The organism is Citrobacter sp. CK199 (genome assembly GCF_030333285.1).
Taxonomy (GTDB): Bacteria; Pseudomonadota; Gammaproteobacteria; order Enterobacterales; family Enterobacteriaceae; genus Citrobacter_B; species Citrobacter_B koseri.
The window spans coordinates 920418-977609 of sequence record NZ_JAOWGF010000024.1; the positions used below are offsets into that span (position 1 = coordinate 920418).

Genomic DNA, 57192 nt, shown 5'->3' on the forward strand with positions numbered 1-57192 from the left:
TTTCTGACGGTCGGTAAAGGCGAAGAAGACCGGGGTCATCGCGCCGACGTCCTGAATAAACGTCGAGATGTACAGCAGGTGGCTGTTAATGCGGAACAGTTCGGAGAGCATAACGCGAATCACGTTTACGCGATCCGGTACGGTAATACCCGCCAGTTTTTCTACCGCCAGTACGTACGGCATTTCGTTGACGCAGCCGCCGAGGTATTCGATACGGTCGGTATACGGAATGTAACTGTGCCAGGACTGGCGTTCGCCCATTTTCTCAGCGCCACGGTGGTGGTAGCCGATGTCAGGCACGCAGTCGACAATTTCTTCGCCGTCAAGCTGAAGTACGATACGGAATGCGCCGTGTGAGGACGGGTGGTTCGGACCGAGGTTGAGGAACATAAAGTCCTCGTTTTCGGTGCCGCGTTGCATCCCCCAGTCTTCCGGTTTGAAGGTCAGCGCTTCCATCTCCAGATCCTGCTTGGCTTTGGTCAGCTCAAACGGATCGAATTCGGTAGCGCGCGCCGGGTAGTCTTTACGCAGCGGATGCCCTTCCCAGGTCGGCGGCATCAGCAGACGCGTCAGGTGCGGGTGGCCGTCAAACGTGATGCCAAACATCTCCCAGGTTTCACGCTCGTACCAGTTGGCGTTCGGGAAGAGTTTGGTAAACGTCGGCACATGCAGGTCGTTTTCAGACAATGCCACCTTGAGCATGATGTCGCGATTGCGGTCTATTGAGATCAGGTGGTAGAAAACGGAAAAATCCGCAGCGGGTAACCCGTCGCGGTGCGTGCGCAGACGCTCGTCCATGCCGTGTAAGTCAAACAGCATGACGTAAGGTTTCGGCAGTTTCTTTAAGAAATCGCCAACTTCCAGTAATTGTTCACGCTTGACCCAAACAACGGGTACCCCGGTGCGGGTCGCCTGAACGGTAAAGGCATCCGGCCCAAAACGGTTGCGCAGTTCGCCAATGACCGGGTCATCCAGATGATCCCGGGTTTGCCATACAGCGTCTTGCGCGGTTAAGTCGGTCATATTGTTCACCATTGCAAATGGTCCGTGGTAGTCGGCAGTACTTCGCGTTATTTATGTAGTGATAAGCGAAGTGAAGTCTGCTGCCGACAGGCGCAAATTAAATCTCGTCTGGTGTACGTAGATTCGTTACTGCAATGCGTTCGCCGCGTTTACGTTCGCGCTCTGACTGCATATTGGCGCGATAAACGCCCTGATCGCCAACCACCCAGGAGAGCGGACGACGTTCTTTGCCAATAGATTCCTGCAACAGCATCAGCGCCTGCATGTACGCTTCAGGGCGCGGCGGGCAGCCCGGGATATACACATCTACCGGGATAAATTTATCAACGCCCTGCACAACCGAATAAATATCGTACATACCGCCAGAGTTAGCGCATGCCCCCATGGAAATCACCCACTTCGGCTCCAGCATCTGGTCATACAAACGCTGAATAACAGGCGCCATCTTGGTAAAGCATGTTCCCGCTACCACCATCAGGTCGGCCTGACGCGGCGAAGCACGCAGTACTTCCGCGCCGAAGCGCGCCACGTCATGCACGGCGGTAAAAGAGGTCACCATCTCGACATAGCAGCAGGAAAGGCCGAAGTTATACGGCCAAATTGAATTCTTACGACCCCAGTTAACCATGTCATGCAGCGCGTGTTCGAGCTTGCCCATATACACGCTTTTGTTGATTTCTTGCTCCAGGGGGTCGGTTACGATCTCCTGTTTTTGCAGGGGGTAACGGTCATTCTCACCGTTGGGATCTATGCGGGTGAGCGTATAATCCATCTTAATGCCTCGCGGTTAGCGTTGACGATTAGCGATACTGTTCGTTTCCGGGTTCATACGCTCGCGGCGTGAACGCGCGGGCGTCCAGTCCAGCGCGCCAATACGCACCAGATAAACCAGACCAGCCAGTAACACAAAAATAAAAATTGCAGCTTCCACAAAGCCTACCCAACCGCTTTCACGGATAGAGGTCGACCATGCGAACAGATACAGCGCTTCAACGTCGAAGATAACGAAGAACATGGCTACCAGGTAAAACTTGGCAGACAGGCGTAAGCGGGCGGAGCCGACCGAGTCGATACCTGATTCAAACGGGGTGTTTTTCGACCTCGCGCGCGCGCGACCGCCTAAAAACCAACCGCCGACGAGCATCAGGCAGCACAGGCCAATGGCAATAATAAGAAAGATAGCGAATGCCCAGTGATGAGCGATGATTTCAGTGGATGTTGACATACTCATTGCTTACTCATCAAAAGTAGCGCCAAATTCTCTGCTCTTTTCGGCAGATGAACGCCACATCGATTCATGGGGAGGAATAAAAAAAACCTTACAATCACTGTAGAAAATGATTAAACAGCTAATTGATGTGGTTTTTTACTCCTTTCTATAACCTTTTGTCAACTTTAACAAAAGTTCCTTCACATTAATTTACATCGACACAACACCATTAACATTTAATGCCATTTTGACTGATTTCGATCGCATCACCAGCCCGAATTTAATGTTGTTGAATCGTGTCCGTTGTGAAGTAAATGAGATAATACACTCCTATTTTGACAGGATTTTACGCAGATGCCTCCCCCTAAATGGGAGTATTTTCTTGATCTGTGACACGCTTTTGTTAATCCGCCATAAAAAACAGCAACAATTTCTCTAGTTTTTTAACATGGAAACAAAACCAGACCGTCAGTGCCTATTTTTCATCCAAATTAACAGGTTAATGACTACTTACTGATTTTTTAGGCTTTTTCCCGCATTTACGTTCGAAACGCCGGTAAATTGTATAAAAAAAGAACCGCTGGATGTTTTTTCAGCATCAGCGGCCCTTTTTTACACTTACATTTTATAACGTTTTTTTTGTGACTGGCTACTCAAAGTCACCTTCAACCATCAGCGAATCGTCTCCTCCTTCGGGAGTAAACTGACTGTATTGCCAGGGGTTTTGGTAACTGTCCATCGCCTGATAGATAACCTGCGCCAGTTCGTTCTGGCCTGATGGATCGCGACACAGTAAGTATTCCGTGTCTGGCAACGGCGGTAATCCATCCGCAGCGCCGAGCACGCGTAAATCCGGGCTCATCATCTCAACCGGTCGCGCGGTGATCCCCAGTCCGGCTTTTACGGCCGCGCGTACCGCCGCTAACGTTGAGGCCACATAGGCAAGGCGCCAGGGAATATTCGCCGCATTCAACGTCGCTAATACGATATCGCGGAACGGGCTGGGATCGTCTAACAACACCAGCGGGATCGGTTCTCCCTTCTGTAGCACATATTCCGCCGCGCAGTACCAGTGTGTCGGCGATGTGCGCAGGTTCAGGAACTCGAAAGATCCCGGACGGTGCGTAGTGACAATCAAATCCACTTCCTGCGATTTCAGCATATCCACCATAAAGGCGTTACGTTTCACCCTCACATCCAGAGCAAGCTTCGGGTAAACCGAACTGATCCGATTGAGCAGGAAAGGCAATATCGTATCGGCGGATTCATCAGAAGCGCCAATTGTTAATACGCCCTGAAGATTGCTAAACATCAATGATGAGCACGCCTCATCATTAAAGCGCAGGATTTTTCTGGCGTAACCCAGAAGCTGAATACCGTGTTCAGTCAACAGCTTGTTACGACCATGACGGGCGAACAACTCCTTGCCCACAAGCTGCTCAAGACGCTGCATTTGCTGACTCACCGCAGACTGAGTACGACACACCGCCGCCGCCGCAGCGGCGAACGTGTTCAGATCGGCAACAGCAACAAACGTTCTCAGCAGATCGAGGTCGAGGTTAATTATCGGACGATTTGCATTTATCATAATTTTTCACTTACTGGCGGGTCATACCATGCTGACCTGGTTAATGCTGTGTGTTCATAAACAAACAATTCCATTTGTAATGTGCTTCCCTCGCCGTTTCACTTGCGTAACCAAGTGAAAGTAAAAATGTATTTGGTGCTGCTAACAACCTCTTCTCCTTTCTTTTCGAATAATCCCAGAGGTCATTACCAGGGATATATCGAGGAGAAGACGCATACCTTTTTAGGTAACAACGGAATTCTGCTAAGGATAAACGTGTAATTTTGTAAATGTAAAAGAAGTTAACGGACATTTACCGACACAAAAAAAGCCTACTGAGCAACAAGTTAGTTATAGATGCTCGTCATAAAAATTAGCAGACAACGCAGACTGCGCACCATTTCCTGGGGCTTATCTTAACCCAAAACCACTATATTTATAAGCCTTAATACGAATAATCTGAAGCGTGATTATGTTATCTTAACTAAGAAAATTATGTATTATTAATCTCACCAGCAGGTGCTTTTTAAATATTAAATAATAATTAATTAAGATCGCCACTACTCATTAATTCTACTTAACAATAGATTTACACCCTAACGTTTACAGATCATGGCGATAACAGTAGTTTCGTAAAAGCATTCAGTATTTTCCTGATAATTGAGTTATGCTGACGCCGCTAACACTTTCCTCCCTGAGTTTAGACTATTTTTTAACAAAACATACAACCACACAAAAGCCTGATACTAAAAATAAAAAACCAATAAAATAAATAAAAGCAGTAATAAAAACTACAATAATGGCATTAAAGCAGGACTTAACAGCACAATCCCACACTAAGCCTGAGCAAAATCTTCTACTGCTGACCCTTCAAAACTCACCGCTGTGGGAGTACATTGTTCCGTGCTGACTTCCACGGCAGGGAGTGGCGATAACAGCTAAAAAGGTCAAGATTCATGTCCCCCATTGAAAAATCCAGCAAACTAGAAAATGTCTGTTATGACATCCGCGGCCCTGTTCTGAAAGAAGCGAAACGCCTGGAAGAAGAAGGCAATAAAGTTCTGAAACTGAACATCGGCAACCCCGCCCCTTTTGGTTTTGAAGCGCCTGATGAGATCCTGGTCGATGTCATCCGCAATTTACCAACGGCGCAGGGGTATTGCGATTCAAAGGGTCTGTATTCCGCACGCAAAGCGATCATGCAGCATTACCAGGCGCGCGGCATGCGCGACGTCACCGTAGAAGATATCTATATTGGTAACGGCGTATCCGAATTGATCGTGCAGGCAATGCAGGCGTTGCTGAACAGCGGGGACGAAATGCTGGTTCCCGCGCCGGATTACCCGCTGTGGACAGCGGCAGTCTCGCTCTCCAGCGGCAAAGCGGTACACTATCTTTGCGATGAATCTTCTGACTGGTTCCCGGATCTCGACGACATCCGCGCCAAAATCACGCCGCGTACCCGTGGCATTGTGATAATCAACCCGAATAACCCAACCGGCGCGGTTTACTCCAAAGAGCTGCTGATGGAGATCGTTGAGATTGCCCGTCAACATAATCTGATCATTTTCGCCGATGAGATTTACGACAAGATCCTCTACGACGACGCTGAGCATCATTCTATCGCCGCGCTGGCGCCGGATCTGCTGACCATTACGTTCAACGGGCTGTCCAAAACCTATCGCGTCGCCGGATTCCGCCAGGGCTGGATGGTGCTGAATGGGCCAAAAAAACACGCCAAGGGCTACATTGAAGGGCTGGAGATGCTGGCGTCAATGCGTCTGTGCGCCAACGTTCCGGCACAGCACGCGATCCAGACGGCGCTGGGCGGCTACCAGAGTATTAGCGAATTCATCATGCCGGGCGGGCGTTTGTATGAACAACGTAACCGCGCGTGGGAGCTGATTAACGATATTCCGGGCGTTTCCTGCGTGAAACCGCGCGGCGCACTGTATATGTTCCCGAAAATAGATGCGAAGCGCTTTAACATCCACGATGACCAGAAGATGGTGCTCGACTTCCTGTTGCAGGAAAAAGTGCTGCTGGTGCAGGGAACCGCGTTCAACTGGCCCTGGCCGGATCACTTCCGCATTGTAACGCTGCCTCGTATTGACGACATTGAAATGTCGCTGAGTAAATTCGGGCGCTTCCTGTCAGGATATCATCAGCTGTAACCGTAAACTGGCCGTCGGATGCAACGTGAGAAAGACGAGTATTTGCATCCGATGGCCTTCTCTGCGCACAATGACCCTCAGGTTGTCATCATGAAAAGGTCACTATGAAGCAGAGCCATTTTTTTGCCCACCTCTCCCGCCTGAAACTGATTAACCGCTGGCCATTGATGCGCAACGTGCGCACCGAAAACGTCTCCGAACACAGTTTGCAGGTGGCGATGGTCGCCCACGCGCTTGCCGCTATCAAAAATCGCAAATTCGGCGGCCAGGTCAACGCCGAGCGTATTGCGCTACTGGCGATGTACCACGATGCCTCTGAAGTGTTGACCGGCGATCTCCCGACTCCGGTGAAATACTTCAATTCGCAAATCGCGCAGGAATACAAAGCGATTGAGAAAATTGCCCAACAAAAACTGGTGGATATGGTTCCTGACGAACTGCGCGATATTTTTGCACCGCTGATCGACGAACATGCTTACAGCGAAGAAGAGAAATCGGTTGTGAAGCAAGCCGACGCGCTTTGCGCCTATCTGAAGTGTCTGGAAGAGTTATCGGCGGGCAATAATGAATTCCTGCTGGCAAAAACGCGACTGGAAAAAACCCTGGCGTCGCGCCGCAGCGAAGAGATGGACTATTTTATGGCGGTGTTTGTGCCCAGTTTTCACCTCTCGCTGGATGAAATCAGCCAGGATTCGCCGCTATAAATCGTTTTGCCGGATGGCGACGTAAACGTCTTATCCGACCTACTGCTACATTTGTAGGCCGGATAAGCGAATAGCGCCATCCGGCAAAAAATCAAAACGGAAACAGCACCGGGATCATCACCACGCATACCGCCATAACGATTATCGTAAACGGCACCCCGATCTTAACAAAGTCGCTAAAACTGTAGTTCCCCGGCCCCAGAACCAGCGTGTTTACCGGCGAGGAGACCGGCGTCATGAACGCCGCCGACGCCGCCATTGCCACCACCATTGCGAAAGGATACGGTGACACCCCCATCGACTTCGCTGCCGCAAGGGCTATCGGCGCCATCAGCACGGCGGTCGCGGTATTGGAAATAAACAGCCCGATGGTGGCGCACAGCACAAACAGACATGCCAGCATCATATAAGGGCCATAGCCGCCGCCGACATCCATCAATCCTTTAACGACCAGATCAACGCCGCCGGTCTTTTGCAACGCCAGCGCAAAAGGCATCATCCCGACAATCAGGATAATGCTCGGCCAGTGAATCGCTTTGTAGGAGCTTTCTGCATCAATACAGCGGAATTTCCCCATCAGCAGGCAAGCAATGATTGCCGCGATCGGGTTAGGGATCTCATCGGTCAGCATCAGCGCAACCATCAGCACCAGACAGAAGATCGCATGCGGCGCCTGGCTGTGCGCCGGGGAGGCATCGCTCACTTCCACAGGCATATTCAGCACCACGAAGTCACGGCCCTGCTTCGCCAGTTGACCAATCAGCTTCCAGTTTCCCACCACCAGAATAATGTCGCCCATTAACAGCGCTTCATCAGCAAGCGACCCTTCGATTGCCACGCCGTCACGCTTCAGACCGACGACATTCAGGCCATAGCGCGTACGAAAACCGATCTCGCGCACCGATTTGCCAATCAGTTCCGATTCGGGAATCAGGGAGATTTCCGCCATCCCCACGTCCAGCGCCTGATCGGAAAAATACTCGCCGCGTAAAACCATCGGCTCCAGCAGTTGCTCACTGCAAAATTCCCGGAGATCCACCTCTGCGGCAGACATATCGATCAGTAACACATCGCGGGCGCGAAATTCCGACACCCCATTGACGTTAACAATAACGCGCCGAAAGCGCCGCCAGCGTTCAACGCCGATCACGTTCGCGCCATAGCGCTCACGCAGCTTGAGGTCATCCAGACGCTGGCCGACCATCGGCGAACCTGGACGAATGGCAAGCCGACGAGCGCGACCGGTCAGACGGTACTCTTTGATTAAATCGCGAAAGGCGCGACGCTTCCAGCCATCACGCTGCTGCGACGCATCATCCCCTTTCAACATAAAGCGCATCACCAGCATGTAGATAATGCCAAGGAACAGCACCATCAGCCCAATCGGCGTGACGCTAAAGAAGCTAAAACCGTGCAGCCCTTCGCGCAGCAGTTCACTGTTCACCACCAGGTTGGGCGGCGTCGCCACCAGCGTCATCATGCCGCTGATAAGACCGGCAAAACTGAGCGGCATCATCAGGCGTGAAGGCGAGGTCTGCATACGCATAGAAACGCTTAACACCACCGGGATGAAAATCGCGACCACGCCGGTTGAACTCATAAACGCGCCAAGCCCGGCAACGGTGATCATCAGCAGCACCAGCATTTTGACTTCGCTGCTACCGGCCATTTTCACCAGCCAGGCGCCCATGACCGTCGCGACGCCGGTACGCACCAGCCCGTCGCCGATAATGAACAAGGCGGCAATCAGAACAACGTTAGGATCGCTGAAGCCGGAAAAGGCTTCTGAGATGCTCAATGTTCCACTCAGAACAAAGGCGACAATGACCAGCAAAGCAATCGCGTCCATGCGCACTTTGCCCGTCGCAAACAAGATAACGGCAATCGCCAGTAAGGAGAGAACCCATATCAATTCACCGTTCACAACATATCCTTGTTAAATGAGAGGGATGGACTGATTCTGCCATAAAAAAGCCCCAACAATGCGGGGCTAAATCATGTTCAGGTATTTCTAAGAACGACCACGTTTCCGTTGGGCTGTTTGGTCACGGAAATGTGCTCAAGGCTGCTCAGGGCAAAATCGACGTCCGCAATGCGGGGCGTGTCCTCAGGCGCATTGACCGCAATGACATGACACCCGGCGGCCAGCCCGGAGAGAATCCCGGCAGGCGCGTCTTCCACCACCGCGCATTCCTGCGGCGAGAGGCCGAGCAGTTGGGCGCCCAGCAGATAGGCATCCGGTTCCGGTTTACCGCGCTTCACGCGTTCAGCGGTAACAAACACCTCTGGCGCAGGAAGGCCGGCCGCCTGATGGCGCGCCCGCGCAACCGGCATCGAGCCTGAAGTAACGATAGCCCAGGGGATACCGGCTTTATTGAGATGGTTCAGCAATTCGACCGCGCCCGGCAACGCCACAATCCCTGCCGTATCCGTCGCTTCTATCTGTTCCAGACGGGTAAACTCTGCGGCGATCTCCTCCTCCGGCTTTCCCGCCATGAAGTGTCGCAGAGAGGTGATAGCCTGCTTGCCATGAATAAAGCTCAGCACTTCATCATGCGTGAGGCCAAAACGATCGGCCCAGTTGCACCATGTCCGCTCTACAACGGGTAAGGAGTCAACCAACGTTCCATCCAGATCAAACAGAAAGCCTTTGCACTGCACGCTCACCCCCTCAGGCATTGATAATCTGATTAATTTCGTTCGAGCTCAGGTGATACTGGCGCGGGCAGGAGTGCCAGACATTCAGCATACGCTGGTATTTTTCCCACATCGGCGTCTGGGCATTAAAGCCATGCGTACCGGCATCAAAGTGGGTATAGCGCCCTTCCACGTTCACCATAAAGCGAACGTAGCCCAGATAACGCGCTTCGGTTGCGGCATCAAACCCGAGGAACGTCACGCGACGCTCGTCAATGGTCTGCGCGTCTTTCAGGTTAGTCCAGGACACATGTAAGGCGTGATACATCTCCATGATATCGATAATCGTGCGGCAGGTTTCTTCCTTCAGTTCGCCAAACTCACGATCCAGCTCACGCATCTGCAAGCCGTAGCCGCGTTCAATGATCGTTTGCAGACGGCGATAACGCTCGGCGTTGGTCGGGTCGAGCATGGTCATCATTTTGTACTGGTTAGACAAAATCAGACGTTGAGCGTTGGTCATTTCCATTTTGGGACTCCTGTATCACTCTACTGCGGTCAAAAAAAGAAGGCATTGGTATGCCTTCTTTTATATGCGTAATCAGGGGTCAATTACAAATCATCAAGGAAAGTTTTATCCAGTTGTTTGAAGGCGCGCTTAAGCGTGTCAGCTAATGCCTGGTAATCCGGCTTGCCTTCTACTGGCGACAACGCCTGCCCGGCTTCCTGCAATTTTCCCCGAACCTCATAGAACCAGTTCAGGATGGAAGGCGGGAGTGGCGTAACGGAGCGTTTTCCCAGCCACCACATGCCTTGCATCGGTAAACTGAGCGCAAACAGGGCTGTGGCAACCGCCGGGCCTAACTGACCGCCCAGCGCGATTTGCCAGCACAGCGTAAACACCGCGATCGGCGGCATAAAGCGAATGGCGTAACGCGTCATACGAATCACGCGGTTCTCAACAAAGACCGGCGCAAGGCGCTTTTCCATCGGCCACGTCTTTGCGTAGTGCTGCCCCCGGCGAAACAAACTAAAAAAATTCACGGAGCGATTATCCGGTGTCGACATGGCTTTACCTCAACTTCACATATAAAAATTCAAAAATTTGTGCAAAACAACAACTGCAAGGGACATCGTTCAAAACATTTTGTCATTGATACCCACTATCAGGTATCCTGTGTCGGCCTCTAAGGCCAGTAGTCCAAAATCATTGAGTCGTCAAATTTACATATAGTATGCCATTGGCTGAAAAATACGCAAAATGGCATAGACTCAAAGGTATTTCTTCCATCATGCCGAAAAAGATTATTGCGCATGATGTTAATCATAAACGTCAGCGTCATCATGCGTTACGCTCTATGGCTCACTGACGTTTTTTTAGCCACGTATCATAAATAGGTACTTCCATGTCGAGTAAGTTAGTACTGGTTCTGAACTGCGGTAGCTCCTCACTGAAATTTGCAATCATCGATGCAGCGAACGGTGAAGAATACCTTTCTGGTTTAGCCGAATGTTTCCATCTTCCTGAAGCACGTATCAAATGGAAAATGGACGGCAATAAACAAGAAGCGGCTTTAGGTGCAGGCGCCGCTCACAGTGAAGCGCTGAACTTTATTGTTAATACTATTCTGGCACAAAAACCAGAACTGTCTGCGCAGTTGACCGCAATTGGTCACCGTATCGTACACGGCGGCGAGAAGTATACCAGCTCCGTGGTCATTGATGACTCCGTTATCCAGGGCATCAAAGACGCTGCGCCGTTCGCTCCGCTGCACAACCCGGCTCACCTGATCGGGATTACTGAAGCGCTGAAATCCTTCCCGGAACTGAAAGAAAAGAACGTTGCAGTGTTCGACACCGCGTTCCATCAGACCATGCCGGAAGAGTCTTACCTGTATGCCCTGCCGTACAGCCTGTACAAAGAACACGGCGTACGTCGTTACGGTTTCCACGGCACCAGCCACTACTATGTGACTCAGGAAGCCGCAAAAATGCTGAACAAGCCAGTTGAAGAACTGAACATCATCACCTGCCATCTGGGCAACGGTGGTTCCGTTTCTGCAATCCGCAACGGCCAGTGCGTTGACACCTCTATGGGTCTGACCCCGCTGGAAGGTCTGGTGATGGGCACCCGTACCGGTGACATCGACCCGGCAATCATCTTCTTCCTGCATGACAACCTGGGCATGAACATCGATCAGATCAACAAAATGCTGACCAAAGAATCAGGTCTGTTGGGTCTGACCGAAGTCACCAGCGACTGCCGTTATGTTGAAGACAACTACACCGCTAAAGAAGATGCGAAACGTGCGATGGACGTATACTGCCACCGTCTGGCGAAATACATCGGCTCTTACACCGCGCTGATGGAAGGTCGTCTGGACGCAGTGGTCTTCACTGGCGGTATCGGTGAAAACGCGGCGATGGTGCGTGAGCTGTCTCTGGGCAAACTGGGCGTGCTGGGCTTTGAAGTCGATCACGAACGTAACCTGGCTGCCCGTTTCGGCAAATCTGGTTTCATCAACAAAGAAGGTACCCGTCCTGCGGTGGTTATCCCAACCAACGAAGAACTGGTTATCGCGCAAGACGCGAGCCGTCTGACTGCCTGATTTTACACCGCCAGCCTAGCTGGCGGTGCTGTTTTGTAACCCGCCTGAAACCGGCGGTAACGAAAGAGGATAAACCGTGTCCCGTATTATTATGCTGATCCCTACCGGAACCAGCGTCGGCCTGACCAGCGTCAGCCTTGGCGTCATCCGTGCTATGGAACGCAAAGGCGTTCGTCTGAGTGTCTTTAAGCCAATCGCTCAACCGCGCGCGGGTGGCAATGCGCCAGACCAGACTACCGCTATCGTTCGTGCAAACTCGTCTGTCCCGGCGGCTGAACCGCTGAAGATGAGCCACGTTGAATCTCTGCTGTCCAGCAATCAGAAAGATGTGCTGATGGAAGAGATCATCGCGAACTATCACGCGAACACCAAAGATGCGGAAGTGGTGCTGGTTGAAGGCCTGGTTCCGACGCGTAAACACCAGTTCGCTCAGTCTCTGAACTACGAAATCGCGAAAACGCTGAATGCGGAAATCGTCTTCGTGATGTCTCAGGGCACCGACACCCCGGAACAACTGAATGAGCGTATCGAACTGACTCGCAGCAGCTTCGGCGGCGCGAAAAACACCAACATCACCGGCGTTATTGTTAACAAACTGAACGCACCGGTTGATGAGCAGGGCCGTACCCGCCCGGATCTGTCTGAGATTTTCGACGACTCTTCCAAAGCGAAAGTGGTGAAAGTCGATCCGGCTAAACTCCAGGAATCCAGCCCGCTGCCGGTTCTGGGCGCGGTGCCGTGGAGCTTCGATCTGATTGCAACCCGTGCGATCGACATGGCGCGTCACCTGAACGCTACCGTTGTGAACGAAGGCGATATCAACACCCGTCGCGTGAAGTCTGTCACGTTCTGCGCGCGCAGCATTCCGCACATGCTGGAGCACTTCCGTGCGGGTTCTCTGCTGGTGACTTCTGCTGACCGTCCTGACGTACTGGTTGCGGCTTGCCTGGCGGCAATGAACGGCGTGGAAATCGGCGCTCTGCTGCTGACCGGCGGCTACGAAATGGACGCGCGCATCTCTAAACTGTGCGAACGTGCTTTCGCAACCGGCCTGCCGGTATTCATGGTGAACACCAACACCTGGCAGACCTCTCTGAGCCTACAGAGCTTCAACCTGGAAGTTCCGGTTGATGACCATGAGCGTATCGAAAAAGTTCAGGAATACGTTGCTAACTACATCAACGCTGACTGGATTGAATCCCTGACCGCGACCTCTGAGCGCAGCCGTCGTCTGTCTCCGCCTGCATTCCGCTACCAGCTGACCGAGCTGGCGCGTAAAGCCGGTAAACGCGTCGTTCTGCCGGAAGGCGACGAACCGCGTACCGTTAAAGCGGCAGCCATCTGTGCTGAACGTGGCATCGCGACTTGCGTCCTGCTGGGTAACCCGGAAGAGATCAACCGCGTTGCCGCCTCTCAGGGCGTAGAACTGGGCGCAGGCATTGAAATCGTCGACCCGGAAGTGGTTCGCGAAAGCTATGTTGCTCGTCTGGTTGAGCTGCGTAAGAGCAAAGGCATGACCGAAACCGTCGCCCGCGAACAGCTGGAAGACAACGTGGTTCTCGGTACGCTGATGCTGGAACAGGATGAAGTTGACGGTCTGGTTTCCGGTGCGGTTCACACCACGGCAAACACCATTCGTCCGCCGCTACAGCTGATCAAAACAGCGCCGGGCAGCTCTCTGGTCTCTTCCGTGTTCTTCATGCTGCTGCCGGAACAGGTCTATGTTTACGGCGACTGCGCGATCAACCCGGACCCGACGGCAGAACAGCTGGCTGAAATCGCCATCCAGTCTGCGGAGTCCGCAATTGCCTTCGGCATCGAACCGCGCGTTGCGATGCTCTCCTACTCCACCGGCACCTCTGGCGCAGGCAGCGACGTAGAGAAAGTGCGTGAAGCGACCCGTCTGGCGCAGGAAAAACGTCCTGACCTGATGATCGACGGCCCGCTGCAATACGACGCCGCAGTCATGGCTGATGTTGCGAAATCCAAAGCGCCGAACTCTCCGGTTGCAGGTCGCGCGACCGTGTTCATCTTCCCGGATCTGAACACCGGTAACACCACCTACAAAGCGGTACAGCGTTCTGCCGACCTGATCTCCATCGGGCCGATGCTACAGGGTATGCGCAAGCCGGTGAACGACCTGTCCCGTGGCGCGCTGGTAGATGATATCGTCTACACCATCGCCCTGACCGCGATTCAGTCTTCACAGCAACAGCAGTAATCTGCTTTGTGTGCCGGATAGCGACGCTAAGGCGTCCTTATCCGGCCAGCACTTCATATCTAAGGTCTGGAAATAGCGATTATTTCCAGATTTTTTATGCCTGCCGAACCGGCATGAACGAAATCCGATTTTCCCGCTTAGCTGCGCTGTATCAATGAATAACTATTCCTCTGTTCGCATAATTATCTCTTTGCCTTGCAACAGGGATAGTGTGTTATGTCCGCAGTAACAGAATCGCAATCGCGGCCTGCCAAAAAATGGGCGATGCCCGATACGCTGGTGATTATTTTTTTCGTCGCCATTCTGACCAGTCTTGCCACCTGGGTTGTTCCCGTCGGAATGTTCGACAGCCAGGAGGTGCAGTATCAGGTTGACGGGCAGACGAAAACCCGCAAAGTGGTCGATCCCCACTCTTTTCGTATTCTCACCAACGAAGCCGGTGAAGCGCAGTATCACCGCGTCCAGCTCTTTACAACCGGCGATGAAAGACCCGGCTTAATGAATTTCCCGTTCGAAGGATTAACCTCCGGTTCTAAATTCGGCACGGCTGTCGGCATCATCATGTTTATGCTGGTGATCGGCGGCGCGTTCGGCATCGTCATGCGCACAGGCACCATTGATAACGGTATTCTGGCGCTGATACGCCATACGCGCGGTAATGAGGTGCTGTTTATCCCGGTGCTGTTCATCCTCTTCTCACTGGGCGGCGCGGTTTTTGGTATGGGGGAAGAGGCCGTCGCCTTTGCGATTATTATCGCGCCGCTGATGGTGCGCCTGGGCTATGACAGCATTACCACCGTACTGGTTACCTATATCGCCACCCAGATTGGTTTTGCCAGTTCATGGATGAACCCGTTTTGCGTCGTGGTCGCGCAGGGGATTGCGGGCGTACCGGTCCTTTCCGGCTCTGGCTTGCGCATTGTTGTGTGGTTCGTTTCCACGCTGATTGGTCTTCTTTTTACCCTGACCTATGCCGCGCGGGTGAAAAAGAATCCCCATCTGTCGCGCGTCCATGAATCCGATCGCTATTTCCGTGAGAAGCAGGACGAAATCGCCCAACGTCCTTTCACAGCAGGCGACTGGCTGGTGCTGATTGTGCTGACCGGAGTGATGATTTGGGTTATCTGGGGAGTGATTGTTCACGCGTGGTTTATTCCTGAGATTGCCAGCCAGTTCTTCACGATGGGCGTGGTCATCGGCATCATTGGGGTTATTTTCCGCCTCAACGGTATGACGGTGAACATCATGGCCTCCTCGTTCACCGAAGGCGCCAGAATGATGATTGCCCCGGCCCTGCTGGTCGGCTTCGCCAAAGGTATTTTATTGCTCGTGGGCAACGGCGAGGCGGGCGACGCCAGCATGTTAAATACCCTGTTGAACAGTATTGCTCACGGCATTAGCGGTCTGAACAACGCTGTCGCCGCATGGTTTATGCTGCTGTTTCAGGCCGTATTCAATTTCTTTGTCACCTCCGGTTCCGGTCAGGCGGCGTTAACGATGCCGCTTCTGGCTCCGTTAGGCGATCTGGTGGGCGTAAACCGTCAGGTTACGGTACTGGCTTTCCAGTTTGGCGATGGCTTCAGTCACATCATCTATCCAACGTCCGCATCGTTAATGGCGACATTAGGCGTGTGCCGGGTCGATTTTCGCAACTGGCTGAAGGTTGGCGCGACGCTGCTGGGGTTGCTGTTTATCATGTCCAGCGTGGTGGTTATCGGCGCGCAGTTGATGGGATACCATTGATCAAAAATGCCGGATGGCGACGCTGGCGCGTCTTATCCGGCCTACGAGTCAGGTTATTGTAGGCCGGATAAGCGGTAGCGCCATCCGGCAACAATACATCGTTATTACAGCAGCGTTTTCGCCGTTTCCACAATGGCCTCTGCGGTCAAACCATACTCCTTCTGCAAGAAATCCTGCGTCCCGACCTGACCATAACGTTAACTAGTGCGTCTTATCCGGCCTATGAGTCAGGTTATTGTAGGCCGGATAAGCAGTAGCGCCATCCGGCAACAATACATCGTTATTACAGCAGCGTTTTCGCCGCTTCCACAATGTCCTCTGCGGTCAAACCATACTCCTTCTGCAAGAAATCCTGCGTCCCGACCTGACCATAACGCTCTTTAACGCCGACGCGGCGCATGGGCACCGGGCACGTTTCAACCAGCACTTCAGCCACGGCCGACCCAAGTCCATTATGAATGCTGTGGTTTTCACAGGTGACGATTCGCCCGGTTTTCTCCGCGTAATTTTTCACCAGCATGCGGTCGATAGGCTTGAGGGTAAACATATCGATAACCGCCGCGTTCACGCCATCCTGCTCCAGCTGGCGCGCCGCCTCCAGCGCCTCGGCAACCATAATGCCGTTGGCAATCAGCGTGATATCACTGCCTTCACGCAGAACATTCCCTTTACCGATGGTGAACGTCGATCCCGGCGCATAAATGCTCGGGGCCTGTTTGCGGATAGTTCGAACCCAGTAAAAACCCTCAAGATCGATAAGCTGGCGCAAAATATCCTTAAACATGACGGCATCGGTCACTTCCAGCACAACCGAATGCGCCAGCCCGCGCACAATGCCCATATCTTCAAAAGACATATGGGTACCGCCGTTATGGCAGGCAGTCACGCCGGCATCCGACGCGATCACCTTGACGTTGTTGCGCTGGTAATCGAGCGACATAAACAGCTGATCAAAACAGCGACGGCTGGCAAAGGCGGTGAAGGTATGGACAAACGGTTTGCGTCCGGTGAGCGATAGCCCTGCCGCAGTGCCGATCACATTGGCTTCCATAATGCCGCAGTTGATCACATGCTGAGGATAATCCCTCGCAACACCGTCCATCGCCATAGAACTCATGAGATCCGCTTCAAGTGCGATAATCTGGCTTCCGGCCTCTATCTGCTCCGCCACAAATCCGGCGTACACTTTACGCATTTCCATGCTCTCTTTTTGTCCCGCGGGTGCAACCTTAATCATGCGCGGCCTCCAGTTGGCGAATCGTCTCGTTAAGCGCCTTTTTCATCTCATCGGTCAGACGCAGGTGGTGGGAGTTGCTTAATTGCTCCAGATAGGGCACGCCCTGTCCTTTAATACTGTCGAGGATCACCACGCGTGGACGGGCATCCGCCGCAGGAACCGGCTGAACGACCTCCAGCAGCCGGGCAATGTCATCGCCTTTCACGGTGACAACATCAAAACCGAAAGCGCGGAATTTCCCTTCCAGATCGAACGGGCAAATAATCTCATCCAGTTCGCCGTCCAGCTGCTGCTTGTTCCAGTCGATAAACACCGTCAGGTTGTTCAGCCGATGATGGGCGATAAACTGAAACGCTTCCCAGCACTGCCCTTCATTCAGCTCGCCGTCGCCGACGATACAAAATACCCGATTCGGGCGCCCGGCAAGTTTGTGCGACAGCGCCATCCCCCCGGCAATCGAGATCCCCTGCCCCAGTGAACCGGTCGTCGCATCCACGCCGCGCGTTTTTAACCTGTCTGGATGGCTCGGCAAACGGGTGCCGTTCTGATTAAGCGTGTTCAGTTCTTCTGTCGGAAAGTAACCTTTAATCGCCAGCGTGCTGTAGAGCGCCGGGCCAGCATGACCTTTAGACAGCACAAAGTAATCGCGCTCCGGCCAGTCGGGGTCGGCCGGGTCAATCTTCATCACCGCGCCGTACAGCACCGCCAGCGTCTCCACTACCGACATGCTGCCACCGTAGTGGCCAAAGCCAAGCTGCGTCAATGACTTAAGAGTGGCAACGCGAATATCGCGCGCCAGTTGAGTAACTTCATTCACATTCATAATTTGGCTCCGGTATTCTCCTGCGTGTTACCCCCCGCAGATTTGTTTTTCGCAAACACGTTGTACGCCACCAGCAGCACGAACAACGCCACAACAAGCCCTGTGATGGCAAGCGGCGACAGGTAGCGCGCCAGATTGCCCAGCACAATCCCCACTGCGCCGAAATCAGCGTCTGAGAAGGTCGTATTCGCAAAGCCGATCGCCCCCAGCACGGGCAGCAGCAGAACGGGCAGGAAGGTGATCAACAGACCGTTGGCAAATGCGCCGATCATCGCGCCGCGCCGCCCGCCAGTGGCATTACCAAATACACCAGCCGTCGCACCGGTAAAGAAGTGCGGCACCACGCCCGGCAGGATCAGCACCAGCTTCATCTGTCCGAGCAGGAACAGACCGACCAGGCCGCCAAGGAAGCTAAACAGGAAGCCAATCAGCACCGCGTTAGGCGCATACGGATAGACGACCGGGCAGTCCAGCGCCGGGCGGGCGTTCGGCACCAGTTTTTCTGAGAATCCGGTAAAGGCCGGTACGATTTCCGCCAGAATCAGACGTACGCCCTGTAGGATGATGAACACGCCCGCCGCAAAGGTGATCGCCATAATGATGGCGTAGACCAGGTAGTTCTGACCGCCGCTGAAGGTGCTCTCGACATATTCACGCCCCGCGCTCACCGCCATGATCAGATAGATAATCATCATGGTCAGAGAGATAGAGATCGAACTGTCGCGCAGGAAGCTTAAGTTTTTAGGCAGGTTCATCTCTTCGGTAGAGCGGGAACCTTTACCGCAAAGGCTGCCGATCCAGCCGGACAGCACATAACCCAGCGTGCCGAAGTGACCAAACGCAATATCATCAGTGCCGGTGATACGCTTCATATAGCGCTGCGCCAGCGCCGGGAAAAAGGCCATCACCAGCCCCAGAATCAGCGATCCGGTAAAGACGAGACCAACGCCGTCAAAACCGGCAACCGTCAGGATTACGCCGATCATACAGGCCATATAAAACGTATGGTGTCCTGTCAGAAAGATGTATTTCAGACGGGTAAAACGGGCGACCACAATATTCGCCACCATGCCAAAGGCCATGATCAGCGCCGTAGACGCCCCGTATTTTTCCAGCGCGATGGAAACAATCGCTTCGTTATTTGGAATAATCCCCTGGATATTAAACGCATGTTCAAACATTCCGCCGAGTGGATTTAAAGACCCGACCAGTACCGTTGCGCCGCCGCCCAGTACAATAAAACCTAAAATAGTTTTAATCGTGCCTTTCACCACATCGGAAAACGCTTTTTTCTGCGCGACAAGGCCAATTAAGGCAATTAACCCCACCAGCACCGAGGGCACTTTTAATATATCAACAACAAAATTCAGCGTTTCAAGGATAAACATATCCGCCTCGCTTGCAATAAGGTTATTGTTTGGCGAACCAGGCGCGCAGCTGCGCTTCAAGTTCATTAATATCGATAATGTTATTAATCACCACCAGCTGGCTTTCCGGCACGCTGGCGCTGGCGGCAATATCTTTCGCCATGACAAACAGATCCGCAGCGCCAGGCGTCGCCGAGGAGAGGTCGGAATGCTCAACATCGGCATCAATTTCAAGCTTCCTGAGCACTTTTTTAATATTCATTTCGACCATAAAACTACTGCCCAGGCCAGAACCGCAAATAGCCATAATTTTCATTATCATCACCTTCTTTTAAGTAGAGTACGCCCGCATCACGCAGGCGCGTAATGTGTCAGGTAATTCGGAATGCGTAATTAAATTAGAAACGTGCGATTATTGTTTTTATTTCCTCCAGCGACTTCGCCTGATGTAATTTATCCATATCGTCATCGCTGGAAAATAACTCTGCCAGCGCCGAAATCATTTCAATATGGCTGTGTTTGTCGGGTGCCGCGAGCATCACGATGATATCCACCGGATCGAACTCGCCCGCCCCAAATGAGACACCCTGCTCCAGCTTTAACAACGACAAGCCTAATCCCTTTGCTCCCTCTTCCGGTCGCGCATGCGGCATCGCCAGACCCGGCACCAGAACGTAATACGCGCCCAGCTTATGATGCTGCTCAACAATCGCCGTCACATATTCAGGTGTGATAACGCCAGCATCCAGCAGCGGTCTGGCGCATATTTCCAGCGCCTGCGGCCAGTTTTCCACTCTCGCCTGCCGCATGATGGTTGCATCCGTTAGCCAGTGATTGAGCACATATCCTCCTCGCGTGATTGCCAGATATGAGCAAACTTTATTCAAGCGCTGAAACCTTATCTGTGATCATATTCACAAAGATAGCGCTATCAAAAGTTATCAGTCAGATATGTGATAGCGCTATCAAAATACAATCAACGCGTGAAATCACAGCCTTAAACCGGATTTAAGGCGTATACTGCTATTCCCGTGAAGCGATGAATGACAATAAAAAAACATCTCAATACGTTGTAATTGCGCAGGAATCTGTATGTCTATAACTCGAAAACGGCGTAGTACTGGTAAGGTGACCATCGCCGATGTTGCTCAGCTTGCCGGTGTCGGCACCATGACCGTGTCCCGTGCGTTACGCACGCCTGAGCAAGTTTCCGATAAACTCCGGGAAAAAATCGAAGCCGCAGTGAATGAACTTGGTTATATGCCCAATCTTGCCGCAAGCGCGCTGGCTTCCGCCTCGTCACGAACCATCGCGATGGTCGTCCCAAACCTCACGGAAGCCGGTTGTTCAGAAATGTTTGCCGGACTTCAGCAAGTTTTACAGCCTGCGGGATACCAGATTATGCTGGCGGAGTCCCTTCACCATCTCGAACAGGAAGAGAAACTGCTGGAGACGCTGCTGGCCTCCAACATCGCCGCCGCCATTTTACTCAGCGTCGAGCACAGCGACACGGTGCGTCACTGGTTAAAAAACGCGTCGATTCCGGTGATGGAAATTGGCGCCATTCGTACCGATCCGATTGATATGAATATCGGTATTGATAACGTCGCGGCAATGTACGAACTGACCGAAATGCTCATTCAGCGCGGTTATCAGAATATTGGCCTGCTTTGCGCCAATCAGGAGCAGTGGATCTTTCAACAGCATTTGCAGGGCTGGTACAAGGCGATGTTGCGCCACCATATGTCGCCCAATCGCGTGATTAACGCCGCCCTGCCGCCAAACTTTTCCACCGGCGCCTCGCAGCTTCCCGAATTTATTCTGGCGTGGCCCGAGCTGGACGCGCTGGTGTGCGTATCCGATGAGCTGGCTTGCGGTGCGTTATATGAGTGTCAGCGCAGACGGATCAAAGTCCCTGACGATCTGGCGGTGGTAGGATTCGGCGACAGCGATGTGAGCCGGGTTTGTCAGCCGCCGTTAACGACAATGGCCGTACCGCATCGTAAGATAGGCCTTGAAGCCGGACGCGCGCTGCTGGAACGTCTGAAGGATGGCAACTGGAGCGATCGGAAACAGATCGCCTCCAGTTTATGCCTGCGGGATAGCTGTTAGAGACCTTATTCCGTCTCTTCTTGCTTCTCTTGCTTTGCCGATTCATTGTTGGCATTGCGGGTCATCCACAACGCCAGCGCTTTCAATGAGTCCGGGGTGAACTCATCGCAACGCGCCGTAATTTCTTCCGGCGTCAGCCAGCAGACTTCGCTGATCTCTTCTTCCTGAAGCGCGAATGGCCCATGAGAAACGCAGCTAAATAACCCGCCCCAGACACGGCAATTATCATCTTCAAAATAGAACTGACCGTGCTCAGCAAACGGCACGCCTGCGATACCCAGTTCTTCTTCCGCTTCACGTCGTGCAGACTCCAGCAGTTGCTCATCGGCCTGCACCACTCCACCTGCGGTGGCATCTAACATGCCGGGCAAAAAGTCTTTTGTCTCAGTACGGCGTTGAACCAGAATTTTGCCCATACCATCATGCACGACGATATACGTTGCACGATGACGTAAGCGCTGCGCTCGCATTTGCTCCCGGCTGGATTGCGCAATGACTTCGTTCTCTTCATTCACAATATCCACCCATTCAGTACTTGCCAAACGACGCTGTTCCACCATCAGGAAACCTTCTTTTTCTGGCGCTCTTACGGCGCATTTACAATTGTGGGGTAAATTACGGATTAATCGCGACCTGCGCAATGATACTTTGATCATTGAGTGCGATTACGCTCAAAACATTATCATCCAGAATGCCGTAGCTTGCTGCAAACCCACCTTTCGGGATGCTGACTGAGCCTGGATTAAAGTGATACAGCTCGCCGCGTTTTTCAGCGACCGGCAGATGAGTATGCCCATAAGCAAGAACGTCGCCCGCATTTAACGCGGGTACATTATCCGCCCCGAACAGGTGTCCGTGGGTCAGGAAGATGCGCCGGTTTTCCAGCAGCACTTGCTGCCACGGCGCGGTTATCGGGAAATGGAGCAGCATCTGATCCACTTCGCTGTCACAGTTTCCCCGTACCGCAATAATACGCGCCGCCTGCTCGTTCAGGCGTTCTGCCACCTGCGCCGGTGCGTAGCCTTCCGGCAGCGCGTTACGCGGCCCGTGATAAAGCACATCACCCAGTATCACCAGCCATTGCGCGCCACTTTGCGCAAACCGTTCAAGTACGCGCTCTGTCGCAGGTAACGAACCATGAATGTCCGATGCAAACATCAGTTTCATCACTCACTCCTCGTCATAAAAAACCGCTCTATGATACTGGATTATACGCGGATTATCAGCCTGAACGCTTTGCGGAAAGCGCAATAAAACGTTGAACGGAGGCGCGCTGCCACTGGAATGCTGCATATTCCGCCAGTGCCTCAGGAATCTCGTCGCCGTTGAGTACGAGGCGGTTAAGCATGAGCGCCAAATCGGTATCCGCAATACACCATTCGCCAAATAAATTCGGCTTACCGTGAGCGAGCAAACCACTGGCCGTCGCCACCAGTTTTGCCGCGCTCTCTTTCCCCGCTTCGCTCAACGGGCCTTTCCTGGCCGCCGCAAAGACCACATCCGTCGAACGTTCCTCGCGAATGGGCATTAAATCACTGCGTAACCACGCCTGAATCTGGCGCGCGCGGGCGCGTTTTTGCAGATCGTGCGGGTAGATGCGCTCCCACTGCGGCGGCGCAAAGCGATCTTCCAGATACTCGGTAATCGCCGACGACTCGCTAAGCTCAAAGCCATCGATTTCCAGCACCGGGACGCGGCGCGTTAACGCGTAGCCCTGCCATGAGGGCTGCAAATGCTCGCCGCTGCTCAGGTCAACGGTTTTGAGGCTAAAAGGCAGTCCTTTCTCCTGCAAGGCAACATAAACGGATAAGACGTAAGGAGAGAAAAAGTTAGCGTCTGACCAAAGCGTAATCTCGGGTTTGCTCATAATGTCCTCTTCGTTCTTTGGGCTTTCTCTCAAAATATAGAGTCTTTCGCATACTGTCACCTGATGAAAACTCATACTGAGCCCGGCAACAGAACGCGCAAGACTGCGGCCTTAGCAGAAGCCTGAGAGTCAGAGCGAATAACGCGGCCGGGTTCTCGTGTATCATGCAAAGGTTCAACCATGGAGGACGCCTGCAATGTCACAACCTGACGCTATTATTCGTATAAAAAACCTTCGTCTGCGCACGTTTATCGGTATCAAAGAGGAAGAGATCCTCAACCGCCAGGATATTGTTATTAACGTTGCCATTCACTATCCGGCGGAAAAAGCCCGCGTAAGCGAGGACATCAACGATGCGCTGAATTACCGCACCATCACAAAAAACATTATTCAGCATGTGGAGAGCAACCGATTCTCGCTGTTAGAAAAATTAACTCAGGATGTGCTCGACATCGCACGCGAACATCACTGGGTCACTTATGCTGAAGTAGAGATCGACAAACTTCATGCGCTGCGTTATGCCGATTCCGTCTCCATGACGCTCAGCTGGCGACGTTAAGCGCTATCCGGGAGGAAACATGCAGATTCTGATTACCGGCGGTACTGGCCTGATAGGACGCCACCTGATTCCCCGTCTGCTGGAGCTGGGGCATCAGGTGACGGTCGTCACACGGAGTCCCGATAAGGCGCGTCAGCTTCTCGACTCCCGGGTTGCGCTGTGGAAAGGGCTGGAGGACAGGCAAAACCTCAACGACATAGACGCCGTGGTCAACCTTGCTGGCGAGCCTATCGCCGACAAACGCTGGACCGCGCAGCAAAAAGAGCGTTTGTGTCAAAGCCGCTGGTCCATCACGCAAAAGCTGGCGGATTTGATCAACGCCAGCGAGACGCCCCCGTCCACGTTAATTTCCGGGTCTGCCGCAGGCTATTACGGCGATCTGGGCGAAGTTGTCGTAACGGAAGAAGAGCCGCCGCATAACGAATTTACCCATAAGTTATGCGCGCGTTGGGAGCAGATTGCCTGTAGCGCGCAAAGTGATAAAACGCGCGTTTGTCTGCTACGCACCGGCGTCGTCCTGGCGCCGGAAGGCGGCATTCTGGCCAAAATGATCCCGCCGTTTCGCCTGGGGCTGGGAGGGCCAATTGGCAATGGGCGTCAGTATCTGGCCTGGATCCATATTGATGATATGGTAAACGGTATTCTCTGGCTGCTGGATAACGACCTGCGCGGTCCGTTCAATATGGTTTCGCCTTATCCGGTTCGTAATGAACAGTTCGCCCATGCGCTGGGTCATGCGCTGAACCGCCCCGCAATCCTGCGCGTTCCCGCGACCGTCATCCGCCTGTTAATGGGGGAATCATCGGTACTGGTGCTGGGCGGACAGCGCGCATTGCCAAAAAGACTGGAGGCGGCGGGGTTTTCATTTCGCTGGTACGATTTAGAAGAAGCGCTGGCCGATGTGATCCGTTAAACCATTCACCTGGTCACTGTAGCCATTCCGGTGGTAAGGTAGTATGCCTGACTTCTGGAATGGCGATTTTATGGCGATAATAACCACCTCCCGATTGACCCTCTCCCTTTTTCAACCTACTGACTGGTCCTTTTTTCTCGCACTGCGTGAAAACCCTGAAATCATGCGTTATATGGCTGATATCACGCCGGAAAAAGACACTCGCCTGCTGTTCGCCCGTCGCCTCGTCTCAAAGCATACCTTCGTCATCCGCCTGCATAACAGCGATAAGCCTTTGGGCGACATTGGCTTACAAATTAGCCACCATTATCCGCAGGAAGCCGATATCGGCTATACGGTTCTCCCGGAAGCGCAAGGGAGAGGGATCGCCACAGAAGCCTTATATGCCGTCTGCGATTACGCCTTTACGCATACCAGCGTGAAAGCGATAAACGCCTATGTGCTGGCAGAGAATCACGCGTCTGTGCGCGTGCTGGAAAAGCGTGGTTTTACGCGGACTCAGGTGCTGGAAAACGCCTATGAGGTGAACGGCATCCGGTATGACGAATGGGTATACCGTCTGGAAAGCGAGATGGGGCGATAATCGCCGGATGGCGGCGATGCCTTATCCGGCCTACGTGTCGGCCCGGTAAGCACAGAGTCACCGGGCAAAATTGTTTCTCTGAGCGACGGATAAACCGCTACTTCAGCGAGCCTTTCAGGAACTGTTGCAAACGCGGGCTTTGCGGGTTGCCGAATACCTGCTCTGGATCGCCTTCTTCTTCGATTTTCCCCTGATGCAGGAAAATCACATGGGTGGAAACATGGCGGGCAAATCCCATTTCATGCGTCACCACCACCATCGTTTTCCCCTCTTCCGCTAACTGCTGCATGATACGCAAGACTTCGCCTACCAGTTCGGGGTCAAGCGCCGATGTCGGCTCATCAAACAGCAGCACCTCAGGTTCCATCGCCAACGCGCGGGCAATCGAGACGCGCTGCTGCTGACCACCAGAGAGGTGTACCGGGTATTTTCCCTGCGCACGTTCATCAATACCGACTTTCGCCAGGTATTTCACCGCACGCTCGCGCGCTTCATGTTTGCTTAATCCCAGCACCTGAATCGGCGCTTCCATAACGTTCTCCAGCACCGTCATGTGGCTCCAGAGATTGAAGTGCTGAAATACCATCGTCAGGCGCGTACGCAGCAGCCGCAGCTGGTTTTTATCGGCGACCTTGAGCTGGCCGTCTTTATCACGCACCAGGGAAATATTCTGGCCGCTCACCACAATCGACCCTTCGCTCGGTTTTTCGAGGAAGTTAATACAGCGCAGAAAGGTACTCTTACCGGAGCCAGACGATCCGATAATACTGATCACATCTCCGGCGTTAGCCTGTAGCGATACCCCTTTCAGCACCTCATGTTCGCCGTAGCGCTTGTGCAAATCGATAACGTTTAATTTATTCTCAGACATCGTATTCTCAGTGCGTTGAAGAAGGTTTCACGTGCTGGAGCCAGCGCTTTTCCGCTTTACGGAACAGGCTAATCAGGACATACGAAATAATCAAATACAGCACAGCGGCAATGCCGAATGCGGTAAACGGTTGATAGGTTGCCGAGTTAATATCACGGGCGATTTTCAGCAAATCCGGCACCGTCGCGGTAAACGCCAGCGCGGTTGAGTGCAGCATCAGGATCACTTCGTTACTGTATGCTGGCAGCGCGATACGCAGCGCGGAAGGTAAAATAATACAGCGATACATTTTGAACGATGAGAAGCCATACGCCCGCGCCGCTTCAATTTCCCCGTGCGGTACTGAACGGATGGCGCCAGCGAAAATCTCCGTGGTATAGGCGCAGGTATTCAGCGTCAACGCCAGAACGGTACAGTTAAGACCGCTACGGAAAAACGCGTTGAGGAGATCGGTTCCTTTCACGATCTCCAGCGTGTACATCCCGGAATAGAACACCAGCAGTTGCACATACAGCGGCGTACCGCGAAAAACATAGGTAAACAACCAGATGGGGAACTGGATAAATTTGTTGCTGGAAACGCGGCCAATCGCCAAAAACAGCGCCAGAATGCCGCCCATCACCACCGAGGAGATCAGCAACCACAGCGTAATGGCCACGCCGGTAAAGCGATAGCCATCGCTCCAGAGCAGGGATTTCCAGTACTCCTGAATAATCTCGATCACAGGTCAGCCCTCTTCACACCCACGGAGTAGCGGCGCTCGAGGAACAGCAGCACACCATTGGAAACCGTTGTAAATACCAGATAAATCAGCCCGCACACTACGGCGAAATAGAATGGCTCCCAGGTGCTCTTGCCGGCCAGCTGCGTGGCTTTGACCACATCTTCCAGCCCGAGCAGCGAAACCAGCGCCGTCGCTTTGAGGATAACCTGCCAGTTATTACCAATCCCCGGTAAGGCGTAGCGCATCATCGCCGGGAACATAATCCGCCGGAATATTTGCGAACCGGTGAAACCGAATGCCGTCGCCGCTTCAATATGCCCTTTGGGCACCGCCATAAACGCGCCACGGAAAGTTTCCGTAAAGTACGCGCCATAGATAAAACCCAGGGTGATAATACCGGCGACCATCGGATCAATATCAATCTGCCCTATTCCCATCGCGTCGGTCACCGCATTGAGCGCGATTTGTAACCCGTAGAAAATCAGCAGCATTAAAACCAGATCCGGCACCCCACGAATCAGGGTGGTATAGCCTTCGAAAATAAGTCCCGTCACCCGGTTTTGCGAAAGTTTCGCGCCCGCGCCGACAAGACCGATCAGCACGGCCAGCACAACTGAGCTGAGGGCCAGCTCAAGCGTGACAAGCGCGCCCTGAAAAATAACACCTGAAAACCCGTACAACATGCTGCCTGTCCTGTCGTGTGTGGTGAGTAAGACGCCTCTTTTGATCTCAGTCGAACCGTTAAATGCCGGATGGCGGCTTTGCCTTATCCGACCTACAAAATCTCTGTAGGCCTGATAAGCGCAGCGCCATCAGGCATAAAATCAGCGCGTCAAAAATCTGCGGGCGTTATCTGCACCAGCGGCGATTAACCGCCGTAAACATCAAAATCAAAGTACTTTTTCGCCAGCTTCTCGTAAGTACCGTCAGCACGCATTTCCGCAAATGCTTTGTTCAGGGCTTCGCGCAGTTCGTTATCCTCTTTGCGCAGCCCCATACCCGTACCCACACCGAACAGTTTCTCGTCTTTCACTGACGGGCCGCCGAATTTGTAATCTTTGCCTACAGGCTGCTTCAGGAAGCCTTCGCTGGCTGCGACTTCATCCTGGAAAGCGGCATCGATACGCCCTGCCGTCAGGTCGGAATAGATATTGTCCTGACCCTGGTAAGAGACAATTTCAATGCCTTTCGGCGCCCAGTGCTCATTACCAAACGTTTCCTGCGTGGTGCCCTGCAATACGCCAACACGCTTGCCTTTCAGGGACTCAACGGTCGGTTGAATATCAGAATCTTTGGCGACGACCAGGCGAGAGTCTGCTGCATAGAACTTGTCGGTAAACGCGATTTCCTGCTGACGCTTTTCGGTGATGGAAAGCGAGGACATGATGGCATCGATTTTCTTCGCTTTTAACGAGGGGATCAGCGCATCCAGCGGGTTTTCCACGAAGGTACATTGTGTATTAATGCGTTTGCACAGCTCTTTGGCCAGATCGATATCAAAACCGACCAATTCACCCTGTGCATTTTTCGATTCAAAAGGGGCATAAGTCGGATCGGTACCGATACGAACTTTTTGCGGAATGGCTGCAAATGCTGCGGTAGCACTGGAGAAAGCCAGGACCAGAGAAAGAGACAACACCAGTTTTTTCATAACTATCCTCAACAGACTGTCTTTTATAGGGGATCTTTACAGGACCAGGTGCAGTTATCGTGCCATTAATCGGGCCGACAAGGCAAAGCATTCTACCCTGTCAGCCGGTTTATTTTGCATGAAAAGCGCTTAAGTATGCATTCATGCTCATTTTGACAGCGACAAACGCACCATGATGGTGCAAATCTCTCATCACGCACCGTGATGGTTAACCAAAACGGTGCGCAACACTCCCCGCAGCAACCTGTCAGTCGCCGTAGACGTTAAAGTCAAAGTACTTTTTCGCCATCTTGTCGTAGGTGCCGTCAGCACGCAGATCGCTCAGCGCTTTATCAAACGCCGCTTTCAGCTCGGTATCGTCTTTACGCAAGCCAACCCCGGTGCCGTCGCCAAAGTACTTTTTATCTTTCACGGAAGGACCGGCAAACGCATAGTCCTTGCCCGCAGGCTGTTTGAGGAACCCTTCGCTGGCCGCAACTTCATCCTGCAATGCAGCATCAAGACGGCCCGCCGTCAGGTCGGAATAGATGAGATCCTGGTTCGCGTAGGCCACAACATCCACGCCTTTGCTGCGCCAGTTATCATTCGCATAGGCTTCCTGAGTGGAGCCTTGCAGTACGCCAACGTGCTTGCCCTTCAGCGAGTCAATCGTCGGCTGGACAGATGAGCCTTTCGCGGCAATCAGGCGCGAGTCGGCGGCATACAGTTTGTCGGAGAAGGCAATCTCCTGCTGGCGTTTCTCGGTAATGGAGAGCGATGAAATGATGGCATCGATTTTCTTCGCTTTCAGGGAAGGAATCAGCGCGTCAAAATCGCTACCGACCCAGGTGCATTTGATCTGCATACGCTTGCACATCTCATTGCCCAGATCGATATCAAAACCGACAAAATCCCCTTTGGCATCTTTCGATGAGAAAGGCGCATATGTCGCGTCTGTACCAATACGAACCGTCTGCGGTAGCGCTGCGTAGCTGGCCGCCGTTGCGGAAAGTCCTACCAGCAAAGACAAAGCGAGAACTGTCTTCTTCATACATAACCCTCAAGTGGCGTAATTTTATTATGTTTTGCATTGTGTTGTGTGTTTGCAGACTTTTTCATGCAGGTCTTATGCCATTTTCACGTCGGCGTCCCTATTTGACGTTAAATATGTTAATAAAACGTTGCAATATTGTCCTGATGTTGAAGATAGCAGGTATGACGGTTGAACCGCAGCGTTTCGGTCGCTTTTAGCGAATTAAATGTTGAGGATATGATCGCGGTTACAAAATTGCCCTGAAACAGGGCAATTTGTGCAAAAACGCACTGTGAACGGGCAGCGTTATGCACCCTGCCAACGGGTGAAAAGATCGTGCGGCAACGTGATATCAAACTGATCCAGAACACGATTAACCGTCTGATTAATCACATCATCCAGCGTTTGCGGGCAATGATAAAACGCGGGAACCGGTGGCATAATAACGGCGCCAATTTCAGCCGCCTGAGTCATGAGGCGCAGGTGTCCTAAATGCAGCGGCGTTTCCCGCACGCACAACACCAGCGGGCGGCGTTCTTTCAGGACAACATCCGCCGCACGGGTGAGAAGTCCGTCAGTATAGCTGTGCACAATACCGGAGAGCGTTTTGATCGAGCACGGTAAAATCACCATCCCCGCCGTCTGAAAGGAGCCAGAAGAGATACTGGCGGCAATATCGCGCGCATCATGGGTGACATCGGCCAGAGCCTGCACCTCCCGCAAGGAAAATTCGGTTTCCAGCGCAAGCGTCTGACGCGCAGCCGGACTCATCACCAGGTGGGTCTCCACATCCGCCACGTCACGCAGAACCTGCAACAAGCGCACGCCATAAATCGCGCCGCTGGCGCCGCTAATCCCTACAATGAGTCGTTTCATGATTTTTGCCCTTTCTTGCGTCTGGGCTGACTTTGCAGGATTTTACGGGGCGTTGCAAGCAAGGGCGCGGATTGCGCGCCCTTGCCGGGAGGAGAGATTAACCTTCGTTATGCATTTCCAGGTTTTCCACTTCGTTCTGACGCTGCATCGCTTTGACGTCGTCGTTACGCAGGGAATCCAGATAATCGAGATACTGCTGGTCAACGTCTTTCGTGACATACACGCCGTTAAAGACCGAACATTCAAACTGCTGAATATCCGGGTTCTCAGCGCGAACAGCTTCAATCAGATCGTCCAGATCCTGGAAGATAAGCCCATCAGCGCCGATGATCTGGCGAATTTCATCCACTTCACGACCGTGAGCAATCAGCTCATTTGCCGTTGGCATATCAATACCGTAAACGTTCGGGAAGCGAATTTCCGGTGCCGCAGAAGCCAGATAGACCTTCTTCGCGCCTGCTTCACGGGCCATCTCAATAATCTGTTCAGAGGTGGTGCCGCGCACGATGGAGTCATCCACCAGCAGGACGTTCTTATCGCGGAATTCAGCGCGGTTGGCGTTCAGCTTGCGACGCACGGACTTACGGCGCAACTGCTGGCCCGGCATGATAAACGTCCGGCCAACGTAGCGGTTTTTCACAAAGCCCTGGCGGTACGGTTTACCCAGAATGCGGGCGATTTCCAGCGCGATATCGCAGGAGGTTTCTGGAATCGGGATCACCACGTCGATATCCAGATCTTCCCATTCACGGGCAATTTTTTCGCCCAGCTTCGTCCCCATATTCACGCGGGCGCTGTAGACGGAAATTTTGTCGATGAACGAGTCCGGGCGCGCAAAGTAGACGTATTCGAACAGGCACGGATTGCTGACCGGGTTATCCGCGCACTGGCGGGTAAACAACTGGCCTTTTTCGGTGATGTACACCGCTTCGCCCGGTGCCACATCGCGCAGGAATTCGAAGCCCAGCGTATCAAGCGCCACGCTTTCGGACGCAACCATATATTCAGTGCGGCCATCGCCAATGTCGCGCTTGCCCAGCACCAGCGGGCGGATGCCGTTCGGATCGCGGAAAGCCACCATACCGTGCCCGATAATCATCGCCACACAGGCATACGCGCCGCGAATCTGGCGGTTGGTCGCGGCAATGGCGGCAAAAATGTTATCGGCTTCCAGCGGATAATGACGGAAGTTATCCAGCTCGCTGGCAAAAATATTGAGCAGGATTTCAGAATCTGACGTGGTGTTGATGTGACGACGTTTTTCTTCAAACAGCTTTTTACGCAGCTCATGCGCGTTGGTCAGGTTGCCGTTATGAGCAAGCGTGATGCCATACGGCGAGTTGACGTAAAAAGGTTGAGCTTCGGAGGCGCTGGAGCTGCCAGCCGTTGGGTAACGCACATGCCCGATGCCCATATTGCCCTGCATACGCTGCATATGGCGAGCTTCAAAAACATCGCTCACCAGCCCGTTTGCCTTACGCAAGCGGAAGCAGTTGTTGGCATCAATGGTGATGATGCCAGCGGCATCCTGACCACGATGCTGGAGCACCGTTAACGCGTCATAAATCGACTGGTTTACCGGCATAACACCGGCGATACCGACAATACCGCACATACGTCTTTTCCTCGTTAAGCCACATCTCAGAACCGTTACGTTCTGGGCAAGAAACTTGACGAGCTTTGCAGATAGTCAAAGAACCATCTGATGATAAAACTGAACTGCGGGATAAGCTGCGACTTGCTCCAGTCTTCGCTTTTCGACAGGCCGGTAAACGTATCGAGAAAGAACAGAATGGCGGCGACGATTAACGCTCCTCGCAGCGCGCCAAAACAGATCCCCAACACCCTGTCAGTACCCGACAGGCCGGTTTTCTCCACCAGCTGACCTATCACAAAGTTCACGATAGCGCCGACGATAAGCGTCGCGATAAACAGTATCGCGATAGCAATCCCATTTCGAACCAGTTCGTCTTCAAAGCCCGTAAACCAGACAGACAGGTAAGTGTAGTAATGGCTGGCGACAAAGAAAGCACAACCCCATGTCACCAACGATAACGCTTCACGAACAAAGCCACGGATCAGGCTAACCAGACAGGAAAAACCAATCACCGCGATAATGGCGTAATCAATCCAGACCATATGTGTCCCACGATTTTACGCCCTGTCGTCCTGTTCGGGGCGCATTCTAACAGAAAAAGAAAACGTTTGCGTAGGGATTTCCTTCCCGTGCGTAAATAAAAATGGCGCTGAAAAAATATTCAACGCCATCAAACTTTTTGCCTCTTCGGGCATTGCCGGATGGCGGTGCAAGCACCTTATCCGGCCTGGAAAACAGTACACCGTAGGCCTGATAAGACGCGCAGCGTCGCCGTCAGGCAGCAGTGGCTTAGTTCGGGCTGTAACCCATCACCACGCCACTCAAACCGGAGATCTGCTGTAACTCGCCAAGAGAATTTTTCAGCTTGTCTCTTGAGGCGTCAGGCCCGACGAGGATACGGGTTATTTTACCCTGTACCGGCGTTGACGGAGAAGTATATACCCGGAAGCCCGCGCCACGAAGTTTACCCACTATCTCATTGACCTTATCGGCATTTTTCAACGCCCCCAACTGCACAACGTACGCTTTACCCGTTGGCGCGGGTTTTTCTTCAGCAGCAGGTTTCGGCTCAGGCGCCGGTGTCGGCGTTGCCGCTACCGGTTGCTGCGGCTTCGGCTGTGGCTTCGGTTTTTCAACCGGTTTCGGCTTCGGTGGCTCAACAGGTGCGGGGACAGGATCGAAACTGGCGTTGTTTTCCGCAGCAAAACGGGAAGGGTCCAGAGACGGCGCTGCCGCATCTCCGGCACGCACCTCCTCAGCAGCGCCTTCAGGCGGCTGGGTCGGCAACGCCTGTGTTGCGGCTGGCATCATATCAGGCTCATCGCGATCGCCAGGCTTTGGCACCAGCGGGATCGCCGCGAACTCATCCTGATAATGTTTTTTCTGCCCGTCGAGCAACCCGGGAAGCACAATCACCCCGAGAGCGACCAGCACGATTGTGCCAACTAAACGATTCTGAAACTTACTCGCCACCGCTTCTCCCCGCGTCCATCACTTCCATGACATGTGCAACCGTGTGAAATGATCCACACACCAGCACGGTATCTTCTGGTTTCGCCTCTGCCAGCGCTGCATGCCACGCCAGCGCGACACTGTCATAGACAGTGCCTTTGCCCAGATGTTCCAGCAATTGCTCCGCCGTCGCGCCGCGCGGCCCTTCCAGCGGCGCGCAATACCAGTCGTCGACCACGCTTTTCAGCCAGGCTAACGTCCCTGCGATATCTTTATCATGTAGCATACCGATAACGGCAAGTATACGCCCGTTTTTCGGCAACATTTTCAGGCGTTCTGTCAGATATTCCGCAGCATGGGGATTATGTGCGACATCCAGAATCACCCGTGGCGATTCGCTCACTATCTGGAAACGACCGGGCAAAATCGCCCGGGCAATACCGTCACGAATCGCCTGCTCGCTGATGTTCAGCCCGCTGGCGCGCAGTGCCGCCAGCGCGGTGGCGGCGTTAGGCTGAGGCACCTGCGGCAGCGGAAGATTCGCCAGCGTACCTTCGCCGTCCGTAAACGACCAGCCGTCGCCCGTCACATCATAATGCCAGTCCACGCCGCGACGCTGTAACTGCGCCCCGGTTTCCTGCGCCACATCGGCGATGGTATACGGCATTTCCGGTTCGCCGACGATAGCCGGTTTTTCCGCCCGGAAGATCCCCGCCTTCTCACGCCCGATACTTTCGCGGTCCGGCCCCAGCCAGTCGGTATGATCCAGCGCAATGCTGGTCACTACCGCAACATCCGCATCAACAATATTGGTCGCGTCCAGACGTCCGCCCAGCCCGACTTCCAGAATCACCACGTCAAGCTGAGCCTGCTTAAACAGCCACAGCGCCGACAGCGTGCCATATTCAAAGTAGGTCAGAGAAATGTCTTCGCGCGCGGCCTCAATCTCGGCGAACGAGGCGGTATGAGCAGACTCCGGCAACTCGTTTCCCTGCACGCGAACGCGCTCGGTATAGCGCACAAGATGCGGAGAACTGTAGACGCCCACTTTATAGCCCGCCGCCGTCAGCACAGACTCCAGCGTGCGGCAGGTTGTTCCTTTACCGTTAGTACCCGCCACCGTAAAGACAAACGGCGCGGGTTTCAGCACGCCCAGACGCGCCGCAACCCGGCTTACGCGTTCCAGACCCAAATCGATAGTTTTACTGTGCAGGTTTTCCAGATAAGAAAGCCACGCTGCCAGGGGCGACGCGGCTTGGGGAATGCGTTTATTGTCCATGATGCCTGTAAATTTATTACGTTGAGAAAAGCAAAAGGCAGCGCCAGCTGGCCCTGCCCTTTTGTACTCGTCGTCTTTCAAGCTGCAGGTGTGTTGGCTGCTCTCGCTCACCCGAATCACTTGCCTGTGCAAGCTCATCGGGATTCGCTCTCTTGCCGCCTTCCTGCAACTCGAAATCCATAGAGTAAATTATCAGGCCTCGGGTTCCTGATCGGGTACCGGCGGCACCACCTCGCCTTCGCGCGGCGCATCCGGGTTCGGCGCCGGAAGATTCATCAGCTTCGCCAGAACGCTTGCCAGTTTCAGGCGCATTTCCGGGCGGCGGACGATCATATCGATAGCGCCTTTTTCAATCAGAAACTCACTGCGCTGGAATCCCGGCGGCAGTTTCTCACGTACGGTTTGTTCAATAACACGCGGGCCCGCAAAACCGATTAACGCTTTCGGTTCTGCAATATTGAGATCGCCGAGCATCGCAAAACTTGCGGAAACGCCGCCCATTGTCGGATCGGTCAACACGGAGATATACGGCAGACCACGCTCCTGCATTTTCGCCAGCGCAGCGGAGGTTTTCGCCATCTGCATCAGCGACATCAGCGCTTCCTGCATACGCGCGCCGCCGGAAGCGGAGAAGCAGATCAGCGGGCAGTTATCTTCCAGCGCCTGCTCAACGGCACGGACAAAACGCGCGCCGACCACAGACCCCATAGAACCGCCCATAAAGGAGAACTCAAACGCCGCCGCGACAACCGGCATGTCGTGGAGCGTACCTTTCATCACCACCAGCGCGTCTTTCTCGCCGGTTTCCTTCTGCGCGGAAGCCAGACGATCTTTATACTTCTTGGAGTCACGGAACTTCAGCACATCTTTCGGCTCAAGTTCGCTGCCCAGTTCCACAAGGCTTCCTTCATCTAACAGGCTATGCAGGCGATTGCGCGCCGACATGCGCATATGATGGTCACACTTCGGACAGACCTCAAGATTACGTTCCAGCTCAGCACGGTATAAAACCTGACCGCAGCTATCACACTTGGTCCACACCCCTTCAGGAATGCTTGCCTTGCGGGTGGGAGTAATGTTGCTTTTAATTCGTTCAATCCAGCTCATTAGTGACCTTTCTGCCTGAACCTTAGTCGTCAGCTTTGTTATCAGGAGCGCATAATGCCATTTTTGCCCCCAACAGACTATGAATGTTGCACATTAAAACATAACAGCCCGAAACTTTGGATAAAAAAGTGGTCGAACCGCTGAGTTACTTTCTATTTTGCGGCACGCGACGCAGCGCGCTTATGACGAATGATTTCAACCACGCCTGGCAATATCGACACCACAATAATCCCTACGATCAGTAACTTAAGGTTATCCTGAATCATAGGGATCGTACCGAAGAAATACCCCGCATATGTGAAGAGCAGCACCCATAAAAGCGCGCCAATGACGTTATACGCGGCAAAATGGCGATAAGACATATGTCCCATACCCGCAACAAACGGCGCAAAGGTTCTGACAATCGGGACAAAACGGGCCAGAATAATGGTTTTCCCGCCATGCTTCTCATAAAACTGGTGCGTCTTATCAAGGTAACTGCGACGGAAAATTTTTGAATTCGGGTTACTGAATAACCGTTCGCCAAACAATCTGCCGATCGTGTAGTTCACCGCATCGCCGACAATCGCGGCGATCAGCATTAACATCACCATAATATGTACGTTGAGATCGTTGGTTTCCAGCGACGCCAACGCGCCCGCCACAAACAGCAACGAATCCCCCGGCAGAAACGGCGTCACCACCAGTCCGGTTTCACAAAACAGGATCAGGAACAGAATGGCATATACCCAGACGCCGTATTCCGCGACCAGCTCCGCCAGGTGCACGTCAATGTGCAGGATAAAATCAATCAGAAAATAAATCAGGTCCATATTGATGCCTTATACGACTCAAATTAGTCCGCCAGAAACAGCGGGCCCAGTGGCGTTTTGGGAAGGTCAAACCGTTCCGGGTAATCAACCGCAACCAGATACAACCCTTCCGCTTTCGCCGTTGCTGCTGAAAGCCGCCTGTCCTTCGCCGCCAGCAACTCTGCTATCCAGCTCTCCGGCTGGTTGTGGGCGCCTACTTCCATCAGGCTACCGACAATATTCCTGACCATATGATGTACAAAGGCATTGGCTTTGATATCGACCACCACATACGCACCGTGACGCGTCACGTTAATGTGCATCACGTTTCGCCACGGCGTACGCGACTGGCACTGTACCGCGCGAAACGAGGTAAAATCATTTTCACCAATCAGACACTGCGCCGCCCGGTGCATACGTTCTGCGTCCAGCGGCTCATAAAAGTGCGTAACCCCATGACCTAAAATCGCCGGGCGCAACCGATGATTGTAGATGATGTAGCGATAACGGCGAGCCGTTGCGCTAAACCGGGCGTGAAAATCCTCAGGTACAGCTTTAACCCAACGAACCGCGATGTCACCAGGTAAATTCGCATTTACACCCAGCGTCCACGCCGCGTCTTTACGCAACGCGGTGGTTTCAAAATGCACCACCTGCCCCGTTCCGTGTACGCCAGCGTCTGTCCGCCCGGCGCAAAACACGTTAACAGGTTCGTTGGCAACCTGAGAAAGCGCTTTTTCCAGCTTTTCCTGAACGCTGCGCACTTCGTTCTGGCGTTGCCAACCATAATATTTGCTGCCGTCGTACTCAATGCCCAGCGCAATTTTATAAACTGGCGGTTGTTCCACTGCTGACATCAGTACAGGTACTCCTGTACCAGTTTTTCCGCGGTTTTAACCGCCATCAGCGCGCCGCCAAAGCGAACGTTATCGGCCACCGACCAGAACTGAACCTGCTCCGGCATGCCATAATCGTTACGCACACAACCGACAGAAAGCTGCGGATTGCCAGACGCATCGCCCACCTGAGTCGGGAAGTCAGTCTCTTCAGACAGCACAATATCTTCGCCGCGAGAAAAGGCATCGCGCGCCTCTTCCGCTGCCAGCGGGCGCAGCGCTTCAAAACTGACCATTTGCGCATGACCATAAAATACCGGCGACTGAATGCAACTGGCGGAAATCATCAGCCCGTCGTCTTGCAAAATCTTACGCACTTCGTCAACGATACGGCGCTCTTCGCGCACGCTGCCTTCACTGTCCGGCAGGAGCGGCAGCATGTTAAACGCCAGTTGGCGACCAAAGAAATCATCTTCGTCGATAGGGATACCGTTGAGCAGTTTCGCGCTCTGACCGGCCAGCGCATCCACCGCTTTTTTCCCGTGTGCCGAGGCAGAAAGCAGGCTGGTGACGCTAATGCGCGACAGACCGCCTTCATCAATCAGCGGCTTCAGCGAGGCCAGCAACTGGCTGGTCAGGCTGTTGGCTACGGCGATCACATTGCGGTTGCGGTAATCGGCCAGCACAGACGGGTTCACTTCCGGCACCACTAATGGCACATCCGGTTCCAGGGCAAACAGGCCGCTGCTGTCGATCACCAGACAGCCCGCATTGGTGGCTTCCTCAACCCATGCGGCAGAGGCTTCAGCGCCAGCGACAAAAAACGCCAGTTGCGCCTGCGTCCAGTCAAAATCAGCGACATCCTGCACAATGACCGACTTGCCGCTATAGCGCAGATGTTCGCCCGCACTTTCATTACGCGCCAGCGCATAAATCTCACCGACCGGGAACTGACGTTCAGCCAGCGTTTCGAGCAGGGCTTCGCCTACGGCGCCTGTTGCGCCCAGGATGGCAATGTTCCAGCCTTCAGACATGGTGGTTTACTCCAGAAATAGCAAAGCTCCCCGCGCTATGCAGGGAGCGACAAAAAGAATGTTAATGGGCCGGATGATGAACGGCGTTGAAACCGAGCTTATGCAGCAGCGTGGCGGCACTGGCATCGTCGCACATCACGTACAAGGAAGACCATTCACGGCGCTCAAGGTAATTCTTACGCAGCTTATCAAACTCGCCCGGAATTCCGGCGACTTTACGCAGTGGCGCATCATCGCGGCGCACATCATACACCAAATGCACCAGCCTTTTCAGCGTCGGCTGATCCAGCGGGCCATGCAGCGTAATACGCCCAAACTCCGGCGCGGGTAGCAGCGTATCCAGCGCCACTTTTTGCGCCCGTCCGATAAACGTACTATAGGCTTCAAAGACCTGCGTGGTGCCGCGCGCCTTCCCTTCCAGGGTATAACCGGCAATGTGCGATGTGCCGATATCAATTTTTTCCAGCAGCGCCACGTTAAGATCGGGCTCCCCTTCCCAGACATCAAGCACCACGCTCAGCGACTGCCCGGCATTCAGGCGCGCCAGCAGCGCGGTGTTATCCACCACCGGGCCGCGACAGGCGTTAATCAGAATCGTCCCCGGCTTCAGCCGCCCGATCAGCGCCTCATCCGCCAGGTGCAGCGTCTTGTAAGGCCCCTCTTTATACAACGGCGTGTGGAACGTCAGAATATCCGCTTCCTGGACCAGTTCATCCAGCGAGCGGAAATCACCTTCATCGCCCCGGTCCGCACGCGGCGGATCGCACAGCAAAGTACGAATGCCCAACGCTTCCAGCCTCGCCTGCAAGCGAGCGCCAACATTACCTACGCCGACAATCCCCACGGTGCGGTCGCTTAAAGCAAAACCGTCACGCTCCGCCAGCATCAGTAAAGCGGAAAAGACATATTCAACAACAGCGATAGCATTGCAGCCAGGCGCCGCTGAAAACCCCACGCCAGCCTGCTTAAGCCACGCCTCATCCACATGATCGGTACCGGCGGTTGCGGTGCCGACAAATTTGATGGATTTCCCCCCAAGCAGCGCTTCATTCACTTTGGTGACTGAACGCACCATTAACGCATCCGCATCATCAAGTTCTGCAACGGGAATGGGGCGACCGGGAACCGCTTTGACCTCGCCCAGACGGCTAAATAATTCGCGGGCATAAGGCATATTTTCATCAACGAGGATTTTCACGTCTGCGTACCTGTTTGAGAACGAGAGTTAACCGGGCAAGTGTGCCATAATCTGGCCGCCAGGCATACTTTGCTAAGATTTATGGTTTAAGGATAAGTGATGATGCAACCCATTTCCGGTACTCCCGCACGCCCTCCCGGTGAAGGTCAGACTGCGCCTTCCGTTGCCGGAGAACAGCCGCTATCCACCCAGCAGCGCACGGTGCTGGAACGCCTGATTACGCGTCTGATTTCACTGACGCAACAGCAAAGCGCGGAAGTCTGGGCCGGAATGAAACACGATCTGGGCGTAAAAAGCGACACGCCGTTGCTGTCGCGCCACTTCCCCGCCGCAGAACAAAATCTCACGCAACGCCTGAGCGTCGCTCAGCAGAACCACGCGAATCGTCAGGTGCTCTCGCAGTTGACGGAATTATTGAGCCAGGGGAACAACCGTCAGGCCGTCAGCGATTTTATTCGCCAACAGTACGGTCAGACGGCGCTCAGCCAGTTAACGCCCGAGCAGTTAAAGAATGTGCTGACGCTACTGCAACAGGGGCAACTTTCCATTCCTCAGCCTCAACAACGTCCGCCAACCGACAGACCGTTATTGCCTGCCGAGCATAATACGCTCAACCAACTGGTGACGAAGCTGGCCGCCGCGACGGGCGAATCGGGCAAACTTATCTGGCAGTCCATGTTGGAACTTTCCGGTGTGAAAAGCGGCGAGCTGATCCCTGCAAAACAGTTCACGCACCTGGTCACCTGGCTGCAAGCGCGCCAGACCCTCAGCAACCAGAGCGCGCCCACCCTACAGACGCTACAGGCGGCGCTAAAACTGCCGCTGGAGCCGAATGAATTCACGGCGTTAAGAGATTACGCCCAGCAGACATATCAGGCGTTGCCGCATACGATTCTGACAACCGCTCAGGTTCAGGATCTGCTGAACCAGGTCTTTCTGCGCCGCGTTGCGCGCGAAAGAGAGTTAACCGAGCCGCATCACATTCAGCCGATATACAGCCCGTTCGCCCCGATGATTGAAACCATCAAATCCGTAACGGCGCGACCGGGGCTGATCTTTATCGCACTGGCGGTTGCCTTCATTCTGTTCTGGCTGGTGTCTTAACCCCGGCGAAACGACAGCAGCGTTACCACAATCCCCACGACGGCAGAAATCGCCCCGGCGAGAAACACGGAAGAGTAGCCGCACGAGGTGGCTAACAGCCCGGCCAGAGGGCCGGTAATGCCGTAGGAGATGTCCTGAAACGCGGCATAGCCGCCAAGTGCCGTACCGCGTACCTGAGAAGGTACGCGCTTCACCACTTCAACACCCAGCGCCGGGAAGATGAGCGAGCACCCTGCCCCGGTTAACGCCGCGCCCAATAGCGCAATCCAGGCCACAGGCGCCAGCCAAAGCAGCACCAGCCCTGCCGTTTCGACCAACAGGGACGCAACCGCCACCTTCACACCGCCAAAGCGATCCGGCATCCAGCCAAACAGCACGCGCATCAGCACGAAAGCGCCGCCAAACGCGGTCAACGTAAAACCGGCCATCGCCCAGCCTTTACTGGCGAAATAGAGTGAAATAAAGGTGCCGATAACGGCGAAACCAACCCCCTGTAGCGCCAGCCCCAGGCCCGGCTTCCAGATGAGGCCGACGACGCTCCACAGCGACGGACGTTCGCCCGCGTGCGCAGGTACTTTACGCACGGTGCCATTAAATGCCCAGGCCAGCAGCGGCAGCGCCATTGTCGTTCCTGCCAGCGCCGCAAAACCGTAATGGCTGTGAATCAGTAAACCAAGCGGCGCACCGGCAGCCAGCGCGCCGTAAATCGCCATGCCATTCCACGACATCACTTTACCGGAGCGCGAAGGCCCTACCAGCCCCATCCCCCAGGTCAGGGTTCCGGTCAGTAGCTGGCTTTCGCCAAAACCCAGGATCAGTCGCCCGACGATCAGCAACGCGAATTTTACAGGTACAGAAACAGGTAACAACGCCGCCAACAGCCACGCGCCCCCCGCCAGCGCGCAGGCCAACATCCCCTGTAGCGCGGAACGTTTAGCGCCATATTGATCGGCCAGTCGCCCGGCGTAACCACGGGTCAATACCGTTGCAAGGAATTGAATGCCCACCGCGATGCCGACCATCGTGTTGCCATAGCCCAGCTCATGATGAACAAAAAGAGGGATTACAGGTAACGGTAAACCGACCGTCATATAGGTCAGAAAAACCGCAAAAGCGATACGAAAAAGCGAAAAATTCGCAGAAGGTGTTTTTTCTTTTTGGGATACAGCTGTCATGCGTTACTCCAGAATGCAGAGTAAGGCGAGGAAATGCCACGCCCCCTCCACCTGACCATCAGGATTAAGGTGCGTTGGATAACGTTAAACGCTTACGCATTATCATGGGGATAATGTTGAGCGTGAAGTCTGCCTGTGGGAGACCGGGCTTGTCAACTTAGAAATCACAGCATTATTTGTCATTTCTGTCGAATTGAACACGGTTAAAACATACTGTCATTTTCTTTCAGGGAAAAAAGTAATGAAAGCGTTTCCTCTTATTACGCTTATCCTGTTGCTTTGCGGCTGCGCTACACCTCATCGCGATAGTACGCAGGATATTAACCAATTCTATCTCTCATGGATGAAAACATTCACAGAGGATCAGGATACCCCTCATGATAAGTCGGCATTAATGCAACGCTATGTCGCGAAAGAACTTATCAATCGCCTGACGCTAATTGATAACCTTTATGAGCAGGAAATTGTGGCGTCAGACTACTTTATGTACGTGCAGGACTACGCGCCGGAATGGATCGCTAAATTCCACGCAGGAACAGCCAGTGCTTTTTTGGGAGGTGAAAAAGTGGATGTGTGGCTTGGCGATTCCGATACCCGCCTTATCCATTTAATGGTGTACACTCGCCGGGAAAATGGTCAATGGAAAATTTATCGGGTACGCGATCTTACCCACCAGTTTGAACACCCGATCTACGATGCAGGCGCTATTGCCCGCGCCAGGGCGTGGTCTGCAAAAATCGCGCAGGAATACGAAAACAAGCAATAAAAAAGGGAGCCATCATCGGCTCCCCTGTAGGCCTGATAAGCGAAGCGCCATCAGGCAAACGTTGATGTCGGATAGCGGCGTAAACGCCTTATCCGCCCAACGTCTTCAGATTTACGCTTTCAGCTTACGCATAACCAGCGTCGCGTTGGTGCCGCCAAAGCCGAAGCTGTTGGACATGACGGTCGTCAGCTCGCGATCGGTGGCTTCGGTGACGATGTTCAAACCTGCCGCTTGCTCGTCCATCTCTTCAATGTTGATGCTCGGCGCGATAAAGCCGTGTTCCAGCATCAGCAGCGAATAGATAGCTTCCTGCACGCCAGCCGCACCCAGAGAGTGACCGGTCATCGCTTTGGTCGCGGAGATAGCCGGGCTCTTATCGCCAAAGACTTCACGAATTGCACCCAGCTCTTTCACGTCGCCTACCGGCGTAGAAGTACCGTGGGAGTTCAGGTAGTCAATCGGAGTGTCAACGCCGTGCATCGCCATCTGCATGCAGCGCACTGCGCCTTCGCCTGACGGTGCAACCATGTCAGCGCCATCGGACGTTGCGCCGTAACCGACGATTTCCGCATAGATGTGCGCGCCGCGCGCCAGAGCGTGTTCCAGTTCTTCAACCACAACCATACCGCCGCCGCCCGCGATAACGAAACCATCACGGTTCGCATCATAGGTACGGGAAGCTTTAGACGGATCGTCGTTGTATTTGGTGGACAGTGCGCCCATCGCGTCGAATTCACACGCCATTTCCCAGCACAGCTCTTCGCCGCCGCCGGCAAAGACGATGTCCTGTTTGCCCAGTTGAATCTGTTCAACCGCGTTGCCGATGCAGTGCGCAGAGGTCGCGCAAGCAGAGCTGATGGAGTAGTTCACGCCGTGGATTTTAAACGGCGTAGCGAGGCAGGCAGAAACGCCGGAGGCCATCGCTTTGGTCACTACATACGGGCCAACGGCTTTCAGACCACGCGGGCTACGCATGGCATCTGCGCCAAAGACCTGGAATTTCGGGGAGCCGCCGCCGGAACCTGCAATCAGGCCAACGCGCGGGTTATTCTGGTAAGTTTCTACAGAGAGACCCGCATCAGCAATCGCCTGCTCCATAGAAAGGTAAGCATAGATGGATGCGTCGCTCATAAAGCGCACTACTTTGCGGTCAATGAGGCCAGTGGTATCCAGTTTGACGTTACCCCAAACATGGCTACGCATGCCGGAGTCCTTCAGCTCCTGAGAGAAAGTGATCCCTGAACGTCCTTCACGCAGAGATGCCAGGACTTCCTGCTGGTTATTACCGATGCTGGAAACGATGCCCAGGCCAGTAATCACTGCACGTTTCATTCAATACCTCTGTAAGTCGCACTATTTTAAGATTCGACTCGCACAATAGCGTACACTTGTACGCCGAACAAGTCCGATCAGCCAATTAATATGGAAATTTGCGCCTCCGGGCGCACATCGCTAAGATCGTGACACTGCCTGTCAGACGAGTAACTTACGTGAAACAATACGCTATACAACCTGCCAACCTTGAATTCAACGCTGAGGGTACACCTGTTTCCCGAGATTTCGATGACGTCTACTTTTCCAATGATAATGGGCTGGAAGAGACGCGTTATGTTTTTCTCGGCGGCAATCAGCTTGAGGAGCGTTTTCCGCTGCACCCTCGCCCATTATTCGTGGTGGCGGAGAGCGGTTTCGGCACTGGCCTTAACTTCCTGACGCTCTGGCAGGCGTTCTCGCAGTTTCGCGACGCTCACCCTGAGGCTACGCTACAAAGATTACATTTTATCAGTTTTGAAAAATTTCCCCTGACGCAGGCCGACCTCGCTTTAGCCCATCAACACTGGCCGGAGCTTGCCCCCTGGGCACAGCAGCTACACGCGCAGTGGCCGCTGCCGCTGGCCGGGTGCCATCGTCTGATTCTTGATGACGGTCGCGTGACGCTGGATCTCTGGTTCGGCGATATTAATGAACTGACGGGGAAACTGGATGAATCTCTGAACCAGAAAGTGGACGCCTGGTTTCTGGATGGTTTTGCCCCCGCGAAAAACCCTGACATGTGGACGCAGAATCTGTTTTCCACCATGGCGCGACTGGCTCGCCCCGGCGGAACGCTGGCGACGTTTACCTCTGCGGGATTCGTGCGCCGGGGGTTGCAGGAGGCAGGGTTCACGATGCAAAAACGCAAAGGTTTTGGCCGCAAGCGTGAAATGCTTTGCGGCGTCATGGCACACGCGCTGACGTCCCCCTCCCCGACGCCGTGGTTCACCCGCAGCGGCAGCGCCAAACGAGACGTCGCAATCATCGGCGGTGGCATCGCCAGCGCGCTGCTGTCGCTGGCGCTTCTGCGCCGCGGCTGGCAGGTAACGCTCTATTGTTCAGATGAGCAGCCCGCGCAAGGCGCATCCGGCAATCGCCAGGGGGCGCTTTATCCCCTGCTCAGCAAACACGATGCGGCGATTAACCTCTTTTTCCCGAGCGCGTTTACGTTCGCGCGGCGTCTGTATGACGCGTTGCCGGTGACTTTCGACCATGACTGGTGCGGCGTCACGCAACTGGGCTGGGACGAAAAGAGCCAGCACAAAATCGATCAGATGCTGTCGCTGGCGTTGCCCGATGCCCTCGCAGTGGCTGTAGATCCAGACCAGGCGCAGCAGGAAACAGGCGTGGCGACACACTGTCGCGGAATAACGTATCCGGCTGGCGGCTGGCTGTGCCCCGCACAATTAACCGCTGCGGTGCTGGCGCTGGCGGCCACACAAGGGCTGCGGAGGCATTACACACACACGCTCACCGCCCTTTCGCGCCAGGCCACAGGCTGGCAGTTGCAATTTGCAGAGGGTAAGGCAGTTGAACATGAGGTGGTCGTGCTGGCAAACGGGCATCAGATTAACCACGTTGACCAGACGCTTCCGTTACCGGTCTATTCGGTGGCCGGTCAGGTGAGCCATATCCCGACGACGCCTGCGCTTTCCGCATTACGCCAGGTGCTGTGCTACGACGGATACCTCACGCCGCAAAACCCTGCCACTCATCAGCACTGCATTGGCGCCAGTTACCATCGCGGCAGTGAGGAAACTGCCTATCGTGAAGACGATCAGCAGCAGAATCGCCAGCGCTTGATCGACTGCTTCCCGAATGCCGCATGGGCAAAAGAGGTTGATGTCAGCGAAAAAGCGGCGCGCTGTGGCGTACGCTGCGCCACGCGCGATCATCTGCCGATGGTCGGAAATGTGCCGGACTATGATGCAACGCTCGCACAATACGCCGCTCTTGCCAGACAGAAAGACGCCGCCGAACGCGCGCCGGTTTATCCTGATTTGTTTATGCTGGGAGCGCTCGGATCGCGCGGGTTGTGTTCAGCCCCGCTCTGCGCGGAAATTCTCGCGGCGCAAATGAGCGAAGAGCCCATTCCGATGGATGCTGACACGCTGGCGGCGTTAAACCCGAATCGTCTGTGGGTACGGAAGTTATTGAAGGGAAAAGCGGTGAAATAAGTCCATCAGCCGAATGAACGTTAACGCCACCCGGCAAGGTGAAAATGCCGGATGGCGACGCATCCGGCCTACGCGTTAATGGCCTTCTGGAACAGGTTATCCCACATCTCTTTCACTAACGCCTGGTCACGCGGCGACAACTCGCCTGCGCCAATCGCTTTTTCCAGGCTGCTGGTGACGTTGGCATACACCGCTTCTGCGGAATGGTCATCACCGCCTTCCAGTTCTGCAACTGCTAACGTCAGGTGGCCACGCAGATATCCGCTGGCAAACAACTCATCATCGCTTGCGTGCTCTACCATATCGTCGATTAATGCCAGAATGCGTGATTCAAACTCCGCGATCATCTTCTTTCCTCATTGTAAACGTGGCGTCGGCCTCAGTTGAGCGCTTCCGGCCACGGGAACTGTTCCGCCGTAATGTCAGGCGTGTGATAATAATTCTGTAACGCTTTAATAAACCGGGCCGGGCGTTCAGGAATGCCTTTTTCCAGGTACTCCATCACCTGAGCATGAACCCGGCGCTGAAATACCACGCGATCCGGTTCGAAGTCCCCTTCCAGGTTGTCGCAACTGACGTTAAACGGATAACCCGCCGCCACGCAAAACAACCAGTCAAAGGCCTGCGGTTTCACTTCCACGTCTTCAAACTGGCTTTGGGTTTGCGCATCACGCCCATCCGGGCAATACCAGTAACCAAAATCCACCAACTCGCGACGCGCCTTTCCGGCAATACACCAGTGCGAAATCTCATGCAGCGCGCTGGCGTAAAAGCCGTGCGCAAAAACAATCCGGTGGTACGGCACGTCCGCATCAGCAGGAAGATAGACCGGTTCGTCATCGCCTTTAATCAGACGGGTATTAAAATCGTCGGCAAAGCAGCCGTTAAAAATATCAATTAGCTGTTGGTAATGATGCGTACTGTTCATTAGTTCATCCCCAGCAAGTGGAGAATCTCCTGTCCGTGGTTATCATAAAGTAGTTTGGCGCTCATCACCGCAGAGACGATGACAATCATCGGGCGAATGAGCTTCTGTCCTTTGCTTAACACCAGTCGCGAGCCCATACGAGCGCCCAGAAACTGGCCAATCAGCATCACGAAACCTGTCGCCCAAATGACTTTACCGCCAATAGCGAACAGCAACAGGCCGCCAATATTCGAGGTGGCATTCAACACTTTGGCATGGGCGGTGGATTTCGCCAAGTTGTACCCGCACAGCGTCACAAACGCCAGCGCGTAAAACGATCCGGCAGCCGGGCCGAAGAAGCCATCGTAGAATCCGACGCAGCCCCCGGCGACCAGCGCGAAAGGCAGGCCATAAAGCCGACGCTGACGATCCTCTTCGCCGAGTTTCGGCATCAACAGGAAGTAAAGGCCAATACAAATAACCAGCACCGGTAAAATCTGCCGCAAAATGCTCGCCTGGACATATTGCACCAGTAACGCGCCGCTCATTGAGCCAATGAACGTCATCAGAATATTGAGTTTCTGATCGGCAAGATTGACCACTTTGCGACGAATGAAATAGATTGACGCGGAGAGTGAGCCGCCGCAGGCCTGCAATTTATTGGTCGCCAGCGCCTGTGCTGGCGACATGCCTGCCGCCATTAATGCAGGGATCGTTAATAAGCCGCCTCCCCCCGCCAGCGAATCAATAAATCCAGCCAGCATTGCCACGAAAAAAAGAACAATCAATAACAGCGGGGACACCATAAACAGATTTAAAAAATTGTCCATTAGAGTACATGCTCATCCAGTAGCGCCTGGCAGGAAGGCGGCAACGGTGGCGGTGTCTTCTTCTCAGGCTTTGTTGTTCCAGGTTCAGGAGGTTCAAACCAACTTTGTAGTTCTGCGCCGCATCCATCGCCAGGCGGAGGCAAAGGCTGATCTTCGCACTCCAGGCTGTCGGCAGGGCAACGTAATCGTACATGCATATGCGCACGATGTTGGAACCAGGGTCGCACTTTACGCAACCAGTCACGGTCGGTTCCGGCATCCAGGCATAACTGCTGTTTAATGGCAGGATTAACAAAAATACGCGTGACGTCGTTATCTTCCGCCGCCAGTTTGATCAGGCTGGAAATTTCCGGCTTCCACAGCGAAGGCACCACATGTTTGCCGTCGCGGGAGACCAGGTCAATTGCCTGAGGTCGCAGTAGCTGCGCCTGCGTCCAGCGTGTTTTCGGCAGTTGCAGAAAAATATCAACATCGAGCCCGGTCTGGTGGCTGGCATGTCCGCCGTTGAACCGCCCGCCCGCAGGCATCCCCATATCGCCGATCAACACCGTTCCAAACCCAAGATTGCTGACCTGAGTGCTCAGTCGTTGAATAAACATCACGAGATCGGGATGACCAAAATAGCGGCGCTGATCGGTACGCATCACCTGATAGTGTTCGGACTGCACGGGAAGCGTGTCTGCCCCAACAATGCAGCCATTCGAAAAGCCGCCGATGGATTGCGCACTTCCGGGAACAGGATGCGTAATTTTCTGCCAGGGCGTCGCCGCCAGGCTGGCGCTGCTGACCAGAAGAGCCAGCAACGCGAGTGCCGTTTTTTTCATTGATTACCAGCGTGGAATATCAGTCTTTACATCCGCATTTTGCGCGCGCTGACGCAGAAGGTGATCCATCAGCACGATCGCCAGCATGGCCTCAGCGATCGGCACGGCGCGGATCCCAACGCACGGATCGTGACGCCCTTTGGTGATCATCTCGACTTCTTCACCGAAGCGGTTAATCGTACGTCCCGGCACCGTAATACTGGAAGTGGGTTTCAGCGCCATATGTGCAACAATTTGTTGCCCGCTGCTGATACCGCCGAGAATACCGCCCGCATGGTTGCTCAGGAAGCCCTCTTTGGTAATTTCATCGCGATTCTGGCTGCCTCGCAACGCGACCACATCAAACCCATCGCCAATCTCCACGCCTTTTACCGCGTTGATGCTCATCAGCGCATGAGCGATGTCCGCATCCAGACGGTCAAAGACCGGTTCGCCAAGCCCTGCCGGAACGCCGTTTGCCACGACGGTCACTTTTGCCCCAATCGAATCGCCCTCTTTCTTCAGGGCGCGCATCAGTTCATCCAGCGCGTCGATTTTATCTGGATCAGGACAGAAAAACGGGTTTTGTTCAACCTGCTGCCAGTCTTTGATTTCAAGCGGAATATCGCCCATCTGGGTCAGACACCCCTGAATGACGATGCCGTGTTTCTCCGCCAGATATTTTTTAGCAATCGCGCCAGCCGCGACGCGCATCGCCGTTTCACGGGCGGAAGAACGACCGCCGCCACGGTAATCGCGCAGACCGTATTTCTGCTCGTAGGTATAGTCGGCATGGCCCGGGCGGAAAACGTCCTTAATGGCGCTGTAATCCTGTGAACGCTGATCGGTATTTTCAATCAACAGGCCAATGCTGGTGCCCGTCGTCACGCCTTCAAAGACGCCGGAGAGAATTTTCACCTGGTCCGGTTCACGACGCTGGGTCGTGTAACGCGAGGTTCCCGGACGGCGTCTGTCGAGATCGTGTTGCAGGTCGGCTTCCGTTAGCGGAATGCCCGGCGGAACGCCATCAACGATACAACCGAGCGCCAGCCCGTGTGATTCACCAAAAGTCGTTACGCGAAAGAGTTGTCCAAGTGTATTTCCTGCCATCACGGCTCCGTTATCGTTGTTGTGTTGTTGACCGTTGATTAATCTTTATAGATGCTGAAATGCTCGCGAGCCGCAATGAGCTGCGCTTTCGTCAGCATAAAGACGCCGTCGCCACCGTTATCGAACTCCAGCCAGGTAAACGGTACATCGGGATATTGTTCTATCAGATGTACCATGCTGTTTCCGACTTCACAAATCAGAATACCGTCATCGGACAAGTAGTCCGGCGCGTTTCCCAGAATACGGCGGGTCAGTTTTAAACCGTCAGTGCCGGACGCCAGGCCCAGTTCAGGTTCATGACGATATTCATTCGGCAGATCGGACATATCTTCCGCATCAACGTACGGCGGGTTCGTCACAATCAGGTCATACTGCACTTTCGGCAGATCGCGGAACAGATCGGAGCGAATCGGCGTGACATGGTTGAGCAGACCGTGCTCTTCAATATTGTGTTCGGTTACGGCTAACGCGTCGCTGGAGATATCAACGGCATCCACTTCCGCCTCCGGGAAAGCATAAGCACAGGCGATAGCGATACATCCGCTGCCAGTACACATATCCAGAATGTGGTGCGGCTGCTCGCTGATAAGCCCCGCGAAGCGGTTATTGATCAGCTCGCCAATCGGCGAACGCGGCACTAATACGCGTTCATCAACATAGAATTCATGGCCGCAGAACCAGGCTTTATTGGTCAGGTAGGCCACCGGAATACGCTCGTTGACACGGCGAATGACCCGTTCAACAATGCGGTGACGTTCGCTGGACGTCAGGCGCGCGGTACGCATGTCTTCTGGAATATCCAGCGGCAAATAAAGTGACGGCAGCACCAGCTGTACGGCCTCATCCCACGGGTTGTCCGTGCCGTGACCATACCAGATATTCGCCGCGCTAAACCGGCTTACCGCCCAGCGCAACATGTCCTGAATGGTATGCAGCTCACTCACTGCTTCATCAACGAAAATTTTATCCACGTATTCCTCCAGGGCATGCTCGCATTAAATTCGGCGGCTAGTTTGCCACGAAGACGGCGATAAATCAGCACTCACGCGGCGCCAGAGCGTGAAAATTGCGTTTTGGCTGAACGAATGTCCCCTGAGTCGGGTAAACTAACGCAAAATAAAAGATGAGACGTTCGAATGAAAAAGAAAACATCGCTCAGCGAGGAGGACCAGGCGTTGTTCCGGCAGTTAATGACCGGCACCCGCCAGATTAAGCAGGACACCATTGTCCACCGGCCGCAACGTAAAAAAATCACAGAAGTCCCGGTCAAACGTCTGATACAGGAGCAGGCTGATGCCAGCCACTATTTCTCCGATGAATTTCAACCGTTATTGAATACCGACGGCCCGGTGAAATATGTACGTGCCGACGTCAGCCATTTCGAGCTGAAGAAAATGCGTCGGGGCGACTATTCGCCGGAGTTGTTCCTGGATTTGCACGGTCTGACGCAACAACAGGCCAAACAAGAGCTGGGGGCGCTGATTGCCGCCTGTCGCCGCGAGCATGTCTTTTGCGCCTGTGTGATGCACGGCCACGGAAAGCATATTCTTAAGCAACAAACGCCGTTATGGCTGGCGCAACATCCGCACGTTATGGCCTTCCATCAGGCGCCAAAAGAGTACGGCGGGGACGCTGCGCTGTTGGTATTGATTGAAGTAGAAGAGTGGTTGCCGCCGGAGCTTCCCTGACAATGCCGATTGCCGGATGGCGGCGCAAGCGCCTTATCCGGCCTACGGGGTCAGTGCAGGATGTAGGCCTGATAAGCGAAGCGCCATCAGGCACGGTATCCAACCGACGATAATAACGTTAAATCGCTTTTGCCATTTTCAGATTACACGGGCTCATCTGCCAGTTGAAAATCCCTTTGCCGCTTTCATCAAGCGTTACGCTGGCAATCGCAGATGTGGTGAACATTGGCGGCGTCTCGCCAGGACAGAGTTCAGACACCAGATATCCCACCAAAGGCAGGTGAGAGATCACTAACACCGATGCGACGCCTTCATTCGCCAGCGTCTGTAACCAGGCGCTGACCATACCGACATCGCCGCAAGGAGTAAGCTCCGGCAAAACGTCCACATTGCCAGGCAGGTTCATACACTCCCCTACCACATCCAACGTTTGTTCGGCTCGTAGAAACGGGCTCACCAGAACACGTTCGATATCCACTTTTTGACCTTTCAGCCAGTTCGCCATAAGGCGGGATTCGTCACAACCACACGAGGTTAAGGGACGAACCGAATCACTGGCGGCATCGAGGGCCGCGTCGCCGTGACGCATGATAAAAACTTGCATATTGCACCGCTTTTGTTAACCAGAATCACCCACATTCTTAGCAAAAACCCTGACGGGTATGATAAAAATGCGGTGGCCGGCATTGTGCCTTATCCATTCACCGAATGAAACGCTGTTTTTTACCTCAATGGCGTAAGTATAGTCAATCTTTGTTTACAAATTGACCACCACACAGTCATTCGGTGCGGTCTCGTCCTGATATGACCTTATTCCTTCAGGTCTGTTTCCCCACTGTTCCAGAAACGTTCACCGCGTTCAGCCATCCGCAATAAGCGCTCGCACGGGGTAAACCGGTCGCCATACTGCGTAGCCAGTCGTTGCAGAACCGCAACCACTTCACCCGCGCCGAGAGTGTCCATATAACGGAACGGGCCGCCAAGAAACGGCGGAAAACCAATACCAAATACCGCGCCGATGTCGCCATCACGCGCGCTGCGGATCACCTTCTCATCAAAGCAGCGCGCCGCTTCATTGAGCATTAACATCACGCACCGCTCAGCCATTTGCTGCGCAGAAAGTCGGCTCTGCCCTTGCGTACCAATAAGCCTATAAATTGCAGGGTCGACCTGTTTTTTGCTTTTACGCCCTTTCACGCCATAAAGATAGAAACCGCGACCATTTTTTCTGCCTTTGCGATCGTCATTCAAAATTGAGGCAACAACGTTTGCAGGCGCGCTAAAACGTTCGCCGTAAGCGGCCTCCAGTACAGGTATAATTTTAGTGCCTGTATCGATGCCAACCTCATCCAAAAGTTGGATTGGCCCGACCGGAAAACCAAACTTGACCAGCGCGGCATCGATCGCTTCGACGCGTTCGCCTTCGGTCAGCAGCCGTATTGCTTCGTTGATATACGGGGCAAGAATACGATTAACGTAGAACCCGGCTTTATCGCTGACCACAATCGGCGTTTTGCCCTGTTTTTTCGCCAGCTTAACGGTCGTGGCGATCGACTGCGCGGAGGTTGTCGCATGAGGAATGACCTCCACCAACGGCATTTTTTCTACCGGGCTAAAGAAGTGCAAACCAATCACCTGCTCAGGCCTGGCCGCGTTAGCCGCGATGTCGCCGATGGGTAAAGATGAGGTGTTGGAGGCAAAAATGGTGTGAGGAGCGCAGTTTTGCTCGACTTCCGCCACCATCTGCTGTTTTAACGCCAGATCTTCAAACACCGCTTCAATAACCAGATCCCGATGCGAGAAGCCGCGGTAATCCGTTGAGCTGGAGATTAGCGCCAGCTGTTTGTCGCGTTCGCCCGCTTTGATATGGCGGCGGCGAACTTTGGTTTCAAGCTGATCCCAGCTGTACTTCAGCGCGTGGTTGATGCCTTTAGCATTAATATCTTTGATGCGAACCGGCAAGCCGCCTTTACAGGCCGTCACGTAAGCAATACCGCCGCCCATCAGACCTCCGCCCAGCACGCCTACGCTGGCTAACGGGCCAGGCTGCGCGTCGCTCCCCGGATCTTTTTTCACTTCGGTGCTGGCAAAAAAGATATTCCGCAACGCCTGCGACTGCGGCGTCATCGCCAGTTCGCCAAACGCCCGCGCTTCCGCGTCGTATCCGCTGCTGCTTCCCTGCGCCAGCCCGGTTTCAATCACCTCAAGGATTCGCTCTGTCGCCGGGTAATTACCCTGCGTTTTCTGCCCGGTTTTTTTACTGACCATGCGAAACAGCAGCGTGCGCCCAAGCGGCCCCGCCAGAATACGTTCACGCACCGGTAAATTCCGCTGAGCGGAACGCCCTTTAATCGCCAGTTCCACAGCGGCCTCAAGCAAGATGGCATGCGGCACGACTTCGTCCACCAGGCCAACCCTGAGCGCTTGTTTTGGCCGTAACTGCTTACCGGTGAGGATCATGTCCAGCGCTGTACTCACCCCAACCAGGCGCGGTAATCGCTGCGTACCGCCAGACCCTGGCAGCAGCCCCAGTTGCACTTCCGGCAGGCCCAGCGCGGTTTTCGCATCATCAGTACAAATGCGCCGATGGCAAGCCAGCGCCATCTCTAACCCACCGCCGAGACACGCGCCGTGAATGGCGGCGACAACCGGAACAGACAGCGCCTGAATTTCAGCCATTATCTGCTGGCCCTGACGCGCCAGCGTTTCAGCTTCCTGCGCGCTTTTGCAGTTGCCGATCATGTTGATATCCGCCCCCGCGATAAAGTTATCCGGCTTCGCAGAAATAAAAACCACACCGCGCAGCGCCTTGTTTTCCCGAATCTGTTTCAGGATGGCGCGAACCTGCGTCGCGAACTCCGCCTTCAGGGTATTCATTTTCTCACCGGGGACATCAATAGAGACGACCGCGACGTTATCCAGACGCACGTTAAGCGTGAAAGCCGATGTCATGTCCATTATTCCGCCTCCAGAACCATTGCCGCCCCTAAACCCCCCGCAGCACACGCGGTCACCAGGCCAAAACCGCCTCCCCGACGGCGTAGCTCATGCAGGGTTTGCGTGATCATCCGCGCCCCCGTTGCGGCAAACGGATGTCCATAGGCAATCGACCCGCCGAGGACGTTAAACTTACTGTCATCCACTTCTCCGGTCGCATGCGCCCTGCCCAGCACGTCGCGGGCAAAACGCTCACTGCCAAGCAGTTGAATGTTAGCCAGCGTCTGAGCGGCAAAGGCTTCATGCATATCAATTAACGAGAGATCGGCCAGCGTTAATCCGGCCCGCTCCAGCGCCAGCGGCGTCGACCAGGCCGGGCCCAGCAGCATGTCCTGCCAGACGTCAATTGCGGTAAACGCATAGCTACGCAGATAGCCCAACGGCGCCAGGCCAAGTTCTTTAGCGCGAGACTCCGTCATCAGGATGACGGCTGCCGCGCCATCCGTCAGCGGCGTACTGTTCGCCGCCGTGACCGTCCCATGTTGTCGATCAAACGCGGGGCGCAGCTTCGCATAATCTGCCAGAGTAGAGTTGCCACGAATATTATTATCTTCAGAAAAAGGCTCTTTATACGGCGGCGCATATGTCGTCATTACCTCATCCGCCAGTTTACCTTCAGCCCAGGCCTGTGCGGCACATTGATGGGAACGATGCGCCAGCGCATCCTGCTGCTCACGCGTAATGCCATAGGTTTTCGCCATTTGCTCGGCCGTATCGCCCATCCGCAGCCCGGTGGAATATTCAGCGACCGCGGGCGGAACAGGCATCAGGTCTCGCAGACGCAGGCGGGAAAAGAGTTTGAGTTTTTGCCCGGTCGTGCGGGCTTTATTGACGTCCACCAGTATACGCGCCAACTTTTTGCTGACGCCAATGGGTAACACGGAAGAGGAGTCCGCGCCGCCAGCAATCCCCGCGCGAATCGTCCCCGCCATCAGGCTTTCCGCAACATTCGCTACCGCCTGAAAACTGGTCGCGCACGCCCGGCTTACGCTGTAGGCATCGGTGTGAACATTCATCCCCGTACCCAGCACAATTTCCCGGGCGATGTTGGGAGCTTCAGGCATTTGCACCACCTGGCCAAAAACCAGTTGCTCAATAACCTCGGCAGGTATTTCACTGCGCGCCAGCAATTCCCCAACAACCATTTTTCCCAACTCAACAGCAGGAATGCCATGAAAAGCGGTGGCCTGACGAGCAAACGGCGTACGTAATCCGCTTACAATGGCGATACGATCGCCCTGGCGGGTAACCAGTGGTAAAGCCTGACTCATAACATTCCCCTGTAAAAAATAAAATAAGTGGTCTGACCTGATCACAGTCTTAACCAATTTTTTACATTTCGCCAAGCGGAGACGCCAGAAAGTGAGAGCTAAGACACAGAGGATAGTAACAGAGGGTTACGAAAATGCCCCTGCCAGAATTTGACAGGGGCATTCAAAGAAGGGGATTAACGCAGACCCAGCTGGAAGATCAGCGTTTCAGCTTCGCAGGCGAAGACAAAGTCGATGTCCAGACGCACGCCTTCAGCTTCTTCGGTAAAGGTGGATGTAATCTGGCAAGGTTCAGATTCCACACCACGCGCTTTTTCTGTCAGAGCCGCCAGCGTTTCTTCGGCCTGCGCGCGGTTTTCAAACACACGGCTGTAGGACGCGGTGCAATCGGAGTTGTCCATAATGGTGCCAACATCCATACAGCAGCAAACCGGGGTTTCATCAGCACTGCATTTACTCATTGTAGATTTCCTCTGTATTTGCACTCAAGGTGCCAGATAAATATTGAGGATATTTTACGCTCGTGGAAAAAGGCTCTCCAGTCGTTAATGACGCAAAATGGGATAAGTGACCGAAATCACACTTAAAAATGATCTAAAACAAAAATCGCCCAATCGAGTGAGTGCGCCAGGCCTCAAATTTGCCAGCTGGATCGCGTTTCTACGATCACAATTGAAAAATATTATAAACATACTTGCAACATTCCAGCTGGTCAGACCTATACTCACGCCACTGGTCTGATTTCTCTGTCGTACCTCAGACCCTACACTTCGCGCTCCTGTTACGGCATGTAACATAGTTTGTATAAAAATAAATCGATGAGGTTATGGTCATGAGCCAGAAAACCCTGTTTACAAAGTCTGCTCTCGCAGTCGCAGTGGCAATCGTCTCCACACAGGCCTGGTCTGCAGGCTTTCAGTTAAACGAATTTTCTTCCTCTGGCCTTGGCCGGGCTTATTCGGGTGAAGGCGCTATCGCAGATGATGCCGGTAACGTTAGCCGCAACCCGGCGTTAATTATGATGTTCGATCGCCCCACCTTCTCTGCGGGTGCGGTGTATATCGATCCAGATGTCAATGTGACCGGCCGCTCTAACTTAACCGGGCAAAATGCCAACGCGAATAATATTGCGCCAACAGCGTGGGTTCCTAACCTGCACTTCGTTGCGCCGATCAACGATCAGTTCGGTTGGGGGGCATCCATTACCTCCAACTATGGCCTCGCCACCGAATTCAATAAAGATTATTCAGCCGGTATCTATGGCGGTAAAACA

Annotated in this window: 56 protein-coding genes and 1 pseudogene (2 of these 57 running past the window's edge); 14 read left to right on the top strand and 43 right to left on the bottom strand. The window is 53.9% G+C overall.

Annotated features, from left to right (window positions below):
* The 4 genes from nuoC to lrhA form a co-directional block, all read right to left on the bottom strand.
* Positions 1–1035, bottom strand: the 5' portion of a protein-coding gene (nuoC, locus tag OGX75_RS08385; protein ID WP_012131492.1) for an NADH-quinone oxidoreductase subunit C/D. 768 nt of this gene lie to the left of the window's left edge; the window shows 1035 of its 1803 coding nt (coding positions 1–1035); it begins with the start codon at positions 1033–1035; its stop codon lies beyond the left edge, outside the window.
* An 85-nt stretch (positions 1036–1120) separates the two neighbouring features.
* Positions 1121–1795, bottom strand: coding sequence for an NADH-quinone oxidoreductase subunit NuoB (nuoB, locus tag OGX75_RS08390; RefSeq protein WP_012131491.1), 675 nt, complete (start codon positions 1793–1795; stop codon positions 1121–1123).
* Positions 1796–1810: 15 nt separating this feature from the next.
* Positions 1811–2254, bottom strand: a complete 444-nt coding sequence (nuoA, locus tag OGX75_RS08395) for an NADH-quinone oxidoreductase subunit NuoA (protein ID WP_012131490.1) — start codon at positions 2252–2254, stop codon at positions 1811–1813.
* A 628-nt stretch (positions 2255–2882) separates the two neighbouring features.
* Complete coding sequence (gene lrhA / locus OGX75_RS08400) at positions 2883–3821, bottom strand: transcriptional regulator LrhA (protein WP_012131489.1); 939 nt, start codon at positions 3819–3821, stop codon at positions 2883–2885.
* 935 nt (positions 3822–4756) lie between these two features.
* On the opposite strand from lrhA, the gene alaA reads away from it, so the two are divergent.
* Together alaA and yfbR are read left to right on the top strand one after the other, a co-directional pair.
* Positions 4757–5974 (top strand): alanine transaminase AlaA, encoded by a 1218-nt coding sequence (gene alaA, locus OGX75_RS08405; RefSeq protein WP_012131487.1) that lies wholly within the window; start codon positions 4757–4759, stop codon positions 5972–5974.
* Positions 5975–6078: 104 nt separating this feature from the next.
* Positions 6079–6678 (top strand): 5'-deoxynucleotidase, encoded by a 600-nt coding sequence (gene yfbR, locus OGX75_RS08410; protein ID WP_012131486.1) that lies wholly within the window; start codon positions 6079–6081, stop codon positions 6676–6678.
* 91 nt (positions 6679–6769) lie between these two features.
* Here yfbR and OGX75_RS08415 read toward each other — a convergent pair whose 3' ends face one another.
* From OGX75_RS08415 to yfbV, 4 genes are all read right to left on the bottom strand, one after another.
* Positions 6770–8602, bottom strand: a complete 1833-nt coding sequence (locus OGX75_RS08415; protein ID WP_286451187.1) for an SLC13 family permease — start codon at positions 8600–8602, stop codon at positions 6770–6772.
* Positions 8603–8679: 77 nt separating this feature from the next.
* Complete coding sequence (locus OGX75_RS08420; protein WP_012131484.1) at positions 8680–9357, bottom strand: sugar phosphatase; 678 nt, start codon at positions 9355–9357, stop codon at positions 8680–8682.
* Positions 9350–9844 carry a YfbU family protein gene (locus OGX75_RS08425; RefSeq protein ID WP_012131483.1) on the bottom strand — a complete coding sequence of 165 codons (495 nt, stop codon included), beginning with the start codon at positions 9842–9844 and terminating at the stop codon, positions 9350–9352. Before OGX75_RS08425 ends, OGX75_RS08420 begins: the two co-directional genes overlap by 8 nt.
* Positions 9845–9927: 83 nt before the next feature.
* On the bottom strand, positions 9928–10383 hold the full coding sequence (gene yfbV, locus OGX75_RS08430) for a terminus macrodomain insulation protein YfbV (protein WP_003028087.1): 456 nt from the start codon (positions 10381–10383) through the stop codon (positions 9928–9930).
* Positions 10384–10721: 338 nt separating this feature from the next.
* Between yfbV and ackA the strand changes: the two genes are divergently transcribed.
* The 3 genes from ackA (at position 10722) to yfcC (ending at position 15888) form a co-directional block, all read left to right on the top strand.
* Positions 10722–11924: an acetate kinase gene (ackA, locus tag OGX75_RS08435; RefSeq protein ID WP_012131481.1), complete on the top strand. Its 1203-nt coding sequence runs from the start codon at positions 10722–10724 to the stop codon at positions 11922–11924.
* A 76-nt stretch (positions 11925–12000) separates the two neighbouring features.
* Positions 12001–14145, top strand: coding sequence for a phosphate acetyltransferase (pta, locus tag OGX75_RS08440; protein WP_024130156.1), 2145 nt, complete (start codon positions 12001–12003; stop codon positions 14143–14145).
* A 216-nt stretch (positions 14146–14361) separates the two neighbouring features.
* Entirely contained in the window at positions 14362–15888 is a 1527-nt protein-coding gene (gene yfcC / locus OGX75_RS08445) for a putative basic amino acid antiporter YfcC (protein ID WP_286451186.1), read from the top strand.
* A 283-nt stretch (positions 15889–16171) separates the two neighbouring features.
* Here the strand turns inward: yfcC and OGX75_RS08450 are convergent, their stop codons facing one another.
* The 5 genes from OGX75_RS08450 to OGX75_RS08470 form a co-directional block, all read right to left on the bottom strand.
* Positions 16172–17125 carry a transketolase family protein gene (locus OGX75_RS08450; protein ID WP_286451185.1) on the bottom strand — a complete coding sequence of 318 codons (954 nt, stop codon included), beginning with the start codon at positions 17123–17125 and terminating at the stop codon, positions 16172–16174.
* On the bottom strand, positions 17118–17948 hold the full coding sequence (locus tag OGX75_RS08455) for a transketolase (RefSeq protein ID WP_049008599.1): 831 nt from the start codon (positions 17946–17948) through the stop codon (positions 17118–17120). Before OGX75_RS08455 ends, OGX75_RS08450 begins: the two co-directional genes overlap by 8 nt.
* Positions 17945–19336: a PTS ascorbate transporter subunit IIC gene (locus OGX75_RS08460; RefSeq protein WP_012131474.1), complete on the bottom strand. Its 1392-nt coding sequence runs from the start codon at positions 19334–19336 to the stop codon at positions 17945–17947. The genes OGX75_RS08455 and OGX75_RS08460 overlap by 4 nt, the downstream gene beginning before the upstream one ends.
* Positions 19337–19358: 22 nt before the next feature.
* Positions 19359–19631, bottom strand: coding sequence for a PTS sugar transporter subunit IIB (locus OGX75_RS08465; RefSeq protein WP_024130155.1), 273 nt, complete (start codon positions 19629–19631; stop codon positions 19359–19361).
* A gap of 82 nt (positions 19632–19713) precedes the next feature.
* Positions 19714–20157, bottom strand: a complete 444-nt coding sequence (locus tag OGX75_RS08470) for a PTS sugar transporter subunit IIA (protein ID WP_286451184.1) — start codon at positions 20155–20157, stop codon at positions 19714–19716.
* Positions 20158–20407: 250 nt separating this feature from the next.
* Between OGX75_RS08470 and OGX75_RS08475 the strand changes: the two genes are divergently transcribed.
* Entirely contained in the window at positions 20408–21427 is a 1020-nt protein-coding gene (locus OGX75_RS08475; protein WP_012131471.1) for a LacI family DNA-binding transcriptional regulator, read from the top strand.
* Positions 21428–21432: 5 nt separating this feature from the next.
* Here OGX75_RS08475 and yfcD read toward each other — a convergent pair whose 3' ends face one another.
* Genes yfcD through yfcF form a run of 3 tightly spaced genes read right to left on the bottom strand, consistent with a single transcriptional unit; the run spans position 21433 to position 23294 of the window.
* Positions 21433–21987, bottom strand: coding sequence for an NUDIX hydrolase YfcD (gene yfcD, locus OGX75_RS08480; RefSeq protein WP_012131470.1), 555 nt, complete (start codon positions 21985–21987; stop codon positions 21433–21435).
* Positions 21988–22042: 55 nt separating this feature from the next.
* Positions 22043–22594 carry a phosphodiesterase gene (gene yfcE, locus OGX75_RS08485; RefSeq protein ID WP_047462326.1) on the bottom strand — a complete coding sequence of 184 codons (552 nt, stop codon included), beginning with the start codon at positions 22592–22594 and terminating at the stop codon, positions 22043–22045.
* Positions 22595–22649: 55 nt separating this feature from the next.
* Positions 22650–23294, bottom strand: a complete 645-nt coding sequence (yfcF, locus tag OGX75_RS08490; RefSeq protein WP_047462323.1) for a glutathione transferase — start codon at positions 23292–23294, stop codon at positions 22650–22652.
* Positions 23295–23490: 196 nt separating this feature from the next.
* On the opposite strand from yfcF, the gene folX reads away from it, so the two are divergent.
* The 3 genes from folX to OGX75_RS08505 all read left to right on the top strand — a co-directional run bounded on the left by folX (position 23491) and on the right by OGX75_RS08505 (position 25349).
* A complete protein-coding gene (gene folX / locus OGX75_RS08495; RefSeq protein WP_012131467.1) occupies positions 23491–23853 on the top strand; it encodes a dihydroneopterin triphosphate 2'-epimerase in 363 nt (120 codons plus the stop codon).
* A gap of 19 nt (positions 23854–23872) precedes the next feature.
* On the top strand, positions 23873–24766 hold the full coding sequence (locus OGX75_RS08500) for a TIGR01777 family oxidoreductase (protein WP_110493998.1): 894 nt from the start codon (positions 23873–23875) through the stop codon (positions 24764–24766).
* Between the two features lie 70 nt (positions 24767–24836).
* A complete protein-coding gene (locus OGX75_RS08505; RefSeq protein WP_049008706.1) occupies positions 24837–25349 on the top strand; it encodes a GNAT family N-acetyltransferase in 513 nt (170 codons plus the stop codon).
* 97 nt (positions 25350–25446) lie between these two features.
* On the opposite strand, the gene hisP is transcribed toward OGX75_RS08505, so the two are convergent.
* The 15 genes and pseudogenes from hisP to pdxB all read right to left on the bottom strand — a co-directional run bounded on the left by hisP (position 25447) and on the right by pdxB (position 39777).
* The gene (gene hisP / locus OGX75_RS08510) at positions 25447–26220 is read right to left on the bottom strand and encodes a histidine ABC transporter ATP-binding protein HisP (RefSeq protein ID WP_049008687.1); all 774 of its coding nucleotides are present in this window, start codon (positions 26218–26220) and stop codon (positions 25447–25449) included.
* Positions 26221–26227: 7 nt separating this feature from the next.
* Complete coding sequence (gene hisM / locus OGX75_RS08515; RefSeq protein WP_012131463.1) at positions 26228–26944, bottom strand: histidine ABC transporter permease HisM; 717 nt, start codon at positions 26942–26944, stop codon at positions 26228–26230.
* Entirely contained in the window at positions 26941–27627 is a 687-nt protein-coding gene (locus OGX75_RS08520; RefSeq protein WP_012131462.1) for a histidine ABC transporter permease HisQ, read from the bottom strand. Before OGX75_RS08520 ends, hisM begins: the two co-directional genes overlap by 4 nt.
* A gap of 185 nt (positions 27628–27812) precedes the next feature.
* Positions 27813–28595, bottom strand: a complete 783-nt coding sequence (gene hisJ, locus OGX75_RS08525) for a histidine ABC transporter substrate-binding protein HisJ (protein ID WP_012131461.1) — start codon at positions 28593–28595, stop codon at positions 27813–27815.
* A 247-nt stretch (positions 28596–28842) separates the two neighbouring features.
* Positions 28843–29625 (bottom strand): lysine/arginine/ornithine ABC transporter substrate-binding protein ArgT, encoded by a 783-nt coding sequence (argT, locus tag OGX75_RS08530; protein WP_012131460.1) that lies wholly within the window; start codon positions 29623–29625, stop codon positions 28843–28845.
* Between the two features lie 288 nt (positions 29626–29913).
* A pseudogene (locus tag OGX75_RS08535) lies at positions 29914–30489 on the bottom strand (UbiX family flavin prenyltransferase); the annotation flags it as partial.
* A gap of 91 nt (positions 30490–30580) precedes the next feature.
* Positions 30581–32098 carry an amidophosphoribosyltransferase gene (gene purF, locus OGX75_RS08540; protein ID WP_012131457.1) on the bottom strand — a complete coding sequence of 506 codons (1518 nt, stop codon included), beginning with the start codon at positions 32096–32098 and terminating at the stop codon, positions 30581–30583.
* 35 nt (positions 32099–32133) lie between these two features.
* Positions 32134–32622: a colicin V production protein gene (gene cvpA / locus OGX75_RS08545; RefSeq protein ID WP_012131456.1), complete on the bottom strand. Its 489-nt coding sequence runs from the start codon at positions 32620–32622 to the stop codon at positions 32134–32136.
* A gap of 247 nt (positions 32623–32869) precedes the next feature.
* Positions 32870–33553 carry a cell division protein DedD gene (gene dedD, locus OGX75_RS08550; RefSeq protein WP_012131455.1) on the bottom strand — a complete coding sequence of 228 codons (684 nt, stop codon included), beginning with the start codon at positions 33551–33553 and terminating at the stop codon, positions 32870–32872.
* Complete coding sequence (gene folC, locus OGX75_RS08555; protein WP_012131454.1) at positions 33543–34811, bottom strand: bifunctional tetrahydrofolate synthase/dihydrofolate synthase; 1269 nt, start codon at positions 34809–34811, stop codon at positions 33543–33545. The genes dedD and folC overlap by 11 nt, the downstream gene beginning before the upstream one ends.
* A gap of 192 nt (positions 34812–35003) precedes the next feature.
* Positions 35004–35918, bottom strand: a complete 915-nt coding sequence (gene accD, locus OGX75_RS08560) for an acetyl-CoA carboxylase, carboxyltransferase subunit beta (protein WP_104868401.1) — start codon at positions 35916–35918, stop codon at positions 35004–35006.
* 152 nt (positions 35919–36070) lie between these two features.
* Entirely contained in the window at positions 36071–36730 is a 660-nt protein-coding gene (locus OGX75_RS08565; RefSeq protein ID WP_012131452.1) for a DedA family protein, read from the bottom strand.
* Positions 36731–36753: 23 nt separating this feature from the next.
* Complete coding sequence (gene truA / locus OGX75_RS08570) at positions 36754–37566, bottom strand: tRNA pseudouridine(38-40) synthase TruA (protein WP_012131451.1); 813 nt, start codon at positions 37564–37566, stop codon at positions 36754–36756.
* Positions 37566–38579, bottom strand: coding sequence for an aspartate-semialdehyde dehydrogenase (locus tag OGX75_RS08575; RefSeq protein WP_012131450.1), 1014 nt, complete (start codon positions 38577–38579; stop codon positions 37566–37568). The genes truA and OGX75_RS08575 overlap by 1 nt, the downstream gene beginning before the upstream one ends.
* 61 nt (positions 38580–38640) lie before the next feature.
* Positions 38641–39777, bottom strand: coding sequence for a 4-phosphoerythronate dehydrogenase PdxB (pdxB, locus tag OGX75_RS08580; RefSeq protein WP_110493996.1), 1137 nt, complete (start codon positions 39775–39777; stop codon positions 38641–38643).
* A 102-nt stretch (positions 39778–39879) separates the two neighbouring features.
* Between pdxB and flk the strand changes: the two genes are divergently transcribed.
* Entirely contained in the window at positions 39880–40881 is a 1002-nt protein-coding gene (gene flk, locus OGX75_RS08585) for a flagella biosynthesis regulator Flk (protein WP_049008705.1), read from the top strand.
* Here flk and OGX75_RS08590 read toward each other — a convergent pair.
* The gene (locus tag OGX75_RS08590; protein WP_047462305.1) at positions 40878–42056 is read right to left on the bottom strand and encodes an MFS transporter; all 1179 of its coding nucleotides are present in this window, start codon (positions 42054–42056) and stop codon (positions 40878–40880) included. The two genes, flk and OGX75_RS08590, sit on opposite strands and share 4 nt — an antisense overlap.
* A gap of 241 nt (positions 42057–42297) precedes the next feature.
* Between OGX75_RS08590 and OGX75_RS08595 the strand changes: the two genes are divergently transcribed.
* Entirely contained in the window at positions 42298–42822 is a 525-nt protein-coding gene (locus tag OGX75_RS08595) for a YqhG/Tai3 family protein (protein WP_071260206.1), read from the top strand.
* Between the two features lie 111 nt (positions 42823–42933).
* Here the strand turns inward: OGX75_RS08595 and fabB are convergent, their stop codons facing one another.
* Positions 42934–44154 (bottom strand): beta-ketoacyl-ACP synthase I, encoded by a 1221-nt coding sequence (gene fabB / locus OGX75_RS08600; protein ID WP_047462293.1) that lies wholly within the window; start codon positions 44152–44154, stop codon positions 42934–42936.
* Positions 44155–44312: 158 nt separating this feature from the next.
* Here fabB and mnmC point away from each other — a divergent pair, with 158 nt between their 5' ends.
* A complete protein-coding gene (gene mnmC / locus OGX75_RS08605) occupies positions 44313–46313 on the top strand; it encodes a bifunctional tRNA (5-methylaminomethyl-2-thiouridine)(34)-methyltransferase MnmC2/FAD-dependent 5-carboxymethylaminomethyl-2-thiouridine(34) oxidoreductase MnmC1 (protein WP_286451183.1) in 2001 nt (666 codons plus the stop codon).
* A 68-nt stretch (positions 46314–46381) separates the two neighbouring features.
* Here mnmC and OGX75_RS08610 read toward each other — a convergent pair whose 3' ends face one another.
* From OGX75_RS08610 to prmB, 6 genes are read right to left on the bottom strand one after another with little or no spacing between them, the layout of a single operon-like run.
* Positions 46382–46660: a YfcL family protein gene (locus OGX75_RS08610; protein ID WP_012131443.1), complete on the bottom strand. Its 279-nt coding sequence runs from the start codon at positions 46658–46660 to the stop codon at positions 46382–46384.
* Positions 46661–46692: 32 nt separating this feature from the next.
* Positions 46693–47241, bottom strand: a complete 549-nt coding sequence (locus OGX75_RS08615) for an elongation factor P hydroxylase (protein WP_012131442.1) — start codon at positions 47239–47241, stop codon at positions 46693–46695.
* Positions 47241–48050: a sulfite exporter TauE/SafE family protein gene (locus OGX75_RS08620; RefSeq protein ID WP_012131441.1), complete on the bottom strand. Its 810-nt coding sequence runs from the start codon at positions 48048–48050 to the stop codon at positions 47241–47243. Before OGX75_RS08620 ends, OGX75_RS08615 begins: the two co-directional genes overlap by 1 nt.
* Positions 48050–48874: a penicillin-insensitive murein endopeptidase gene (gene mepA / locus OGX75_RS08625; RefSeq protein ID WP_012131440.1), complete on the bottom strand. Its 825-nt coding sequence runs from the start codon at positions 48872–48874 to the stop codon at positions 48050–48052. Before mepA ends, OGX75_RS08620 begins: the two co-directional genes overlap by 1 nt.
* Before the next feature lie 3 nt (positions 48875–48877).
* Entirely contained in the window at positions 48878–49963 is a 1086-nt protein-coding gene (aroC, locus tag OGX75_RS08630) for a chorismate synthase (protein WP_012131439.1), read from the bottom strand.
* A gap of 38 nt (positions 49964–50001) precedes the next feature.
* A complete protein-coding gene (gene prmB, locus OGX75_RS08635; protein ID WP_012131438.1) occupies positions 50002–50934 on the bottom strand; it encodes a 50S ribosomal protein L3 N(5)-glutamine methyltransferase in 933 nt (310 codons plus the stop codon).
* 165 nt (positions 50935–51099) lie between these two features.
* Between prmB and smrB the strand changes: the two genes are divergently transcribed.
* Entirely contained in the window at positions 51100–51651 is a 552-nt protein-coding gene (smrB, locus tag OGX75_RS08640; protein ID WP_012131437.1) for an endonuclease SmrB, read from the top strand.
* Between the two features lie 118 nt (positions 51652–51769).
* On the opposite strand, the gene sixA is transcribed toward smrB, so the two are convergent.
* The 4 genes from sixA to OGX75_RS08660 form a co-directional block, all read right to left on the bottom strand.
* Entirely contained in the window at positions 51770–52255 is a 486-nt protein-coding gene (gene sixA / locus OGX75_RS08645) for a phosphohistidine phosphatase SixA (protein WP_047462281.1), read from the bottom strand.
* A gap of 206 nt (positions 52256–52461) precedes the next feature.
* Complete coding sequence (fadJ, locus tag OGX75_RS08650) at positions 52462–54609, bottom strand: fatty acid oxidation complex subunit alpha FadJ (protein WP_286451182.1); 2148 nt, start codon at positions 54607–54609, stop codon at positions 52462–52464.
* Positions 54609–55919 carry an acetyl-CoA C-acyltransferase FadI gene (gene fadI / locus OGX75_RS08655; protein WP_286451181.1) on the bottom strand — a complete coding sequence of 437 codons (1311 nt, stop codon included), beginning with the start codon at positions 55917–55919 and terminating at the stop codon, positions 54609–54611. The genes fadJ and fadI overlap by 1 nt, the downstream gene beginning before the upstream one ends.
* A gap of 176 nt (positions 55920–56095) precedes the next feature.
* Positions 56096–56380 carry a YfcZ/YiiS family protein gene (locus OGX75_RS08660; RefSeq protein ID WP_024130148.1) on the bottom strand — a complete coding sequence of 95 codons (285 nt, stop codon included), beginning with the start codon at positions 56378–56380 and terminating at the stop codon, positions 56096–56098.
* 371 nt (positions 56381–56751) lie between these two features.
* Between OGX75_RS08660 and fadL the strand changes: the two genes are divergently transcribed.
* A protein-coding gene (gene fadL / locus OGX75_RS08665) for a long-chain fatty acid transporter FadL (protein ID WP_024130146.1) crosses the window boundary here: on the top strand, positions 56752–57192 show its 5' portion. It continues 909 nt past the right edge of the window; only the first 441 of its 1350 coding nucleotides appear in the window; its start codon is at positions 56752–56754; its stop codon lies off the right edge, out of view.

What these genes read in the sequence shown, in the direction of transcription:
- folC (WP_012131454.1), bottom strand. Translation starts at nt 34,811, where the DNA reads ATGGACAATAAACGCATTCCCCAAGCCGCGTCGCCCCTGGCAGCGTGG.
- mepA (WP_012131440.1), bottom strand. Translation starts at nt 48,874, where the DNA reads ATGAAAAAAACGGCACTCGCGTTGCTGGCTCTTCTGGTCAGCAGCGCC.
- lrhA (WP_012131489.1), bottom strand. Translation starts at nt 3,821, where the DNA reads ATGATAAATGCAAATCGTCCGATAATTAACCTCGACCTCGATCTGCTG.
- OGX75_RS08465 (WP_024130155.1), bottom strand. Translation starts at nt 19,631, where the DNA reads ATGAAAATTATGGCTATTTGCGGTTCTGGCCTGGGCAGTAGTTTTATG.
- yfcD (WP_012131470.1), bottom strand. Translation starts at nt 21,987, where the DNA reads ATGGTGGAACAGCGTCGTTTGGCAAGTACTGAATGGGTGGATATTGTG.
- yfcE (WP_047462326.1), bottom strand. Translation starts at nt 22,594, where the DNA reads ATGAAACTGATGTTTGCATCGGACATTCATGGTTCGTTACCTGCGACA.
- OGX75_RS08565 (WP_012131452.1), bottom strand. Translation starts at nt 36,730, where the DNA reads ATGGACCTGATTTATTTTCTGATTGATTTTATCCTGCACATTGACGTG.
- yfcC (WP_286451186.1), top strand. Translation starts at nt 14,362, where the DNA reads ATGTCCGCAGTAACAGAATCGCAATCGCGGCCTGCCAAAAAATGGGCG.
- folX (WP_012131467.1), top strand. Translation starts at nt 23,491, where the DNA reads ATGTCACAACCTGACGCTATTATTCGTATAAAAAACCTTCGTCTGCGC.
- nuoB (WP_012131491.1), bottom strand. Translation starts at nt 1,795, where the DNA reads ATGGATTATACGCTCACCCGCATAGATCCCAACGGTGAGAATGACCGT.
- sixA (WP_047462281.1), bottom strand. Translation starts at nt 52,255, where the DNA reads ATGCAAGTTTTTATCATGCGTCACGGCGACGCGGCCCTCGATGCCGCC.
- cvpA (WP_012131456.1), bottom strand. Translation starts at nt 32,622, where the DNA reads ATGGTCTGGATTGATTACGCCATTATCGCGGTGATTGGTTTTTCCTGT.
- OGX75_RS08505 (WP_049008706.1), top strand. Translation starts at nt 24,837, where the DNA reads ATGGCGATAATAACCACCTCCCGATTGACCCTCTCCCTTTTTCAACCT.
- OGX75_RS08450 (WP_286451185.1), bottom strand. Translation starts at nt 17,125, where the DNA reads ATGATTAAGGTTGCACCCGCGGGACAAAAAGAGAGCATGGAAATGCGT.
- OGX75_RS08575 (WP_012131450.1), bottom strand. Translation starts at nt 38,579, where the DNA reads ATGTCTGAAGGCTGGAACATTGCCATCCTGGGCGCAACAGGCGCCGTA.
- yfbV (WP_003028087.1), bottom strand. Translation starts at nt 10,383, where the DNA reads ATGTCGACACCGGATAATCGCTCCGTGAATTTTTTTAGTTTGTTTCGC.
- OGX75_RS08455 (WP_049008599.1), bottom strand. Translation starts at nt 17,948, where the DNA reads ATGAATGTGAATGAAGTTACTCAACTGGCGCGCGATATTCGCGTTGCC.
- aroC (WP_012131439.1), bottom strand. Translation starts at nt 49,963, where the DNA reads ATGGCAGGAAATACACTTGGACAACTCTTTCGCGTAACGACTTTTGGT.
- yfbR (WP_012131486.1), top strand. Translation starts at nt 6,079, where the DNA reads ATGAAGCAGAGCCATTTTTTTGCCCACCTCTCCCGCCTGAAACTGATT.
- fadI (WP_286451181.1), bottom strand. Translation starts at nt 55,919, where the DNA reads ATGAGTCAGGCTTTACCACTGGTTACCCGCCAGGGCGATCGTATCGCC.
- OGX75_RS08660 (WP_024130148.1), bottom strand. Translation starts at nt 56,380, where the DNA reads ATGAGTAAATGCAGTGCTGATGAAACCCCGGTTTGCTGCTGTATGGAT.
- OGX75_RS08620 (WP_012131441.1), bottom strand. Translation starts at nt 48,050, where the DNA reads ATGGACAATTTTTTAAATCTGTTTATGGTGTCCCCGCTGTTATTGATT.
- OGX75_RS08460 (WP_012131474.1), bottom strand. Translation starts at nt 19,336, where the DNA reads ATGTTTATCCTTGAAACGCTGAATTTTGTTGTTGATATATTAAAAGTG.
- OGX75_RS08475 (WP_012131471.1), top strand. Translation starts at nt 20,408, where the DNA reads ATGTCTATAACTCGAAAACGGCGTAGTACTGGTAAGGTGACCATCGCC.
- argT (WP_012131460.1), bottom strand. Translation starts at nt 29,625, where the DNA reads ATGAAGAAGACAGTTCTCGCTTTGTCTTTGCTGGTAGGACTTTCCGCA.
- OGX75_RS08520 (WP_012131462.1), bottom strand. Translation starts at nt 27,627, where the DNA reads ATGTTGTACGGGTTTTCAGGTGTTATTTTTCAGGGCGCGCTTGTCACG.
- OGX75_RS08595 (WP_071260206.1), top strand. Translation starts at nt 42,298, where the DNA reads ATGAAAGCGTTTCCTCTTATTACGCTTATCCTGTTGCTTTGCGGCTGC.
- smrB (WP_012131437.1), top strand. Translation starts at nt 51,100, where the DNA reads ATGAAAAAGAAAACATCGCTCAGCGAGGAGGACCAGGCGTTGTTCCGG.
- hisP (WP_049008687.1), bottom strand. Translation starts at nt 26,220, where the DNA reads ATGTCTGAGAATAAATTAAACGTTATCGATTTGCACAAGCGCTACGGC.
- OGX75_RS08590 (WP_047462305.1), bottom strand. Translation starts at nt 42,056, where the DNA reads ATGACAGCTGTATCCCAAAAAGAAAAAACACCTTCTGCGAATTTTTCG.
- OGX75_RS08500 (WP_110493998.1), top strand. Translation starts at nt 23,873, where the DNA reads ATGCAGATTCTGATTACCGGCGGTACTGGCCTGATAGGACGCCACCTG.
- accD (WP_104868401.1), bottom strand. Translation starts at nt 35,918, where the DNA reads ATGAGCTGGATTGAACGAATTAAAAGCAACATTACTCCCACCCGCAAG.
- fadJ (WP_286451182.1), bottom strand. Translation starts at nt 54,609, where the DNA reads ATGGACATGACATCGGCTTTCACGCTTAACGTGCGTCTGGATAACGTC.
- OGX75_RS08425 (WP_012131483.1), bottom strand. Translation starts at nt 9,844, where the DNA reads ATGGAAATGACCAACGCTCAACGTCTGATTTTGTCTAACCAGTACAAA.
- flk (WP_049008705.1), top strand. Translation starts at nt 39,880, where the DNA reads ATGCAACCCATTTCCGGTACTCCCGCACGCCCTCCCGGTGAAGGTCAG.
- purF (WP_012131457.1), bottom strand. Translation starts at nt 32,098, where the DNA reads ATGTGCGGTATTGTCGGTATCGCCGGTGTTATGCCGGTAAACCAGTCG.
- yfcF (WP_047462323.1), bottom strand. Translation starts at nt 23,294, where the DNA reads ATGAGCAAACCCGAGATTACGCTTTGGTCAGACGCTAACTTTTTCTCT.
- alaA (WP_012131487.1), top strand. Translation starts at nt 4,757, where the DNA reads ATGTCCCCCATTGAAAAATCCAGCAAACTAGAAAATGTCTGTTATGAC.
- nuoA (WP_012131490.1), bottom strand. Translation starts at nt 2,254, where the DNA reads ATGAGTATGTCAACATCCACTGAAATCATCGCTCATCACTGGGCATTC.
- OGX75_RS08610 (WP_012131443.1), bottom strand. Translation starts at nt 46,660, where the DNA reads ATGATCGCGGAGTTTGAATCACGCATTCTGGCATTAATCGACGATATG.
- hisJ (WP_012131461.1), bottom strand. Translation starts at nt 28,595, where the DNA reads ATGAAAAAACTGGTGTTGTCTCTTTCTCTGGTCCTGGCTTTCTCCAGT.
- ackA (WP_012131481.1), top strand. Translation starts at nt 10,722, where the DNA reads ATGTCGAGTAAGTTAGTACTGGTTCTGAACTGCGGTAGCTCCTCACTG.
- fabB (WP_047462293.1), bottom strand. Translation starts at nt 44,154, where the DNA reads ATGAAACGTGCAGTGATTACTGGCCTGGGCATCGTTTCCAGCATCGGT.
- OGX75_RS08420 (WP_012131484.1), bottom strand. Translation starts at nt 9,357, where the DNA reads ATGCCTGAGGGGGTGAGCGTGCAGTGCAAAGGCTTTCTGTTTGATCTG.
- truA (WP_012131451.1), bottom strand. Translation starts at nt 37,566, where the DNA reads ATGTCAGCAGTGGAACAACCGCCAGTTTATAAAATTGCGCTGGGCATT.
- OGX75_RS08615 (WP_012131442.1), bottom strand. Translation starts at nt 47,241, where the DNA reads ATGAACAGTACGCATCATTACCAACAGCTAATTGATATTTTTAACGGC.